Here is a 57671-nt window from a genome sequence, read left to right on the forward strand (position 1 = left end):
GACAGCGCTGCGCTTCGTCAACCCCACCCAGCTGGTGGCCCGGGTCAAGGAAGACCCGGACTGACATCATCGGACGATGACCTCTTACGTTTCCCACACCACCATCGATTGCGCCGACGCGTTCACGCTGTCGCGGTGGTGGCAGTCGGTTCTCGATTATCGAGAGGACGCCGACGATCCGAACGAGCCCGGGCACGAGGAATGCCTGATCATGTCGGCCGACGGGCGGCACCGGCTGCTGTTCATCGAGGTGCCGGACGTGAAGCAGGTCAAGAACCGGATCCACCTCGACCTGCGCCCGGCCGAGGGCACCCGCGACGAGGAGCTGGGGCGGCTCACCGAGCACGGCGCGACCGTCGTCTCCGACCTGCGGAAGCCGGACGGGACGGGGTGGGTCGTGCTGGCCGACCCCGAGGGCAACGAGTTCTGCATCCTGCGCAGCGAAGCCGAAGTCGCCGCCTCACGTCGCCCGTAGGCCCCCGAACCGAGCAGAAAAGTCGATGTTAGGCTCCCTCGCCTCCGCCCCGGAGGCATCGGGGAGATTCACATGCATCGCACCGTACGGGCGCTACTGTCGGCGGCCGTGGCCGCCCTCAGCACCACCACTGTCCTCATCGGAGTATCGGCGGGTCCGGCCCACGCCGAGAACTACGGCAGCCTTCCGCTGACCGCCTGGGCCTACACCGACAAGGCGCAACCCTCCACGCCGAAGCCGGCGCCGCAGGGCGACTTCCTCATCGGCAGCAGCAAGGACGCCGGCGGCCTCCAGCACACCGGGCGGGCCTACTTCACCTTCGACCTGACCGAACTCAAGGGCCAGGTGTTGCACCGGCTCACCTTCTACACCACCGAGCGGACCGTCGACGACTGTTCGCAGGTCGCCCCCATCGAGGTATGGCGGACGAGGCCGGTCACCTCGACCACGACCTGGCGGAACCCGCCCAAGGAACTGGAACTGCTCGACGAGCGTTCCTACGGCAGCGGCGTCATCTGCCCGGGCGCGTACCTGGGGGTCGACGTGATTCCGGCCGTGCAGGCGGCCTTCGGCCGCGGCGAGAAGACCCTCACCCTGGGGGTACGGATCAGGGCCGGCAGCGAGGGCGACGTCCGCACCGGCCGGACGATGAGCCCGCCCCGGCTGAGCTACGCCAGCAACCACGCGCCCCGGGTGAGCGGTCTGAAGCTGAAGTATCCGGACGCGGGCTGCGGCACGCTCGAGAAGCACCCGTCGGCCGGCTCGTGGATGCAGGTGCAGGCGACCGTCACCGACGCCGACCCCGCCGACCATCCGCAGATCACGTACGCGTACTGGCCGGTCGATCACCCCGACCAGCGCCGGGAGTCGTCCTCGCCGAGCCTCGGCCTGACCGGGTTCGACGAAGGCACTGTCATCGCCTGGACGGCGCGCGGCGACGACCACGACGACGCCGGCGCGTGGGGCCGGACCTGTTACTTCACCGTCGACACCACCGCACCGGCGACCACACCGACCATCTCCTCGAAGCAGTATCCGAGCGCGGACCATCCCGGCACCGGCGGTCCGGGCGTGCCGGGGACCTTCGTGTTCGACGCCGGTGGAGACACCGAGATCGTCGGCTTCGACTGGGACGAGATGGACGGCGGACTCGTCGAGCGGGTGACCGCCAACCGTCGCGGCGGCCGGGCGAAGGTCACCATCACCCCTACCCGCTGGGGCAGCGGACGACTGGAGGTCGCCGCTCGTGACGCGGCCGGCAACCGGGGACCGTGGATCCAATACCGCTACCAGGTGCGCAACTCCTCGCCGTCCGCGATCTTCGATGTGAAGGGCGTCGGGCTCACCAGCCACATCACGCTCCTGTCGCGCCTGCCCGAGACAACGGCATTCGGGTACGCCGTGGACGGCGCGCCGGAGAAGCGGCTGCCGGCGGTTGACGGCCGGGCCGAGGACGACGTCGTGTTCACCAGCGTCGGCACCCGGACCGTGGTGTCCCGGGCGTACGCGGGCAACAAACTCCTCGGTTCGGAGAGCATCCAGGTCTCGGTCACCGACGCCCCGCGGATCACGTCGGCCGAGTTCGACTGGAACAAGGATCCGGTCGAAGGCGAACCCGGATCGTTCACCTTCGCACCGGGCACGACCGATGTCGTCTTCTATCTGTACTCGATCGGCGGAGGCGAGGAGCAGAGCATCACCGCCGGCAGCGACGGCCGGGCCGTTCTGAATTGGACACCGGATCGCAGCGGCTCGTTCTCGATCACCGTGAACTCGGTCGACGGATCCGGCCGCCGGTCGCAGCCCGCCGGCACCTCGTTCACGGTCGTCGCGCTGCGTCCCGATGTCAGCGTGTACTCCCAGGGCGCCCGCATCGGTGACCCGATCGGGGTGTCGGTCTGGTCGTACCTGCCTGACACGGTGGCCATCGTGCACAGCTTCGACGGCGGCCCGCAGATCACGTCCGACGGCAAGTCCGCGTACTTCGAGGTGGTGGCCGCCCACGCCGGCGACAGCGTGCTGACCGTGTGGGCCAAGCGGGCCGACGGTTCGCTGTCGCCGCCCGTCGAGGAGGTCGTCCACATCGACACGGCCCCGAAGGTGTCTTCCCGGGGCCCGTTCGGTGAGGACGCGGTGATGCAGCGGCCGGTGTCGTTCACCTTCACCGCGGCCCAGGAGGGCGCGACCACGTTCCGGTACACGGTTGAGAACGGCCCCGAGCAGACGGTTCCGGTCGGTGCCGACGGCATGACGACCGTCTCGTACGACGTTCCGGACGGCACGAACTGGTTCACGGTCGTCGTGTCGAGTCTGACCGCCGACGGCACGGCCTCGGACACCAACACCTTCGGGGTGCAGGCGCGCGACCCGGGCGTCGAGGTTTACAGCCCATGGCCGGCCGAACCGCCGGGTCAGGGCGGTGCCGGCATCGCGGGCCAGTTCGGGTTCTCGGCCTGGGACCTGACCGAGGTGACCACCAAATTCGTGTGGCGCGTCAACGACGGGCCGGAACAAGAGGTCGCGTACGACCCGTGGGCGTGGGAGACCGTGGCCTCCTACACACCCGACCGGGCCGGCGAGAACACCCTGTACGTGCAACGCGAGTTCACCGACGGCTCCCGGTCTCCGCTGAAGACCATGCCGTTCACGGTGGGCGACGAGGTGGCCCGACGCTGACCGCCCGGTGGTGCGGCCCGATCCGCCGGGCCGCACCACACCGGCCCGGCGGCCACCCACCGCCCTGCGACCTCTGCCCGATCGGGCACGTTCGGCTGACTACGCACGGCTTCGAAACAGGGCCTCAAGGCCGCACCGTCCCCCTTGGCGATGCTGACGCAGACGGCCGTTCACCAGGCCATACTGCTCCCGAGCAGGCCGTACGAATCCGCGCGAACACCAGCGCTCGAGTTGCGCCCGCTCCCAAGGTGACGCACAGTGAAGGTCACGGTCGGACTTGCGTCGATTGAATGACCGGGGTCTATGTTGGGGATTGTTACGTCTTGTCCCTCTCCCCGGAGGAATCCCCCAATGCGTAAGTCAAGGTTCGTCATCGCGGCCACGGCCCTCACCGTCACCTTGAGCGCAGGCCTGGCGGTCGGCTCCCGTAGCGACACCGCCGAGGCCGCGGTCGTCTGGAACGAAGACTTCAACGGCCCCGCCGGCAGCGGCGTCGACACATCGAAGTGGAACTTCGACACCGGCGGCAGCGGCTGGGGCAACCAGGAGCTGCAGTACTACACCGACGGCACGGGCAACGTCGCCCAGGACGGCGCGGGCAACCTGGTCATCACGGCCCGCAAAGGCAGCGGTGGCCACAACGACTGCTGGAACGGCGCCTGCCAGTTCACCTCGGGCCGGATCCAGACCTCCGGCAAGTTCACCCAGCAGTACGGACGGGTCGAGGCGCGGATCAAGGTGCCCGACGGCTCCGGCCTCTGGCCCGCCTTCTGGATGCTGGGCGGCGGCAACTGGCCCACCGACGGCGAGATCGACATCATGGAGGTCGTCGGCCGCGAGCCCAACCAGCTGTTCGGCACCCTGCACGGCCCCGGCTACTCGGGCGGCGAGTCCTACGGCAACCAGATCGTCTCCGGCACCCCGTGGCACCAGGACTTCCACACGTACGCCGTGGACTGGTCACCGAACCTGATCGTCTGGACCGTGGACGGCAACGAGTTCTTCCGCGCCACCCCGGAATCGCTACGAGCCGCCAAGGGCAACGTCGACTGGGTGTTCGAACACTCCTTCTTCATCATTCTCAACCTGGCTGTAGGCGGTAACTTCGGCCAGGGCAACCCGGCCGGCCTCCCCGACGAGAGCCGCATGCTGATCGACTACGTACACGTGAGCGCCTAGCTCGGCCCCTTCGCAGGCGATCGGCCAACGCCGGTCCGGTGACAACCCTCCCGGGGCCATGCCGCAGCCGATCCCTGCGGAGCGTCCCCAGCTACGGGGCCGGGCGCAGGCCCCTAAATCGGCGTTGAGCCAGGATCAGTCATGGTCGGACTATCGCTGGGCAAGAGTTCCCGGTCGGCGCAAGCGGCCAGATCCGGACAGCCGAAGTACACCTTCGCGACCCCGGGCAAATCAAGCAGCCCTTCAGCAAAGCCGCCGTTCTCCAGCGCTTCATGGGCAGCATCATCTTTGACAGTCACCGAGTACCAGCTCGGAAACGGCGTCCCGAAGTTCTCCAGGTAGAACTCGGTGTCATCCCAAATCTGGTCCTGGAACTCAGTGTGAATGCTCAGATACTCCACATCGACGACCCCGGCCGCCCCCTGGATCTGAGGCCCGATCACGTTCAACTGCTTCGCCGTAGCGGAGGCCGCCGCAACCACAACAATGCTGGGCCCCCGCTCCGGCTCATCGGGCGCAAACACCCGATATCCACCCCACCCGAGTGCGCCCACCACAAGAACCAAGACCATCAATCGCCGCACGACGCGAAACACTAGCAGCGCTCACAACTGCCCCGGCCTCATCTCCGAGCCCGCTGGAGACACTGTTCCTGGTGATCGCCGTTCCGATGGGGTGGTGGGCTCGGCGCGCATGGTCTATCGGATGGACCTCACCGGCGGCGAGCTGCGCCCGAGGTACGCGTCAACGACATGCCACGCCGCCTGACCGACTGGCTGTGGTGACCTTGCGCCCCACTGCCGCGTTGCTGTTTTCGGCGGTCCGTCCGGGCCGCCGTTCGCTTCCTCGAAGGAGCAGACAGTGCGGTCTCTCGTTCTACGCACAATCGGCGCCCTGGTCGCCGCCGGCATCGGGCTGGGCGTCGCTGCGGCGCCCGCCTCGGCCGCCGGCGACAACACCTTTCGGCTGACCACCGGCGGGGTCGTCGGTTCGGGCACATATGACCACATGATGAGCATCCCGGAACAGCCGGTTCCGCCGATCCGGATCACCGGCACGCTGACCGGTCGCAGCTATTTCCGGTGCGCCGTCATCCAGGTCGGCCGCAGCGGTCCCGCGGACGGCCTCGAGTGGCACACCTTCGGCCGCCACTGCGGACCGGGCCGGACCAAGTTCCGCGTCCAGGCGAACTACATGTTCCGGGGCGTCCAGCCGCCGGTGCGGCTCTGCAGTGGTTGGTCGCCGCGGCAGGCCGAGCGCGGCCGCCAGTGCGACCTCTACCGGCCGCCGTCGGACCGCTGACCACCCGCCCTCTCGTCGCTCCGGCCGGCGCCGGGCCCGCCGTTTTGCGCCCGGCCCAGCGCCGGGCGGCCGTTCCGGCATCGGAACGGCCGTCCGGGCCGGATTCCCTGACCCGCGAGACTGCGCCCTCCTGGTCGACTGGCTCCGCTGAACCGACGCGTTATCGGGGGGGGCCGCAGGTCGGAGGATCGCCCACAGGAACAGCGCGGGTGCGGCCAGGACGAGCGCGGTGAGCACGGCGGGGCCGATGAGCTCGCCGAACGGCACCGGAGGGGCCTCGGCCACCGCGAGGGAGCAGGCACGGTCGGTGGTGATGCGCTCATCGGTGAGCGCCGGGCGCGGGAGCTGCCAGTGCAGGTCGGCCAGCTCCTTGCTGGCGGCGGTCTCGCGATAGAGCATCGGCAGCGTGCTGAGGGCCAGAATCCAGCTTGCCGTCCGGGTGCCGAGAGGCCGGCTCGCCGCCAGCGCGGTCAGCGTGATGGCCGCCAGCAACGCCAACGCACCGGGCACAGCGACCGCGACCCGGCCGGGTTCGTCGGCGGCAGCACTGATCGGGCGGAACGAGATCAGCGCCACCAGGCAGCAGGCCAGCGCCAGGGCCAGGGCCAGGGCCAGCGCAGCCGGTCTCTGCGGGTCGTTCCGTGCTGGGCGTACGGCCACGGCAGCCGCGGCGAGGGCGGCGCAGCGCAGAAGAGCCGCCAGCTGTTGAGCGCGCAGTTGACCGCGCCAGAAGTCGTAGTGAGCGGTGGACAAGCATCCGTCCTCGGCGAGCCAGCCGTCGGCGGGATAGGGCGTGAGGCGGCCGGCCAGGTCGACCACGGCTCCGGCCGTCAGGAGCAGGCAGAAGGCGATCAACAGCCGGCGTACGGCGGGTGGTGTTTCCCGGCCGCCCCACGCGGCCCACCCGACCAATGCTGCCGTGGCTGCCGTTCCGGCGGCATAGCGCACCTCGGGCTCGTCGAGAAGGACCGCCACGAACGCGACACCGACGGCACCGCCGAAGGCGGCGACGACCACCGGCAACGGACGCACACCAGCATTTTGCGCGACCGCGATCTCCGGCGTCGGCGAATGCCGGTGCCGGGTGCGCGGGCACGGCTGGGACCGGGTGAGTCAGTTGCCGGTCAGGCGGATGACCTCGACGGCGCCGGTCAGGCGGAGAGGGCCGGAGGCGTGCGGGACCAGCAGGGTGTCGCCGCGACGGACCGGGTGGTTGTCGTGGTCGCCGTTCAGCGTGCCGTGTCCCGCTACCACGACCACGACGCTGAAGCCCCGGGCCAGCAGGTCACCGCCGTACAGGCGCTCGGCCCGGAAGAACTCGTCGGCCGAGGGCGGCAGCAGGCGGTCGGGGGTGCCACGCAGGGTTTCCAGGCGGGCCGGGCTCCAGGCGCTGCGGTCCACGCACTGCAGAGCCTGGTCGTAACCCAGGCCCAGGTGACCGTCGGACAGGCCGAAGCCCTCGTATTCGAGCAGCACCGAGAAGTCGGTCGGCTCCTGGATCTCGACCAGCAGGACGCCGTCGCCGATGGCGTGCGGGACGCCGGCGGGGCACAGGATCGCGTCGCCGGCCGCGATCGGGATGCGGTTCGTCGCCGCCAGCATCTCGTCGGTCTTCTGCGCGGCTACCCAGCCGGCCAGCTCCTGCGGCTCCACGTCACGGTTGAAACCCAGGTGCACGTACGCACCGGGGCGGGCCGACACGATGACCCAGGCTTCCGTCTTGCCGTACGGGGACGCCAGATGCGCGTTCGCGAAGGTGCGGTCCGGGTGGACGTGGAGGGGCAGCCGCTGGCCGGCGTCGAGCAGCTTCACCAGCACGCCTGTGTCGGCGCGGTCGGGGCCCAGCCAGTAGTGCGGGTCGGCGGTGATCGCGTCGATCAGCAGGCGGCCGTCGGGCAGGCTGGACAGCCCGGACGGGGCCAGACCGAATCGGGTCGAGACCGAGCCCACCCAGTCCTCGGGGTAGTCGTGCCGCGCCGGCACGGTGCGGAAGTCGGCGATCCGGCCGTCGCCGCGGTAGAACGTCTCGGGCTGGTTGGCGGGCAGTGGTACGACGGTCATCAGCAAACCTTAGGAGCGAGCGCGGAGAGAAAGCCACCGACGAAAGTGTCGCCCAGGCCGACCGTCGTGGGGCAGGCGACGTCGAGCTCGAAGCCGGGCACGCAGCGGACCCCGTCGCCGAGACGGTCCTCGAGCGCGGCCGCGAAGCCCACCGACTCCAGCCGGCGGGGGCGGGCGCGCAGGGCGGCCACGTCCTCGTCGGTGAAGTCGTCGCCGTGCACGTAACGGGTGGCGGCCATGACCGTGCCGGTGTCGAGCGCCTCCGCGTACGAGGGCGCGCGGTCACCGACGGCCAGGGCCCAGTACTTGGTGTGCAGCACCAGGGTCGGCGCCGCGATGAGCACCCGGATGTCGGCCAGGGCGGCCGCGATCTCGCGTACGGAAAGGAGGTCGACCGACCGCCCCAGATAGGCCTGCAGCTCGTCCTCGTTGAGCCCGTAGATGTCGATGCGGTCGATCAGCGCCTCGCGAACGGTCCGGCTGAAGGCCGGCTCGTGATAGGCGGCGTCCTCGAAGTACGTCACCGCCTCGGGCGGCAACTGCCGCATGTGCTCCCGCAGCGCCTTCATGCGCTCGCCGAGCAAACCCTTGTCGCGCATGGCGTTGAAGCCCGAGATGAGGAAGACCGAGGCCTGGCTGAGCCGCTCCCCGAGGTCGCCGGTGAGCGCCATGGTGTCGTTGGCCGGGTCGTTGACGTAGATCAGTCGGTTCGGGAACGGCGCCTCCAGCACCACATCGCCCACCGATACACGCAGACCCTTGTCGTACTGCACGATCAGGTGCGGGTAGAGCGTGTCCTCGGCGCCGGACGAGAAGTACTCGGCCGAGGCGGGCACCAGCCGCCGTACGGTGTCGTTGACGCTGACCAGGTGCAGCGTCGACGGGATGCCGAGCCGGTCCAGGAGGATCCCGGCCCGCACCGAGGTGCCGCCCAGGGTCTGACGGTGCGGGAACCGGCCGGCGAAGGTCTCGAGCGCCGGGGCGGAGGCGACGAAGTGCTCGCCGCCTCCGCCCCGGGCCACGTATCCGAGGATCGACACGACCAGGTCCCGTTCGTTGGCCACCGGTCCCGGCGAATCAAGCTCCGGCAAACGGATGCCGTACTCGGCCACAAGCTGTTCCAGGACGCCGGCGGTCAGCTTCACCTCGAAGTCGACGCAGCCGCCGAGGCCCAGGAGTACACGGGACGCGTCGGCCATGTCAGTAGAGCGAGGCCTTGCCGGCGGCGCCGAACAGCTCGATCTTCTGGGCGGCGACCTCGTTCATGGCTGCGACGCAGGCGGGCTGGATCGCGTTGGGCTCGCGGGTCTTGGGGTCGTTGCCCAGGACCTCGCGCATCTTGTTGTGGTACGCGACCTTGATGTCGGTCGAGATGTTGATCTTGTTGATGCCGATCCGCGCGGCTTCGCGGATCTCGTCGTCCGGGTTGCCGGAGCCGCCGTGCAGCACCAGCGGGATGCCGACCCGGCTCTTGATCTCCTTGAGCAGGCCCAGCTTCAGCTCCGGCTTGAGGTGCGCGGGGTAGAAGCCGTGGAACGTGCCGATCGCGATGGCCAGGCTGTCCACGCCGGTCTGCTCGACGTAGGTGACGGCGTCGTCCGGGTCGGTGTAGATGATGGTGTCCGAGCCGCCCTCGGCGTACGTGTCGTTGCCGCCGATGGTGCCCAGCTCGCCCTCGACCGAGACGCCGAGCACGTGTGCGGAGTCGACGACCTTCCGGGTGATCGCCAGGTTCTCGTCGAACGGCTTCATCGAGGCGTCGATCATCACGGACGTGAAGCCGTACTGCACCGCCTGGAGCGCCTGCTCGTAGGTGGCGCCGTGATCCCAGTGGATCGCGATCGGGACGGTCGAGGTGTGCGCGCGGGCGATGATGCCCGGGAGTATCTCGCGGCCGATGTGGGCCACCTCGTCGGGGTGGATCGCCACGATGAGGGGGGCGTTGGTCTGCTCACTGATCTCCACGATGCCCTTGAACATCGCCCAGTCACTGATGTTGAAGGCGGGCACGGCGAAGCTGTGCTGGTTCGCGACGTCGAGGATCGCCTTGCCGGTCGTCAGCATTACGAGTTTCTCCTTCTTGCTGCGGGGTCTCCGCGTAACAGGGGTGTAAGAGGTCAGGCTTTGACGGCGCCGGAGGTGAGGCCTCCGATGAAGCGCCGCTGGAAGACGAGGAAGAGGATGAGGACCGGGATGGACCCGAGGATGCTCATCGCCATCATCTGGTTCCACTCGTACGAGTGCTGGCCCATGAGCAGCTGGATGCCGATCGGGACCGTGCGCATGTCGTCGGTGCGCGTCAGCGAGAGCGCGAACAGGTACTCGTTCCACGAGATCATGAACGTGTAGACCCCGACCGCGATCATGCCGGGCACCGAGATGGGGACGAGGATGCGCCACAGCGCGGTCCAACTGCTGCCGCCGTCGACCTTGACGGACTCGTCCAGCTCTTTGGGCAGGGTGTTGAAGTACGCGGTCAGCATGATGATCGCGTACGGCAGGGTGAACACCATGTGGGTCAGGATCAGACCGGGGTACGTGTTGTAGAGCCCGAGCCCGACGACGAGCCCGAAGTAGGGAATGACGAGCGTGATCGGCGGCACCGCCTGCACGCTGACGATGACCGCGTTGATGGTCTTCGACATCGGGAAGGTGAAGCGGCTGAACGCGTACGCGGCCAGGATCGCCACGAACAGCGTCAGCGCCGTCACCGCGATGGCCACGATGTAGCTGTTGAGGAAGAACCGCAGCTGAGCGCCGTTGGTCAGGATCTCGGTGTACGCGTCGAGCGAGAAGTTCTCGGTGATCAGCCTGGGCGGGTTCTGGAACACCTCGCCGTTGCTCTTGAACGAGGTCGAGAGCATCCACAGCACCGGCGCGCCGGCGAACACCGCGCCGAGGGCCAGTCCCAGGAAGAGCAGGGTCTTCATGAGCCTGCGTCGCGTCTTCGGGGTCATCCCGGGCGCGGTCCTGCTGGGCAGCACAGTCGCCATCTCACCGCTCCCTTTGCTGACGGACGTAGAAGAAGGCCAGGATCATCGTCAGCAGCAGGACGACCACGGCGCTGGCGGAGGCGGTCGCGAACTCGTACTCGCTGAAGGCCAGCTTGTAGGTGAAGGTGCTGAGCATCTCGGTCGAGTTCAGCGGCCCGCCGCCGGTCATCATCCAGATGAGGGCGAACTGCTGGGACGTCCAGATCAGATCGAGCACGGCCATGCTGATGATCACGGGTCGCAGCTGCGGGAGCGTCACGTGCAGGAACTTTCGCCACGGGCTGGCGCCGTCCACGGACGCCGCCTCGTACAGCTCCCCGGGGATGCCCTGGAGGCCGGCCAGCAAGCTGATCATGAAGAACGGATAGCCGGACCAGATGTTGGCGAACGTGACGACCCAGAGCGCCGTGCTCGGGCTGCCGAGCCAGTCCACCCCCTGGTCGATCAGTCCCAGGGCGTTCAGCACGTAGTTGACCACGCCGGACGGGTCGAGCAGCAGGCGCCAGATGACCGCGATCACCGCGATGGTGAACAGCCACGGCAGCACGTAGACGACCCGGAACAGGGACTTGGCGACGCCGCCGAGCAGCGGGCTGTTCAGCATCATGGCGAAGCCCAGCCCGAGGAGCAGGTGGGCCACCATGCTGACCGTGATGAAGATGCCGGTGTTCTTGATCGCGGCCAGGAAGTCGGGGTCGGTCAACACGTCGGTGTAGTTGGCCAGCCCGGCGAAGACCGAGTTCTCCTGGACGATCACGTTGTCCCGGAACGAGTAGCTGATCACCATGACGATCGGGACGATCATCAGGACCACGATCAGCACGATCGTCGGGGACAGATAGCCGAACGGGAGCAGGCGCCGGGCCACGGACGAGCGCTTCGGTCCCGGCGCGGCCGGCTCGGCCGGCGGAGCGCTTTCCGGTTTGACGATGGGGTCGGCGGGCGCGGTTGTCATTCGCTGTCTCCTTGGTCGGGCGCCACGCCGGCGGACCGGCGCGGCGCCCGGGCGGACTATTCGATCACCGAGGACCAGTTCTCCTGGGACTTCGCGAGGGCGTCGTCGACCGAGCCCTTGCCGGTCAGCACCAGCTGGAGCTGCTCGTCGAAGCTGCGCATGAGGTCCTCGGACTTGGGCAGTCCGACGAACTCGTTGGCCGGTGTGCCCTCGGAGTAGATGTCGAAGGCCTGCTTGAACAGCGGGTCACTGTCGGTGAAGTCGGGCTTCGCGGTCTTGTTGCCGGGGAAGCCGTTGGCCAGCGTGGCCAGCTCGGCGTTGGCCTTGGCGTCCATCAGGTACTGCACCAGCTTGAAGGCCTCGGCCTTGTGCTCGGAGGAGTTCGCGACGCCGATGCCCCAGGAGGCGTACGGGATCCCGCGCTTGCCGGTGTAGCCGTCCTCGGCCGGGATGGGCGCGACCGTGAACTTGAGGTCCGGGTTGTTCTTCTTGACCAGGTTGATGTGGGCGAGCGAGTCGACCACCATGCCGACCTGGCCGGTGGTGAACTTCTCGACCTTGTCCTGTTCCTTCATGGTGAGCGAGCCGGGCGCGATGACACCGGCGTCGTTCAGGCTCTTCACGTACTCGACGACGCTCTTGACCTGCGGGGTCTGCAGAGCCGGCTTGCCGTCGGCCAGCATGCTGCCGCCGGAGGCCCACAGCCAGGACATGACGTCGTTCTGGATGCCGTTGGGGACAGCGGTGTCGAGCGGGAGCGCCCAGCCCTTGACGTTGTCGCCGGTGGCGCTGATCTTCTTGGCCGCGTCGAGGAACTCCGTACGCGTGCTCGGCACCTTGTCGACGCCGGCCTTGGTCAGCAGGTCCTGGTTGACGAACAGCGGGTAGACGAAGTTGACGACCGGGACCATGTACGTCTTGCCGTCGACCTGCACCTGGCTCGCGAGCTGGGAGGCGTCGTAGCCGGCGTCGGTCATCAGCTTCGACATGTCGGCGATGGCGCCCTGCTTGGCGAAGTCGTTGACCCAGGCGCCGTCGAGGCCGACGACGTCGGGCAACGTCTTGGACGCGGCGCCGGTGACCAGCTGCTGCTTGGTCGACGCGTAGGGCGCGCTCAGCAGCTTGACCTTGATGGTCGGGTTGGCCGTCTGGAACTCGTTGATGATCTTGTCGAACGACCCGTCCGGAAGCTCGGGAGCCCACCACTGGGCGAACTCCAGCGTCACCGTTCCGTCCGAGCTCGCATCGTCCGAGCCGCCCCCGCAGGCCCCCATGACCGCGGCCAGGCCGACCGCCGTCGCTATTGCTGTCCAACGCCTCAACCGGGTGGAACGTGCCGCCATCGCGGACTCCTTCTATAGAGAGGTTCCTCTGTTCTCTGCGAGATTGTCGTCACGTTAGCAACGTGTTACGGGAGTTAACAAGAGCAAGAACCGCAGAATCTTGCGAAGTTCGGCAAGAAGTTGCGGCATGGTGCACACTTGCCGTCGGCACGATTGGTCGTCCACCTTGGAGAACTGCTGCTCAAGGCCGTCCGATCGGGCAGTTGCCCAACTATGCGGCTCTTCGCCACTCTAAGCAAGGTGCTGCACAGGTGTGGCATACTGCCGCACACAATGAGGGGGGACGCAGTGACGAACGTCGAGAAGGACGATCGGCAACGCCACCTGCCGGCGGGCCGCAAGGCCCAGCTGGCGGCGTACGTGACCGAAGCCGGGCAGGTCACCGTCAGTGCCCTGGCCGAGCGCTTCGGGGTCTCGATCGACACCGTCCGGCGCGACCTCGACCAGCTCAGCGCGGACGGGGTGCTCGTGCGCACGTACGGCGGGGCGGTCAGCCGTTCGACCATCACCCGCACCGACCGCGCCGTCGACCAGCGCCTCTCGATCCAGGAGCAGGAGAAGGAGAAGATCGCGGCGCTCGCGGCGTCGCTGGTCGAGGACGGCTCCACGATCATGATCAACGGCGGCACGACCACGCTGGCGCTCGCGCGCCTGCTGGGCCAGCACCGCGACCTCACCGTGGCCACCAACAACCTGCTGGTTCCGGCCGCGCTGCCCGCCTCGGCGGTGCGCGACATCTACGTGTTCGGGGGCGCCGTACGCTCGCTGACCCTGGCCACCATCGGGCCGGTCAGCTTCCGGGCCAACGGCGGCGCCGACCTCGACATCAGCTGCGACCTGGCGCTGATCGGCGTGGGCGCGGTCGCGGCCGACGCCGGCTACACGACCAGCAACCTGGCCGAGGCGGCCATGATGCAAGAGATGATCTCGCGGGCGGCCCGGGTGGCGATCCTGGCCGACTCCTCGAAGTTCGACCGCCGCCTGTTCGCGCAGGTCTCCGAGCTGGCCAGCGCCGACTACCTGATCACCGACGCCATGCCCGGGCCCGAGCTGCGCGACGCCCTCGAGGCCGGCGAGGTCGAGCTGATCACCCCGCCCGGCGCCCGATAAGGGCCTGTTACCGACCGATTACTTCGTGCGGCTGTGCGCCCGGGCCGGGGCTAGCCTCCGTGCATGACCCGGCGTGGCGACCTGCCGCCGGCCGATCCGCGGCGATCCCGTGACCCGGCCGGAGCGGTGCTGCGCGCCGTCCTCGACCACGGGCCGATCGCCCGCAGCACGGTGGCCCGGGCCACCCGGCTGTCGGCGGCCTCGGTCAGCGGCGTGGTCGCCTCACTGCTCGACCGCGGCCTGGTCCGCGAGGCGCCCGAGGCGGCCGGCCCGCCCGGCATCGGCCGCCCGCACGTGCCGCTCGACATCGAACCCGACCGGGTCGCCGTGATCGGCGCGCACATCGCCGTCCCGCACGCCACGGTCGCCCTGCTCGACCTGCGCGGCCGGATCATCGCCCAGCGCCGCGACCCGCACGGCGCGCGTGACCCGGCCGCCGTGCTGGCCGCGTTGGCCGACCGCATCTCTGTCCTGCGCCGCACGCGCCGGCGGATCCTGGGCCTCGGCGTCGCCACCGGCGGCTGGATCGACACCACCAACGGCACGGTCGTCGACCACCCGCTGCTCGGCTGGCGCGACGTAAGGCTCGGCGCCGTCCTGGCCGCCTCGACCGGCCTGCCGACCCGGGTCGACAGCAACTCGCGGGCGCTGCTGCGAGCCGAGCAGCTGTTCGGCGCCGCCGCCGGCCGGGCCCGCGAGAGCGCCGTGCACCTGTTCATCGGCAACGTCGTCGACGTCGCCTTCGCAGCCGGCGGCACGATCCACCACGGTCCGCGATCGGCCGCGGGCGCGGTCGCCCACCTTCCGATCGAGGGCCACACCGAGGTCTGCGCGTGCGGCCGTACGGGGTGCCTGCAGGCCGCCGTCTCGGAGCGCACGCTCGTGCGCCGCGCCCAGGCTGCCGGGCTGATCGACCGGCCCGAGCTGAGCGCGCTGCTCGACGCCGCCGCGGGCGGAAACGCCGACGCCCTGGCGATGTTCACCGAGCGCGCCCGCCTCGTCGGCCGGGCCGCCGCCCTGCTGCTCGACCTCTTCGACCCCGAGGTCCTCATCGTCTCCGAGGCCGGCGCGAACCGGTTGCCGGGCTGCCTCCGGGCGCTGCGCACCGAGGCCGCCGCCTGGTCCTCCAGCAGCGCCGACGTACCCACGACGGTCCGCGCGAGCAGCTTCGGCCGCGACGTCCTGGCCGTAGCCGGCGGCGCCACGGCGCTCGACCACGTCTTCGCGACCCCGCTCAGTTGCGACAGCGCAGCAAGCTCGGCCGCTGCGACCAGGGCGGACTTAATTCAGCAGGACGCATAGTTACCCCCTAATTCCTATCTGCATAGCATGCATTCATGAGAACCCCACCCCCGCTCCTCGCCGTCGCTCTGGCGGGAGCCCTTTTCGCAACCAGTGCATGCGGCGACGACGCCGGGGCGCAGCTCGAGCTGACGGCCGCCCTGCCCGACAAGGTTGCCGGCGGCACCGCGATCCGCATCGGCGACCCCGCCGTCCAGGCCATCGTGCAGGCGTCCGGCCTGGACAAGGAGCTCTCCCAGGCCGGCGTCGAGGTCGAGTGGGCCAACATCAGCGGCGGCCCGCAGAGCATCCAGGCGTTCCGGGGCGACAAGCTGGACTGCAGCGCGGTCGCCGACATCCCCTCGCTCTTCGCGGCCTGGACCGGCACCTCGACGAAGATCGTCTTCCAGTCGGTCATCGTCGACCCGATCAACCACCCGATCTACCAGCTCGGCGTCGCGCCCGGGGTGAACGTCACCTCGCCGGCCGACCTGCGGGGCAAGAAGATCGCCTACAGCGCGGGCCAGGCCCAGGGCGCGCTGGTGCTGCGAGTGCTGCAGAAGGCGGGCCTCACCCGCGATGACGTCACCCTGGTCGAGCTGACCAGCACCGGCGACTCGTACGTGACCGCCCTGGGCAGCAAGGCGGTGGACGTGGCGCCGATCGGGGCGGCCCACGTCAAGATCTACAAGGCCAAGTATCCGGGCGGCGGGGCGATCCTCACCGGCATCCGCGACGACGCGTCGACGCTGTACTGCCTCACGAAATCGGTGCAGGACGCGGAGAAGGCGGCCGCGCTGAAGGTCTACGTCGGCGTACGGGCCAAGGCCCTGCTTTGGCAGAACGCCAACCCCGACGGGTACGCGAAGGCCTACCTGCAGGAGGTGCAGGGGCTCAGCGCGGACGATGCCAAGGACGTCGTGGCCGTCGACGGCAAGAAGGGCATCCCGGCCACCTGGGACAACGCCATCGAGCGGCTCCAGCAGACAGCCGACCTGCTGGCCGAGCAGCAGGACCGCGACAAGCTCGACGTGAGCACCCTCGTCGACCGGCGCTTCGAGAAGGTCGAGGCCGACGCCGCGGGGGCCGACGTGGTCACCGGTGACGCCGCATGACGATCACCGAGACCCGGCCCCGGACCGCCACCCCCGACGTCCGCGTCGTGCGGCGCCGGCTCGGACCGGGGCGCCGCATCCCGTACGCCTTCTGGGTCGGCCCGATCCTGCTGCTGGCCGTCTGGTCGGCGGGCTCGGCGACCGGCCTGATCAGCCCGGCCATCCTCACCGCGCCGTGGGACGTCGTGGTGGCCTTCGGCGAGCAGTGGACCGACCACGACCTGCTCGGCAACATCCTGTCCTCGCTGCAGCGGGCGGCGCTCGGCCTCGGCTTCGGGGTGGCCACCGGCGGCGTGCTGGCTGTCGTCTCCGGCCTGTCGCGGCTCGGCGAATCGCTGATCGACGGCCCGATCCAGGTCAAGCGGTCGGTGCCCACGCTGGCCCTGATCCCACTGTTCATCGCCTGGTTCGGCATCGGCCAGGAGATGAAGGTCGTGACCATCGCGCTGATCAGCATGGTCCCGATCTATGTGCACACCCACAACGGGCTGCGCGGCATCGACGGCAAGTACGCCGAGCTGGCCGAGACCCTCGACATCGGGCGTGGCGAATTCGTGCGGCACGTCGTGCTGCCCGGCGCGCTGCCCGGCTTCCTGCTCGGTATGCGGTTCGCGGTCACCTCGTCGCTGCTCGGGCTGGTGGTCGTCGAGCAGTACAACGCGACGGCCGGCATCGGTCACATGATCACGCTGGCCGAGCAGTACGGGCAGACCGACGTCATCGTCGTCGGCCTGGTCATCTACGGAGTCTTCGGCTACTGCGCGGACAGCGCCGTGCGCCTGGTCGGAAGGAGGGTGCTGGCATGGCGACGGACACTCGAGGACTGATCGCGCCGCCCGCCGTGCGGGTGCGCGACCTGCACCGGAGCTTCAGCGAGAGCGGCGGTGTGCTCAACGGGCTGGATCTCGACATCGCGCCGGGCGAGTTCGTGGCGCTGATCGGGCGCTCCGGGACGGGCAAGAGCACGCTGTTGCGGGCGCTGGCCGGGCTCGACCGGGACGTGGCGGGCTACGGCGAGATCGAGGTGCCGGAGTCGGTGTCGGTGGTCTTCCAGGACTCGCGGCTGCTGCCGTGGCGGCGGATCCTCGACAACGTCGTCCTGGGGGTGCGCGGGCCGGATGCGGCAGCGCGCGGTCAGCAGGCGCTGTCCGAGGTCGGATTGCCGGGGCGGGAACGGTCGTGGCCGTTCCAGCTGTCCGGCGGCGAGCAGCAGCGGGTCTCGCTCGCGCGGTCGCTCGTACGGGAACCGCAGTTGCTGCTGGCCGATGAGCCGTTCGGCGCCTTGGACGCGTTGACCCGCATCCGCATGCATGCACTGCTGCGCAAGCTGTGCGAGGCCCACAAACCGGCCGTCCTGCTCGTCACCCACGATGTCGACGAGGCCGTCGCGCTGTCCGACCGGGTGATCGTGCTCGACGCCGGGGTGGTGCGGGCCGACGTGCAGGTGGCCGGCCGGTCGCCGGTCGAGTTGCGTTCCTTCCTGCTGGAGGAGTTGGAAATCCGATGAGCCGTCAGTTGCACTTCAACCTGTTCCTGCACGACACCGGCCACCACGAGGCGTCGTGGCGGCTGCCCGCCTCGGATCCGCACTCGAACCTGTCGCTCGACGCCCACCAGCATCTGGCCCGGGTGGCCGAGGACGCCCGGTTCGACTCGGTGTTCCTGGCCGACAGCCCGGTGCTGTGGAGCGATCCGGGCCGCCGGCCGGCCGGGAAGCTGGAGCCGACCCTGTTGCTGGCCGCGCTGGCCGTGAGCACCCGCCACATCGGACTGATTGCCACGGCGTCCACTTCGTACAACGAGCCGTTCAATCTGGCCCGCCGCTTCGCCTCGCTCGACCACCTGTCGCGCGGACGGGCCGGGTGGAACATCGTCACCACCGCCGGGGACGCCGCTGCCCGCAACTTCGGCCTGCAGGACCAACCCCTGCATCGGACGCGATACGAGCGGGCCGACGAGTTCCTCGAGGTGTCCACGAAACTGTGGGACAGCTGGGCCGACGACGCTGTCGTGGCCGACCGCTTCTCGGGAGTGCACGCCCGAAGCGACCGGGTGCGTCCCGTCAACCACAGCGGTGCGTTCTTCCGGGTGGACGGCCCGCTGAACGTGCCGCGCTCCCCGCAGGCCTATCCCCTGCTCGTGCAGGCCGGTTCGTCCGAGGACGGCAAGGACTTCGCGGCGAAGTGGGCCGAGGCGGTCTTCACCGCGCAGCCGACGCTGGCCGAGAGCCAGGCCTTCTACGCCGACATCAAACGCCGGGCGGTGGCGGCCGGCCGCGACCCCGACCACGTCGTCGTGCTGCCCGGGATCGTGCCGGTCATCGGCTCGTCGGAAGCCGAAGCGCGGGAACTCGACGCGGAACTGGACCGCCTGATCGCACCGCAGTACGCCGTGGCGACGCTCGCTCACACGCTGCGGGTCGACGCCGACCGGCTGCGGCTGGACGAGCCGTTGCCGGACGACCTGCCGAGTGAGGACGAGATCGAGGGGGCCAAGAGCCGCCGCACGCTCATCGTCGACTGGGCGCGGCGCGACAATCTGACCGTGCGGCAGCTGATCGGCAAGCTCGGCGGTGGCCGCGGGCACCGCACCTTCGCGGGCACGCCGGTGCAGGTGGCTGACACGATCCAGCACTACTTCCTCAACGGCGCGGCCGACGGTTTCAACATCATGCCGGCCGTGCTGCCGTCCGGCATCGAGGCGTTCGCGACGGAGGTCGTGCCCATCCTGCAGGAGCGCGGGCTCTTCCGCACGGAGTACACGGGCGCCACCCTGCGCGAGCACTACGGCCTTCCCCGCCCGGCCAACCGATTGGCGCCGCAAGGGGCACTGGCATGAGCTACCTCTGGTACATCCCCAACACCGTCGAGCCGGGGCACCGCGGCGACGACGCCGTCAGCGGCTACGGCACGCTCGAACACAGCGTCGACCTGGCCCGCACGGCCGAGGAACACGGATGGGAAGGCGCGCTGATCGGCACCGGCTGGGGGTGGCCCGACACGTTCACGGTCGCCACCGCGATCGCCGCCCGGACGACCACGTTCAAGCCGCTGGCGGCGATCCGGCCCGGCTACTGGCAGCCGGCACACTTCGCCTCCGCGGCGGCCACGCTCGACCACCTCAGCGGCGGGCGCCTGCTGGTCAACATCGTCAGCGGGAAGGACAACCTCTCGGCGTACGGCGACGTCGAGGGCGACCAGACCCAGCGGTACGCCCGGACCAAGGAGTTCATGCGGATCGTGCGCCGGCTGTGGACCGAGGAGGACGTCACCTTCGAGGGCACGCACTTCGGGGTGACCGGCTCGACCCTGCCGTTGCTCCCGTCCAGCCCGCCGCGGCTCTACTTCGGGGGCGCGTCGGAGGCGGCGGAACGGGTTTCGGCCACCGAGGCCGACGTGCAGCTGTTCTGGGGTGAGCCGCTCGACGGGATCGCCGACCGGGACCTGCCGCCGCTGGAGTTCGGGTTGCGCATCACCACGCTGATCCGGGACACGCGCGAACAGGCGTGGCACGACGTGGCTGGTCGGCTCGGCCGACGACGTGCGGGCGGCGCTGGGGGCGTACGCGGACCTGGGCATCACGCACTTCGTCCTCTCCGACACCCCCTACAAGCGCGAGACGGCCCGGGTCGGCGACGCGATCGTCCTCAGTTCACGAAGTCCTGGGTGAACCAGACGCGGCCGTCGGCGCCGCGGGTGACGGCCAGGCCGATGCGCTTGAAGTTCGGGTTGAGCAGGTTGCGGCGGTGGCCGTCGTTCGGCGGCACCTCGGCCAGCATGAGGTCGGTCAGCCCGTTGGCGGCGGCCACGATCGAGGCGTCGTTGTTCGCGGCGTTGCCCTGACCGATGTTCTCGCCGGCCGAGTTCCAGGAGACGCCGGCCGCGGTGAAGCGGTCGCCCAGGCCGGCCTCCCCCGGGCACTGGTGCGAGAGGCCGCAGCCGCCCACCATCAGCGCGTTGTGGGCGGCCGCGGCCTTCGACAGGTTCGCGTTCAGGACGTACGGAGTGAGGTTGTTCGCGGTGCGGGCGGCGTTGATGTGGGCCAGCACCTGATCGATCACGGTGTCCGCGGGCGGGGTCGTCACGGGAGCGCTCGTCGGCGGCACGGTCGTCGGCGCCGCTGTGGTGGGCACGGCCGTCGTCGGCACAGCCGTCGTGGGTACGGCAGTGGTCGGCGCAGCCGTGGTCGGCGCGGCCGTCGTCGGCCGAGGGGCAGCGGTCGTGACCGTGGGCCGCGGCCGGGGCCGGTGGGTGCGCCTGTCACGGGCCGCCTCGGTCGCGCGCGTGGCCGGACCGAGCTGTGCCGCCGCGGCGGGCCGGGTGGCGGGCTGCTGACGCTGCCCGCCGGTCTGGGCCGAGGCGATGCCGGCCGCGCCCGCGCCCAGCACGCCGAGCACGACGGTGGCCAGCACGAGGTTCCGGGTCCGGGTGGGGCGGCGATGACGAGTGCGCACGGTGATCCTCTGTCGTTTCGGGGGCAACGCCGACTGACTCTGCGGCGTACGCTCCTCCACCGCACCCCTATTGAAGAAAACTTAAAGATCGATGCCCTTCCTTGCCTTCGGGCCGGCGGACGCGCCCCCAGGCGTCCGGTCCGCCCAACCCCGCACCTGAGGGCGTCCGCGCCGCTACGCTGAGTCCGTGCACCTGATTGTGGAGGTGGGCAGTCGGCTGGAGCCGGACGTCAGCTGGCCCGAGGGAGCTGCCCTGACAATGTTCGCCGGCGAGCCCGTGCAGCTCATGATGTTCCTGAGCTGCCCGCACGAGCTGGAGGTCCAAGCCGTCACGGCCGCGCCGACCAGGTTCGCCTGGGTCGACAGCGAACACGCCGGCATCCTCGCCTACCGGCTGGGCCCCGTCCTGACCTGGTCCCAGGCCCCGTACAACCCCCACCTGTTCGCGCCCGAGGACGGCCTGCCCGGCGTGGACTCCGACGGCACGGTGCAGATCGTGCTGGTCGACCGGGACACCAACATCGTCAAGGCGCTGCACCGCGTGCAGTGGCCCGCGGACTTCGCGGCAGCCGTCCGCGCCTCGGTCACCCGGATGCGGGAGATGCCCTTCAGCCGCCCCGCGTACGACCACGCCCTGGCCGCCCTGCACCGCCGCTGCCCGACCGCCGAGGACCTCGTGGTCGACCGGGCCGACGCCCTCTGCACGGCTGTCCCGGTGCCCCTGACGGAACTGTGACGCCTGCGCCCTAGGGCGTCCAGATCCACGTCGTGTTGAGCAGCTTGCCTTCCTCGGCCCGCGAGCCCTTCCACTGGGCGCCGCCGAAGACGACCATGCGGATCCCGGCGGCGACGACCGTCCGCCCGGACGCGTCGCCGCCGGGGATGTCGGGCACCTTCTCCCACGTACCGGATTCCGTGTTGAGCACCGCCTCGGCGACCACGGGATAGAGGGCGGAGGTGGCCGTGCGGGCCCCGGCGCCGAGCTCTTCGCCGCCCGGTGGATCCGGCAGGGGTGACCACCGGCCGGTGGCCGGGTCGAGCAGGCCGCCGTTGGGATACGTACGGCCCCAGTTGTTGACCTGCCCGCCGTCGGCGCCGCCGGGCGTCGGATTGACCAGGCCGCCGTCGGTCCGCAGCCACGGCCCGGTGAACAGCATCGGCGCGTCCGGGAGCCGGCGCCACGTGCCGGCACCGAGATTCAGCGCGGCCACCCGGGTGAGCGATGGCTTCTCCCCGTTCGGGTCGGGCACCAGCTCGTGGTCGAACAGCAGCAGCTCCCGGCCGCTCCACTCCAGGGTGCGGCTGAACGCGGCGCCCAGCGGGTCGTCCGGCAGGGCGTTCCAGCGCATCGTCGCCGGGTCCAGGACGTAGTCGGGGCCGGAGCCGTACTCGTCGGTGTTCCGATAGGCGACCAGCCGATCGCCGGCGTCCACGAGCTCGTAGCCGGACCGGCGGTCGAACGGTGCCGGCCACCGCGTCCAGCTGTCCTTGTCGACGCGGTAGCCGAGCACCTCGCGCCGGGTGGTGTCGGGCAGCACGTACGCCGTCGGCCCGATCACCACACCCTGGGCGCCCAGCAGCGGAACCGGAGGCGAGGCGACCGGCCGCCAGCGGTTGGTCGCCGGGTCGAGCGCGGCCGCGTCGGTCACCGGCGTGGGGTCGACGGCGCAGCTGGCGTTGGGCGGGCACGGCGCGGAGTCGCTGCCGCCCAGCAGCAGCACCTCGGTGCCCGTCCACAGCCCCAGCGCCTGCTCGCGCGGGCTCAGCGGCCCGCCGGTCACCTGCTGCCAGCCTTCCGGCACGGCCGCCTCGGTCACCGGCGGAGCTGCCGGGCCGCAGGCCGACGATCCGCACAACGCCGCCGCGACGAGCATCCCCCGGCCAAGTCTCATGGGCGTCAGACTCCGAGCCGGCCGGTCCGGTTCCCCGCGGTCACTGATCCGGGCGAGCACTCCCGGCCGGGACCGGGTCGTCGGCGGCGATCCGGGCGGCGGCCTCGTCGCGGCGGTTGGCCAGCACGCTGGTGATGGTGACCGTGATCAGGGTGACCGCGATGACGCCCAGCGAGGCCAGGGTCGGCACCTCGGGCAGCCAGGTCCAGATGCCGTGCGCCCAGTGCAGCACCAGCTTGACGCCGATGAAGGCCAGGATGACGGCCAGGCCGTAGTCGAGGTGGCGCAGCTTGTCGAGCACGTTGCGGAGCACGAAGTAGAGGGCGCGCAGACCCATCAGGGCGAAGGCGTTGGTCGCGAAGACCAGGTACGGATCCTCGGTCACGCCGTACACGGCCGGCACCGAGTCGACGGCGAACACGACGTCGGTCATGAAGACGGCGACCACCACGACGGCCAGGGGCGTCAGCACCCGGCGGCCGGCCTGGCGGATGACCATCTTGCTGCCGTGGTACTCCTTCGTGACTCCGAAGAACCGGCGCAGGAGCTTGACACTGCGCATGTTGTCGATGTCGACCGCGTGTTCCTCGCCCTTCCGGGCGTCCCGCATGACCTTGATCGCGGTCACCAGCAGCACGGCCCCGAACAGCAGGAACGCCCAGGTGCCGGCCTGCAGCACGGCCGCGCCGAGCGCGATGAAGATGCCTCGCAGCACCAGGGCGCCGGCGATGCCGTACAGCAGAACCCGCTGGGCCAGGGCCGACGGCACGGCGAAGGCGCTGAGCAGCAGCATGAAGACGAACAGGTTGTCGACCGACAGCGATTTCTCGACCACGAACCCGGTGTAGAACTCCACTGCCGGCTTGCTGCCGTACGCCCACCACAGCACCAGGCCGAACACGGCCGGCAGGGTCAGGTAGAAGACCGACCAGCCGACGGCCTCGCGCATCGGCACGTCGTGCGGCCGGCGGGTGACGACGAAGTCGGCGGCCAGCAACCCCAGCAGGACCACGATGCTGATGATCCACAACTGCGGCGAAGCGACGGTTTCGAGTGGGGCGGCAAGGGTGACACTATGCGACATCAGGGAGCCTCCTCGGAGATGTGCGCCATCGTCCGAGGTCTCCCTCACCTGCTGGTGTGGCAGGCGAGCGCACGGGGGCATGCCGAGATGCCCGTGATGACCGCGACGCTCTTTGTGAGGTACTCCCCTCGCCGCGCACACTAGCCCACGATCTTGGACACGGCCAAGTCCCCGGGTGGTGAATCACGCGAACCGGTTGACGCCGTCGCCGCTCCGTCGCATCGTGAATGAAGAGGGAGGTCAGCCATGCTTCTCGACATCCTGCTGGGCACCTTGCTGGTGGTCAGCGCCCTGATCTCGATGGCGGCGCTGTCGCTGACGGCCGGCTACCGCCATCACCATCGCCACCGCCACTAGGAGCGGACGAACACCGGCACCCCTCTAGGGTGAGGGGATGTCCGCACCGCAAGATCGCCCCGAGCGCTGGGGAGCGACGTCCGATGGCCCCGTCGACCGCTACGTCCTTGCCAACGGCGAGGGCATGCGGGTCGGCATCCTTACGTACGGGGGGATCGTCCAGAGCGTCGAGGTGCCCGACCGGGCGGGCGCGACGGCCAACGTCGTTCTCGGCTTCGATCGGCTGCAGCGCTATGTCGACAACCCCGGCCCGTATTTCGGCGCTCTTGTCGGCCGGTACGGCAACCGCATAGCCCGGGGCCGCTTCACGCTCGACGGCACGACCTACGAGCTGCCGATCAACAACGGCCCGAACAGCCTGCACGGCGGAGCCACCGGCTTCGACAAACGGATCTGGTCGGCCACCCGGACGGAGGACGCCGTCGAGCTGCGGCTGATCAGCCCCGACGGGGATCAGGGCTACCCCGGCGCCCTGACGGTCACGGTGCGCTACACCCTCACCGCCGGCAACGCGCTCAGGATCGACTACGAGGCGACCACCGACGCGCCGACCGTCGTCAACCTGACCAACCACAGCTACTTCAATCTCGGCGGCGAGGGCAGCGGCGACATCTACGGCCACCGGGTACGGCTCCACGCCGGCCATTTCACACCGGTGGACGCCGACCTGATCCCGACCGGCGAGCTACGCCCGGTGGCGGGCACGCCGATGGACTTCCGCGAGCCGGTAGCCGTCGGCGAGCGCATCCGCACCGGCGATGAGCAGCTGAGCCACGCCGGCGGCTACGACCACAACTGGGTCCTCGACCGTTCGGACAGCGCTCTGACCGCGGCGGCCGAGGTGAGCGACCCGGTCAGCGGCCGGACGCTGACCGTCTCCACCACCGAGCCCGGTCTGCAGTTCTATTCGGGTAACTTCCTCGACGGCACGATGATCGGCACGAGCGGGCGCCTCTACCGCCAGGGCGACGGCTTGGCGTTGGAGACCCAGCACTTCCCCGACTCGCCCAACCAGCCCGCCTTCCCGTCGACCGTGCTGCGGCCCGGCGGAACCTACCGTTCGACGACGGTGTGGCAGTTCGGCGTCTCAGGCGGCTGACGGCGGGAGGTGGGTGTAGGCGCCGTCGTGGGACGGTCAGGGACGAGCCGGGGTGTGGGGCGAGGGGCACGCCGCAGTCGGCGACCGCGGCCAGGCTGCGGAGCCCCACGATGTCGAGCACCTGTCCTACCCGCCAGTTGATAAGGATCTGTGATAGCGAGATGAGCCGCTACATCATCGTCGGCGCGGGCGCGGTCGGCGCCACCGTGGGCGCCCAGCTGCACCGGGCCGGCATCGAGGTGGTCCTGGTGGCCCGGGGCGCCCACCTGGACGCGCTGCGCGAGCACGGGCTGCGCTATCTGCGGCCCGACGGCGAGCACGTGCTGCCCATCCCGGTCGTCGCCGGCCCGGCCGAGATCACGCTGCGGGCCGACGACGTGCTGGTGCTGGCGACCAAGTCGCAGGACACCGCGGCCGCCCTGGAGGCGTGGGCCGGCGCCGCCCACCTGCCGCTGCTCACCTTGCAGAACGGCCTGGAGAACGAACGGCTGGCCCTGCGCCTGTTCGGCACGGTGATCGGCGGCGTCATCCGGACCCCGGCCAGCTACCTCACCGCGGGCGAGGTCGTCTCCCCGGCCGATCCGACCCCGGCCGTGGTGTGGCTGGGCCGGTACCCGGCCGGCGCCGGTGAGCCGGCCGAGACCATCGCGGACGACCTGCGCCGGGCCGGTCTGGTCGCCGAGGTCGTGCCCGACATCCAGCGCTGGAAAGCCGGCAAGCTGCTGGGCAACCTCGTCAACGGGCTCGACGCCCTCTACCCGGCGGGCGAACTCCGCGACGCGGCGCTCGCCGCGCTGCAGCAGGAGGCCAGGGCTGTTCTCACGGCAGCCGGGATCAAGCCGGCCGACTTGAAGACCGAGACGAGCGCCGATCTCAGCGGATTCGTCGTGCGCCCGGTTCCCGGCCATCCTCGGCAGGGACATTCGACCTGGCAGAGCCTGGCCCGCGGGGTCGCCACCGAGACCGACTACCTGAACGGCGAGATCGTGCTGCTCGGGCGGTTGCACGGTGTCGCCACGCCGCTCAACCAGGCCGTGCAGCAGCGCGTACGCCGGGCGGTCGCCGAGGGAACGGCTCCGGGCTCGCTCGACGAGGCCGACCTGGCCGCGCTGCTCCGGGCCGACGACCATCGGGACGACGTCCTGATCGAGGTGGCCGAGCTGCACCGCCGGCTGGCCACGGCCGACGCGCCCGTGGTGCTCGATGTGCGGTGGGCACTGGGCGACCCGAACGGGGCCGAGCACTACCGCGAGGGACACATCCCGGGCGCCGTCTACGTGGACCTCGACACTGAGCTGGCCGGGCCCCATGCTCCTGGCACCGGTCGGCATCCTCTGCCCGACCTGGCAAAGTTCCAGGCTGACGTACGCCGGTGGGGAGTGACCCGACGGGGCGGAGTCGTCGTCTACGACAACAGCGGCGGGCTCGCCGCCGCCCGCGCGTGGTGGCTGCTGCGCTGGACGGGCGTCACGGACGTGCGGATCCTCGACGGCGGGCTGGCCGCGTGGGCTGAGGCGGGCCACTTCCAGGCCACCGGCGAGGCCCGTCCCCGTCCGGCCGGCGACATCGTGCTCGAGCCCGGGCAGCTGCCCACCCTGACCGCGGACGAGGCCGCCGAGCTCGCCCGGACCGGGTCGCTGGTGGACGCCCGGGCCGGCGAGCGCTACCGCGGCGAGATCGAGCCGATCGACCCCCGGGCGGGCCACATCCCTGGTGCGGTCAGCCTGCCCACCGCAGCCAATCTGGACGGGCAGCGGTTCCTGGCCACGGCCGCCTTGCGGGAGCGCTTCGCCGGACTGCGGGGGCCGGTCGGCGTCTACTGCGGATCTGGGGTGACGGCCGCCCACGAGATCGCCGCGCTGGCCATCGCCGGCGTCGACGCCGCCCTCTATCCCGGCTCGTGGTCCGAATGGTCGTCCGACCCCGAGCGCCCGGCCGAGACCGGCGCGGACCCATCGGGACCGCCACGGGGAACAGCGATGCCAGCGGATCGACAGCCTCACTGACCAACGGCGATGCCGGCGGATCGACAGCCTGGCCGGCCGGCCCGGGCCGTACGCCGCCCTCGTCCACGCCTGGACGCAGCAGTGATTACGGTGGCAGGCATGAGGATCGTGGTGCTGGACGACTATCAGCGGGTGGCCCGGGCGTACGGAGACTTCGACTCGCTGCCGGAGGCCGACGTCGAGGTGGTGCACGAGCACATCGCCGACCGGGATGCGCTGGTCGCGGCGTTGCAGGATGCCGAGGTCGTGGTGGCGATGCGGGAGCGGACGGCGTTCCCGGCCGAGGTGTTCGAGCGGCTGCCCAAGCTGCGGCTGCTGGTCACCACGGGCATGGCCAACGCGGCCGTCGACTTCGCGGCGGCCGCAGCGCACGGGGTCACGATCAGCGGAACGACCATGTACGGCAACACGAAGAGCTCGAACACGGCCGAGCTCACCTGGGCGTTGATCCTGGCCTGCCGGCGGCACGTGGTGACCGAGGACAGGGCGCTGCGCGACGGGCGCTGGCAGACCACCGTCGGCAGCGACCTCGCAGGCAGCACCCTGGGCGTGCTGGGGCTGGGGCGGATGGGTACGCAGGTGGCGCGGATCGGGCAGGCCTTCGACATGCGGGTGATCGCCTGGAGCGAGAACCTCACCGCGGAGCGGGCGGCCGAGGCGGGCGCGACGCTGGTGTCGCGGGACGAGCTGTTCGCCGGCAGCGACGTGCTGACCGTGCACCTCAAGCTCAGCGAGCGGACCACCGGTCTGGTCGGCGCGGCCGAGTTCGCCGCCATGAAGCCGTCCGCGGTGCTGGTCAACACGTCCCGCGGGCCGATCGTCGACGAGACGGCGCTGGTCGCGGCGCTCATCGCGGGCTCGATCGCGGGCGCGGGGCTGGACGTCTACGACGTCGAGCCGCTGCCGCGGGGCAACCCGCTGCGCGGCGCGCCCCGTACGGTGCTGTTGCCGCACCTCGGCTACGTCACCGAAGCCAGCCTGCGTGGCATGTATCAGCAGGTCGTCGAGGACATCGCCGCGTGGCAGGCCGGCGCGCCGGTGAGGGTGCTGGCGCCGCCGGCCTGACCGCGGGTCAGTGTTCCTTTTCGATCTCGGGCGTCGTGCCGTTCACGGCCTTGGCCGCGCCCAGCTTGCTGAGCAGGGCGGAAAGGTCGATGCCGGTCAGGTCGGTGCCCAGCTGCAGGCCCTGGGCCACGTTGTTGGCGACCGACTTGGTCAGCGACGAGGCGCCGTCGGTGGAGATGACGGTCATCTTGTCGATCGAGCCCATCGGGGCCGCGGCGGCCTCGACGACCTGGGGCAGCACGCGGACCAGCAGGTCGAGCACGGCGGCCTCGCCGTAGGCGGCGAACGCCTCGGCCTTGCGGGCCATCGCCTCGGCCTCGGCGCCACCCTTGGCCAGGATGGCCGCGGCCTCGGCCGCGCCCTCGCGCTCGATCGCCTCGGCGATCGCGGTACGACGGCGCTGCTCGGCCTCGCCCTCCTTGGCGCCCTCGATCGCGTTGGCCTCGGCCAGCGCGGCCCGGCGGGCCCGCTCGCCCTCACCGGTCAGGCGGGACTGCTCGGCCTGCGCCTGCGCGGCCGCGATGGTGGCCTGCCGCTGCGCGTCGGCGCCGAGCACCGCGGCGGCGCGGGACGCCTCCGCCTCCTGCTCGACCTTGTAGCGCTGGGCGTCGGCCGGCTTGCGCACCTCGGTGTCGAGCTGACGCTGCTTGAGCTCGGCGTTCTGCTCGGCGACCTTCTGCTGCTCGGCCAGGATGGCCTGGTCGCGCTCGGCCTGGGCCAGCGGGCCGGCCGCGGCCGACCGCGCCTTGGCCGCGTCGATCTCGGCCTGGATGCCGGCCTGCTTGAGCGACAGGTTGCGCTGCGCCTCGGCGATGGCCTCCTCGGCCAGCAGGCGCTCCTGCTCGGCCTGCTGCCGGGCCCGGGCCTCAGCGATGGCCGCGTCCTTGAGCACGCGGGCCGCCTCGGGACGACCCAGGTCCTGCAGGTACGAGCCCTCGGCCACGATGTCCTGCAGCTGGAACGCGTCGAGCACCAGACCCTGGTTGGTCATCGAGTGCTCGGCCTCCTCGGCCACCGCGCTGGCGAACGCGGCCCGGTCGCGGATTATCTCCTCGATCGTGAGCCGGCCGACGATCGAGCGCAGCGCGCCCGCCAGCACCTCGCGGGTGAACTCCTCGATCTCGGCCTGCTGGTGCAGGAAACGCTGGGCCGCGGCCCGGATCGCGCCCTCGTTGCCGCCGACCTTGACGATCGCCACGCCGTGCAGCTCGGCCCGGATGCCCTGCTTCGACACCGCGCCCCGGATGCTGACGTCGATGCGGCGGCTGGACAGGTCGAGCGACTGCAGCTTCTGAACAACCGGCAGGACGAACACCGACGCGCCCATGACGACCTTCTGGCCGGACATGTCGGTGCTGCTGGTGCCGTCGGCCGACTGGGTCGTGCGGCCCTTGCGGCCGGTGATGATGAAGGCCTCGTTCGGACCGGCCACCTTGATGCGGGACAGCACGAACAGGATGATCAGGATGACAAGAAGAACGGCACCGCCGACAGCGATGAGCAGAGGGGACATCTATACCTTTCCAGGGTGAGGGGTCTCGTCGACCCGGAGCGTTTCCTCAACGACGACACTGGTGTCGGACGGCGCCTCGACCACGAAGACGTGCGCGCCGGACGCGATGGCATGGTCCGACCGCGCGTACAGCTTGATCGGCTGCCCGCCGAGCATGATGCGCACTTCGCCGTAACCTGTTCCGGCCGGTACGGAAGTGACGATAACGCCGATGCTGCCGACCAGATCCTGGCGGCGCGGGGTGGCATCGGTGTGCATGGTGCGCGCGGCCCGCGACAGCCGCAGGGCGAACCAGGCCGTGGGCACCGCGGCGACCAGCCCGATGGCGGAGGCCGCGGCGATCGCCCCGGACGTGCCGACGCCCAGCAGTTCGGCCGCGATGGCCCCGGCGAAGCCGAAAGCACCGAGGAATCCGGCGACGACCTCGAGCGAGACCGGCCCGTCACCGAAGTGCAGGAAGCTCATCAGCTCGCCACCGAGCAGAGCGAGCGCGAGCACGGCCACACCGACGGCGCCGATCACCAGAAAGACCACGGTCGCCGTCGCCATCGCCCCGCCTCCCCCGCCCGAACGCCGAGGTCAGGGTAGTGCATCGACGCCAGTGAAGAGGTGACGACGTCGTCGCCGACCGGGCCACAACGGTGCTGGGCGACCGATACTGGACGGATGACCGGTAAACCTCCGCTGTCGGTGCTCAGGCTGTTCCAGGACGCGGTCGCGTGGGTGCCGGCGTACGCCCGCTTCCTGCACGACGAGGGCGTGAAGCCGCACGGCGTGCGGGACCCGTCCGAGATACCGCTGATGACCAAGGCCAACTATCACCAGCGCTATCCGCTGACCGAGCGGTGCCGGGCCGGCCGGCTGGGGCGGCTCGTTCGAGCAGACCGTGCTGCTGGGCTATCCGCCGTTCGTCAAGAACGCCATCGACGCCGGCCGCCGGCGCGGGGTCGACTGGCGCTCGTACGACGTGAAGCTGGTGCTGGCGGGCGAGGTGTTCAGCGTCCGGATCCGCCGCTTCCTGGCCGACCGGCCCGACGTCGCCACGCCCCTGTTCGGCGACGCCCGGCTGCCCACGCTCGTGCAGTACGACCCGGCGACCCGGGTGTTCGAGACGGCGCCGGACGGAACGCTGGTCTTCAGCGCCGACGGCACCGTGCCGCTCGTTCGCTATCACATCGCCGACGAGGGTGGCCTCCTGCCGTACGAGAAGCTCGTCGGCCTCTGCCGCGAGCACGGCTTCGAACCCGGCGACGGGCCACGGCTGCCCTTCGTCCACGTCTTCGGGCGGTCGCTGTTCACGATCTCGTTCTTCGGCGCCAACGTCTATCCCGAGAACGTCACGGTCGGGTTGGAACGCCCGGCGGTCAGCGGCTGGACGACGGGGCGGTTCGTCCTGCGTACGATCGAGGACGCCGACCAGGACCGCCGGCTGCAGGTCGTGGCCGAGCTGGCTGCCGGCGCCGAACCCACCGAGGAGCGCCGGCGCTCGGCGGCCGAATCGATCCGGACCGAGCTGCTGCGCCTCAACAGCGAGTTCGCGCACTACGTGCCCGCCGACTGTCAGCTGCCGCTGATCGAGCTGCGTCCCGCCGACGACCCCGAGTTCTTCCCGCGCGGCGTCAAGCACCGCTACACGCGCGGCGGCACCGACTGAGGCGGACGGGCGGGAAACGGATCGATCGGCCCCGGCCTGTGCTTGGGAGGCCGCCGGGGCCGATCGTCTGTGACTGGCCTGCCGGGGACACTGAGTTCCCCGACCCCCGTGGCCAGTGTCGCTCGTCGTTGAGCAAGCTCTGCGGACGAGTCTGCGGCCTCCGGCGGCGGCGCGTCCGAAGTCTGGACGAATTTGGACGGCGATCGGCGGTGGCCTAGCGTCGAGGATCTTCGATCGTCGAGCGCTGACTGGGGAGTGAGCGATGCCGTCGCAGGAACAGGCGCCCGCGGGGGCCTTCGCCGAGTTGCCCGATCCGGCCCAGGCCGGCTCGTCGGGCGACCTCGTGGAGCGGTTGCGCCTGCTCAAGGTGTGGGCGGGCGATCCCTCGTACGAAATGATCAAGGATCGGGTGAATGCCGCCTGGACCGCGGCGGGGCGGCCGGCGAGCGAGCTGGCCCGGCGCTCGACCGTGGCCAACATCTTCACGCCGGGGCGCCGCCGGTTCAACACCGATCTGGTCATCGCCGTGGTCGAGGCGCTGCACCCCGACGTCGGCTACGTGAACCAGTGGGCTCAGGCGCTGCGCGTGGTCGGCGGCGAGGCCGAGCCGGTGGCCCAGGTGCGGGTGCAGGACTCGCTGCCGCCGGATCTCGACTCGTTCACCGGCCGGACCGGCGAGCTCGACGAGTTGCGCTCGGCCATGCGGGCCGGGGACGCGGTGGTGATCTCGGCGATCGAGGGCATGGCCGGCGTCGGCAAGACCCAGTTGGCCGTGCACGCCGGCCACCGGCTGGTGCGCGAGAAGGCGGCCGACCGGGTGCTGTTCGTCAACCTGCGCGGCTTCCATCCGGACAGTGCGCAGCCGCCGGCCGATCCGGGCGCCGTGCTGGACGGCTTCCTGCGCCTGCTCGGCGTGCCGGGCCAGCAGATCCCGCACGGTCTCGATGCCCGCGCCGCCGCCTACCGCGACCGTCTCGCCGGCACCCGGACGCTGGTGTTGCTCGACAACGCGGCCACGGCCGATCAGGTACGCCCGCTGCTGCCGGCCGTGGCGGGCTGTCTCGCCCTGGTCACGAGCCGCCGCAACCTCGCCGACCTGAAGCCGGCCACCCAGCTCGCGGTCGACGCCTTCACCCCGGGCGAGGCGCTGGCGTTCCTGACGAGCATGCTGGCCGGCCTGCCCACCGGCACCGATCCGGACGCGGCGGGACGGATCGCCCGGCGCGCGGGGCACCTGCCGCTGGCGCTGAGCCTGATCGCCGGGCACATCCTCGGCACCCCGGGCTGGACGCTGACCGACCACGCCGACCGGCTCGACGAGCGGCACCGCGACCGGCGGCTCGACTCGGGCGTCGAGCTGGCCCTCGACCTGTCGTACCAGGGCCTGCCCCACGACCAGCAGCGGCTCTTCCGGCTGGCCGCGCTGCACCCCGGGCAGGATTTCGACGTGTACGCCGCGGCTGCGCTGGCCGGCGCCGAGCAGACTGCCACGCAGGCTCTGCTCGACCGGCTCGGTCAGGACCACCTGCTGCAGCCGGCCGGTCCGGGCCGTTACACGTTCCACGACCTCGTCCGTGCCTATGCGGCCACCCGGTCCCAGGATCAAGACCCTCCGCCCGTACGGCGGGAAGCCCTGACCCGGCTCTTCGACTACTACCTCGGGGCGGCTGCGGCGGCCATGAACACGCTGCACCCGGCCGAGGCGCGCCGCCGGCCGTCCGTCGAGCCCGTGGACACCCCCAGCCCCGACCTCTCGGACCCCGGCCAAGCCGCCGCCTGGCTCGACACCGAGCGCCCGACCCTGGTCGCCGTGGCCGCCCACACGGCCGGGAACGGCTGGCCCGGGCACACCACCCGGCTGGCCCGGATCCTCTACCGCTATCTGCAGGGCAGCGACAACAACGACGCGCTGACCGTGCACGGCCACGCCCTCGACGCCAGCCGCGACAGCGGTGACCTGGCCGGGCAGGGGCACGCGATGATCGGCATGGCCGTCGTCCACCTGCGGATGGGCGAGACCGGGCGCGGCGCCGGCCTGATGCGCGACGCCAACGACCTGTTCCGCCAGGTCGACGACCCGGTCGGGCAGGCCGTGGCCCTGCACAACCTGGGCATGCTGGCCGACCGCTCGGGCGAGTACGAGACCGCGATCGACCACTGGGAACGGGCGCTGGCCTTCTTCCGGCAGGCCGGCGACCAGTCGGGCGAGGCGCAGAGTCTGAACGTTCTCGGCACCGCCATGGAGCGCACGAGCCGGTTCGTCGAAGCCATCGACTACTGCCGGGCCGCGCTGACGCTGGCCCGCCAGAGCGGCAACGAGCACGGGACGGCGTTCGTGCTGAACACGCTGGGCTCGGTCGAGCTGACGTCGGGCCATCACGAGTCGGCCGGCGAACACCTGCGCGAGGCGCTCGCGATCTTCCGGCAGCTCGGCAGCCGGGCCGGCGAGGCGACCGTCCTGGACAGTCTCGGTCTGCTGCACACGCGGATGGATCAGCCCGAGCGGGCCGTCGACTATCACGATCAGGCGCTGGTCATCGTGCAGGAGATCGGCGACCAGGACGGTGAGACTCACGTGCGCAACGGGCTCGGGGCGGCCATGCTCGCCGCTTCCCGGCCGGCGGACGCTCTGATGCATTTCACCGCGGCCCGCGAACTGGCCGACAAATTGGGGGTACGGAGTCAGCAGGCGGAGGCCTCGGCCGGGCTGGGCCGAGCGCATCAGGCACTGGGTGCCCCCGCGCCGGCGCGGGCTCACTACGAGCAGGCCTTGGCCCTGTACGCCGAGTTCGACCCCGCGGAGGCCGCCCTGGTACGGAAGCTGATAGCCGAGCTGGACGCTGGGAGCGCTCCCATGTAACGATGTCGGTCAATACCGGAGGTGCCCATGAAACTGCGCGCCGTGTTGGCCGTCCTCGTCCTCGGTCTCGTCTGGCTCGCGGCGCCCGCCGGTGCGGCCGCCGCGCCCGCCTACAGCTATGGGGAAGCGCTCCAGAAGTCGCTGTTCTTCTACGAAGCACAGGTGGCGGGCAGGAAGCCGGCCTGGAACCGGGTCTCGTGGCGGGGCGACTCGGCGCTGCGCGACGGCTCGGACGTCGGGCTCGATCTGACCGGCGGCTGGTTCGACGCCGGCGACCACGTCAAGTTCGGGCTGCCGATGGCGTTCACGACGACGATGCTGGCCTGGGGCGCGGTCGAGAACCGGGCCGCGTACGCGGATTCGGGGCAGCTGACGCACCTGCTGAACAACCTGCGGGTGCCCAACGACTACTTCATCAAGGCGCATCCGTCGGCCAACGTGCTCTACGGACAGGTGGGCAAGGGCGACGACGACCACAAGTGGTGGGGGCCGGCCGAGGTCATGCCGATGGCGCGTCCGGCGTACAAGATCGACGCCTCGTGCGGCGGGACCGAACTGGCAGCGGAGACGGCAGCCGCGATGGCGGCGAGTTCACTGGTCTTCCGGCCGACCGATCCCGCGTACGCGGAAACGCTTCTGGCCCATGCCAAGCAGCTCTACACGTTCGCCGACACCGTGCGGAAGAGCTATCACGAGTGCATCACCGACGCGACGGCCTTCTACCGGTCGTGGAGCGGCTATGCCGACGAGCTGGTGTGGGGCGCGATCTGGCTGCACCGGGCGACGGGCGACGCGTCGTATCTGGCCAAGGCCGAGGCGGGCTATGACGCGCAGGGCAACGAGAACCAGACGAACACCAAGATGTACAAGTGGACGATCTCGTGGGACAACAAGCAGTACGGCAACTACGTGCTGCTGGCCCGGCTGACCGGCAAGCAGAAGTACCTGGACGACGCGAACCGGTGGCTCGACTGGTTCACGGTGGGTGTCAACGGCGAGAAGGTGCGCACGTCGCCGGGCGGAATGGTCGTCGTGGACACGTGGGGGGCGCTGCGCTACGCGGCCAACACGGCGTTCGTGGCGCTGGTTCACAGCGATGCGCTCACCGACGCGGCCCGGAAGCAGCGATATCACGACTTCGCGGTCAAGCAGATCGACTACGCCCTGGGAGCGAATCCGCGCAACGCCAGCTACGTGATCGGGTTCGGCAGCAATCCGCCGCAGAACCCGCACCACCGGACGGCCCACGGGTCGTGGTGGGACAGCCAACAGGTGCCGTCGGAGACCCGGCACGTCCTTTATGGAGCGCTGGTGGGCGGGCCGTCGGCGCCGGACGACAAATATACCGACAGCCGGGGCGACTACGTGATGAACGAGGTGGCCACGGACTACAACGCCGGATTCACGTCCGCGGTGGCGCGGCTGTACGGCGAGTACGGAGGCACGCCGGCCGCCGGCTTCCCGGTGGCTGAGACCCCGGACATCCCCGAGCTGTCGGTCGAGACGACGGTGACGCAGAACGAGACGCGGTCCACCGGCATCAAGGCGGTCGTCTACAACAAGTCGGCGTTCCCGGCCCGGGCGCTGACGGCCGGAAAGTTCCGCTACTACTTCACGCGCGACGGGGACGCGGCGCTCACGGTGTCGTCGCCCTACACCCAGGGCTGCCCGGGCCCGACGACGGCCCGGCAGCATTCCGGCGATGTCTGGTACGTCGAGGTCGACTGCACGGGCTACACGATCGCCCCGGCCGGCCAGTCGGCCCACCGCATGGAGGTCCAGCTCAAAATCGGCGTGGTCGAGGGCGGCACCTGGAACCCGGCCAACGACCCGTCCTACCAGGCCGCCGCAGGCCCCAACCCAGCCGTGCCCCTGTACGACGGCACCGCCCGCGTGTGGGGCGTGGAGCCCGGCACAGCGACCCAGTCCCCCACACCGACGCCCTCCACCTCGCCGTCACCGTCGCCCACCCCCACCCCCACGCCGACCCCGACCCAGCCGGCGGGATGCCGGGTGGCCTACACGACCACCGACTGGAGCAACGGCTTCACCGCGACGGTGACCATCACGAACGGCCCGGCCGCCCTCACCGGCTGGGCCCTGACGTTCCCCTACACGGCCGGCCAGCGCGTCGGCCAGTCCTGGTCGGCAGCGGTGACCCAGTCCGGCACCCAGGTGACAGCAACCAACGTGTCCTGGAACGGCGGCCTGGCCCCCGGCGCGACGGTCAGCTTCGGTTTCAACGCCGCCCACACCGGCGCCAACCCCCGCCCGACGTCCTTCGCCCTCAACGGCACCGCCTGCACCTAGGGTGGTGCGTTCGGGCTTGTGTGACTCGGAGCCGGCGGCTTCGGTCAATTTTCGGGGCTGGTTGGTTGTCTGGCACTCACGGGACAACCAAACAGAGTCGGGAGTTCAGCATGCGAACCAGAACCATCGTGGGGCTTGCGATCGCGGGTGGCGCCGCCGCTGTGGCAGTGGGACTCGGCGGGAGTGCGCTGGCGGCCGGGCCGGAGCGGGCCGAACCCGCCGTTCAGGTGACAGTCGGCACCGGCGGGGCGGCCACGCCGGGCGGTGAGACCGGCTCCGGGTCGGCGACGACGGGCAGCGACACCGGCTCGGCGACGCGGGGCAGTGACACCGGCTCCGGGTCGGCGACGCAATGGGATTGCCCGGAGAAGGACGGCTCGGCGGGCCCGGGCTCGGGCACTGACTCGCCGGGCGCCGCCGACCAGGCACTCTGATCGCCGGCCGTCGCGGGGTTTCCGGGCACAACGGCCCAGCCCCGCGACGGCCGCTCGTCAGGCCCCGAACAACCGCCACTGGCCCTCGGACACCACCCGCGCCACGCCGTCGACAACGACGACCGCTGAGTCGTCGTCGATCGCGTACACCCGCCCCGGGATGTGGGATGCCCACTTCTCCGCGTTGGGCAGGGAGGCGTCGGGGTGGTCCGGGTGTTCCAGGTGCGGGATCACGCCGAAGTCGACGAGGCCGGCGCCCTCTCCCGTGACCAGCAACCGGTCGACGTCGCCCTGCGGGGTGGTGAAGACGGTCGCCTCCGATTTCAGAGGGCTGTCGGCTCCGCGCGGGGGTTCGGTGTAGGTCTCGACGAACGTGGCGGCCGCCGCGATGGCTCCGGCGCTCACCCCCACGTACACGGCCTCGGAACTCAGCGTCGGCAGCAGGTCGGTCAGGCCGGAGCGGCGCATCCAGCCGGCCAGGAACAGCGGGTCGCCGCCCCAGAACAGCAGGGCGTCCGCCGCGCGAACGGCCGGCACCCAGGCGTCCTCCTCGATGCTGGGCAGCACCGACAGTTCGAGCAGGCCCAGCGACTTCCAGCCGAGACCGCTGAGCCGGGACGGGGCCTGGTCGCTGATCGCCCGGTGGGCCAGGCCCGGCCCGCCCGGGAACGGATAGATCGCGGTGGGGATGATCAGCGCGTTCGACTCGGCGATGGGCTTGCCCAGCAGGCCGATCAGCGCGTCCGCGATCGTCCGGTTCAGAGTCCCGGACGAGGTGAGCAGTGCCTTCATCGCTCAGCGCTCGATTCTGTACGTGATGTGAGTGACCAGGGACGCGCTGCGCGACGAGACCTGCCGCAGCTTCCGGGGCGAAACGCCGTCGAAGAGGCGCTCGCCGGCGCCGACAACCACCGGGGCGATGTGCAGGCGCAGTTCGTCGATCAGGCCGGCCGCCAGGAACTGGTTCATGGTGGTGGCGCCGCCGGCGATGGCGACGGTGCCGTCGTCACTGGCCTCGACCGCGCGCTTGAGGGCTGCCTCGACCCCACCGGTGACGAAGTGGAATGTGGTGCCGCCCTGCAGGGGCAGGTCTTCGCGGTCGTGGTGGGTCAGGACGAAGACCGGTTTGTGGTACGGAGGGTCTTCGCCCCACCAGCCGCGCCATTCGAGGTCCCAGACGCCGCGGCCGGGGCTGAACATGTTGCGGCCCATGATGAAGGCGTCGGCCGCGGTGATCGCGGCCAGTTCGGCGGCGTTCTCGTCGGGGGTCTCGAACATCCACCGGTGCAGTTCGTCGACCGGACCGTCGCCGAAGGGCCTCTCCAGCCTCTGGTTGACGCCGGTGGCGAAGCCGTCGGCCGAGATGGCGATGTCGGCGGTGATGTACGGCATGGCTGCTCCCTTAACCGATTGCTTTCTGCAACTGGTTAGCACCGTAGGGGGAACCGATTGTAGGATGCAAGCGGTTCAGGGAGAGGATGTCTGCGCATGGCCGTCGAACACCGATCTGGGTGCCCGATCAACCTGTCTCTCGAGGTGCTCGGCGACAAGTGGTCGCTGCTCATCATCCGCGACATGATGTTCGGCAACCGGCGTCACTTCCGGGCCTTGCTCACCGAGTCGGAAGAGGGCATCGCCTCCAACATCCTGGCCGATCGGCTGTCCCGGCTCACCGGTCTCGGCATGATCACCTCGGCCCCGGATCCCTCGCACAAGCAGCGCATCCTGCTCAGCCTCACCGAGCCCGCCATCCAGCTGGTCCCGGTGCTGGCCCATCTCGGCGCGTGGGGCCGCCGCCACCTGCCGGTCAGCCGCGAGCTGTCCATCCGGGCCGAGCTGCTGGAACGCGGCGGCCAGCCGTTGTGGGACGACTTCATGGACGAGCTACGCGAGCTGCACCTGGGCATCGCCCGTCCGCCCGGCACCCCGTCCGTGCTGGGACAACTGACGGACGCCTACTTCGCCGAACTGGCCAAGTCCGGCCCCCACGCGGCGTAGCGATCGGCACCGCCACCGCGACGGCCTACATCCGTGCCGGCTCGCTCGCGTTCAGGAAGGTCATGACCTCGGCCTGGAACGCCTCCGGGGCCAGGCTGTGCACACGGTGGCCGACCGGGATCGTCGCCAGCCGGGCGCCGGGGATGGCGGCGGTCATCTCGGCCAGCCGGCGGGGCGGGACGCAGCTGGTCGGGCCGCCGGAGAAGACCAGCGTCGGCTGCCGCAGGCTGCTCAGCCGGGCCCACCACTCGGGGTCGGGCCGCACCAGCTGCAGGACGATGGCGCTCATGACGGCCAGCGCGTGGCCGGAACGGGCGGGCAGGGCGGAACCGGCGGCGGCCACCAGGCGGAGCAGTCGCCCGCGTCGCGGCGGCGCCGCCAGATCTTCCAGGACCAGGCGGGCGACCAGATGCGGCGAGTGCAGGGCGGCGGCCAGGGCCGCGTACGCCCCGACGGAATGCCCGATGAGGACGGCATCCCGCAGCTCCCACTGGTTGAGCAGGCCGAGCACGTCGTCGCGCAGGCTGCCGAGCAGGTAGTCGGTGGTGCGCTCGCTGCCGGCGTGGCCGCGCAGGTCGATGGCGATGACGCGATGCCCGGTGGCGACCAGCCCGGGCGCCAGCTTGTCCCAGGTGCCGGCGCTGCTGCCGGTGCCGTGCAGAAGCACCGCGGGCACGCCGTCCGCATCGCCGCACTCGCGGTAGCCGAGACGGACACCGTTGACCACGACAGTGCCCACCGTCGACCACTCGAACGCCATACCCGTTGTTTACCAGACGTTCGGCGGCCGACCCCGGAAATCCACTCTGTCGTCAATGTCACTGGGCACGGCTGACGGCCGCCGTCCGGCCCACCTCGGAGGCTGCGTCGAGTGGCAGCACCGCGTAGACCTCGAAGCCGCCGCCCACGACCGGCCCGGTCGTGAGCGTGCCACCGAGGGCGGCCGCCCGCTCCCGCATCCCGGCGATGCCGTGGCCGCCGCCCCGCACCCGGGCGACGGCCCGTACGGGAGCGGTGTTGCGGACACCGAGCCGCAGGGTGGAATCGTCGGCGGTCACGCTGATCCGCACGCTCGCGCCGGCCGCGTGGCGCGTAGCGTTGGACAGGGCCTCTTGGACGATGCGGTAGGCGGCCTGCCCGACCAGCGGCGGGACAGCGTCGGCAGGCATCGCGGCGAGCACCACCTCGAGTCCGGAAGCAGTAGCGGCGGCCAGCATGTCGGGAAGATCGGCCAGGCTCGGCGACGGGGTGGAGCCGGCCGCCGTCGAGTCGCTGCGCAGCACGCCGAGCAGGCGGCGCATGTCGTGCAGCGCGGCCCGGGAGGCGCCCGCGATCGCCACGAACTCGGAGTCGCGGGCCTCGCGCTCGCCGCTGAGGCGGTAGGGAGCCGTCTCGGCCCGGACCGCGATCATCGACATGTGGTGGGCCACCACGTCGTGCATCTCACGGGCGATGCGGGCGCGTTCCTCGAGCACGGCACTGCGTTCCTGTTCGGCCGCGGTCAACTGTCGCTCGGCGGCCAGGCTGCGCTGCGCCTCGATCCGGCGGCGCACCTGGTCGCCCACCACGGCCAGCACGACGACCGAGCCGATCACGGCCGGCGCCCGGGACGGCGCGAGATGCCCGGCCATCGTGGCCACGGTGAGCAGGGCGACCCACAGCACCGTGGCGGCCCGGTGGACCAGAGCGACCACCAGCACCGAAGCGGGCAGCACGAAGACCTGCAACGGATGCCACGGCCAGGACAGCCCGTCGGGCGCCACCTCGCGTGGCAGGTTGAGCAGGGTGGCCACCATCGCGAGGCGCCACGCCACCAACGGCCGATGCGGCAGGAGCCCGATCGGGACGGCCACCGTGGCAGCCAACGCCACCCGCACCGCGACCAGCTCGATGCCGCCGAGGTGATCGTGGACCAGCAACGCCGAGCCCAGCGCGGCCGCGCCGAACACCCAGGCGAGCAACCAGTGGCCGGCCGGTCGACGATCGCGGCCGGCCACCACCGTCCGCAGTCCCACCAGCAGCGAAGTCGTCATGCCGCCCATGGTTCACCTCGAGCCACGCCGGAACCATCCGGCAGACTGCAGAGCCCGGGGTGGAGATAACCCCACCCGAGAAGGCGAACTGGGGCGAGGACGAACGGCTCCGGATGCCGGCGTCGGACCGGGACACCCCGGCGCACTTCGCACAGCGCGCCTGGTCTCCCGGCATTTTTCCTTCGTCCGAAAGGGTGCGACGCCGTCATCCGGAGCTATGTAGAGAATGCATCATTCCGGACATTTCACACAGCGCCAAAGGTCTCGATCTTGGACGCCGAAGGCTCACCCCGGCCCGGCCCCGCGGCGCGGAACCGGCGGCGGTTCGGCTGAAAACGTGCCGTTGACCGGCGCGCCTCCCGCTTTCTTGCTAGGAGCCCATCCCGGCGCACTCACGGCGCGCGGTGGACGGCGAGCACGCCGGCCAGGCCGGTGACCTCCTCGGTCAGGGCGGGCAGATAGGCCGGATTACCCAGCTCGACGTCGAAGTAGTACGGCAGAGCGGCGACGGCGTCCTCCGGGATCGGGGCGCCCGCGCAGTAGGTTTCGCGGAAGCCGGCCGAGTCGGGCTCCCAGATCAGTTCGCCCAGGCTGCCCGAGCGGCTGCGGAAGATGGCCGCGTCGATCAGGGCCCGCTCCTGTTCCGTGGCGGCGTTGTTGACGAAGATCTTCACGTGCTTGCTCGTACGGGTCTCGGCCGCGGGCGCTTCGGCCGGCAGACCGGTGGGGCGGCAGGCGGCGGCGCCCACACTGACGCCGTTCTGCCGCAGCAGGCCGGGCAGGCTGAACGCAAGCGCGACGAGCACCACGGCGGCCACCGCGGTCTTCGGCCACCGGCGTACCTGCGTGGCGCCGAAGCTGAGCGCGGCGCGGACCGGACGGGTCTGGGCGATCGTGACCACCAGGATCAGGCCGGCGATCCAGGCTGACAGCAGGGCCGGTCCGTAGCCGAGGTTGTAGAAGCCGCCCCACCACGGGCTGTCGCCGGGCAACTCCTCCCCCGGCCGCAACGTGCTCGGCAACAGGAAAACGATCGCCACAACCGCGGCCCCGGCGGCGAACGGCCGGGCCCGACCGGCGGTGCGAGCGACCCACCAGGTGAGCAGCAGGGCCACCAGACCCCCGGCAACCGCCCCGGCCCAGCTCAGGCCGGCCGACCACGAGGGCGGCGCGCGCCACAGGTCGAAGGCGGCCGCTCCCGGTGAGTCGTAGGAAGGGCGTTCCGTCCAGTAGTAGTCGCTGAAGTTGAGGATCAGGCCGGGCCGGATGGCCCAGAACCCGGCCTGGTACTCGGCTCCGCCGTCGACCATGGGCTCGGGCGCGGACACGGTGAAGTCGTGGATCCGCCAGCCGGCGCCCGCCAACCGGTCGCGGACGCCGGCGCTGTAGGTCGCCACGTCGCGGGTGGCCTCGTTGTGCTTGACCCAGTAGGCCACCGAGCCGTACTTCACGCCCTCACCGTCGCCGAACGGCTCGATCGCCTCGGCCTCGCCGCCGCCGAAGACCCGCAGGCCGGGGAATGCGGCGGCCGACAGCTCCTGCGCTTCGGCCCCGGACGGCAGGGGCGGCGCGTACTCCAACGCGATCCGCCCGGCGGCGAAGGCGCCCACGTACGCCCCGGCGAGCGTGATGAGGACGGCCAGGATCAGCCCTCGAGCCGAGAACCTCACGCTCCACCTCCGTTGCGGCGACACAGTGCGCGACAGCTTACGAATCCCGCGCCAGCGCTGTCACGCGACCGCCTCGAACTCGCGGCGCGGCCGGGCCAGGATCGCGGCCACGACGATCAGCGCGAACCCGTAGAGCGGCAACTGCTGGAAGTCGCTCGGCGTGAGGTACCACCCCTCCCCCAGGTCGTAGGCCCGCAGCAGGTCGATCGTCGGCCCGAAGGCAAACCCGTAGGGGTGCACCAGCTCGCCCGTGCCGAGCGGCTCGGTCACGGTCAGGTAGCGCAACAGCGAGGCCACGAACCCGACCGCCGACGGGACGACCAGCAGCAGCCCGGCCGAAGCGAGGGCGACGCTGCGCCACGGCCGGCGGGCCGCCTGCATCCGGTGGGCCAGGGCCACTCCGGCCAGCCATCCGCCGGCCAGGCCCAGCAGTAGCCCGGCCACGGTCAGCGGCACGTAGGAGCCGGGACGCGACGGCCAGCCGGCGAGGTCGACGAGGCTCACCTCGGGATAGACGTGGACGTCGAGCTGAACGCCCTCACCGTGGGCCGGGAAGTGCACGTCGGCGCCGTCCTGCACCGCCCCGGTCCGCCAGCCGTCGGCGGTGAGTCGCTGACGGATCTGCTCGGCGGCCTGCCGGGCGTCGGCTCCCGCGGTGAGCGGCCCCTGGACGTACATGTAATTGCCCGCGCCGGACGCATGCTCGACCTGCGGCAGCACGCGCTCGCCGAGCGCCTTGACGTCGGGCAGGGCGGCATAGCCGAAGGTACCGAGCCAGGAGCCGGCTGCGGCGCCGAGCGCGCCCCCGACGAGCAGGGCCAGCACGGCCGCCACGACCGCGAGCGGGCGGCGGGCCGGCGGACGGAACCGCTCGCGCAGCCCGTCGAGCACGAGCCGCGCCCGGTCGGCGGCGGTCGGGCGGCCGCCGGGACCGGCCATCTCGACCATCGTCTCGATGAGTTCGGCCCCGTGCTTGCGGCGCAGCCGGGCCGGAAAAGCCATCAGCAACCGGTTCATGCGGCGCCCCCGGCGAGGCTGGGCCGCAGAGCCGCGGCGGCCCGGGGACGGGGCTGCGCGGCGAGAACGGCCGCACCCCGGTTGCTGAGCCGGTAGTAGCGGCGGACGCGCCCGTCGACCTCGTCCTCCCGGTCGACGGCGATCAGCCCTTGCTGGTCGAGCCGGTCGAGCGCCCCGAACAGCAGGCCCGGCCGCAGCTTCACCTCCCCGCCGGAGAGGAGCTGGACGGACTGGAAGATCCCGTAACCGTGCAGCGGCTGGGCCGACAGCGCGGTCAGGATGAGGAGGGTAGGTTCGGGCACGGCGACGACAGTACGGCTGACGAGATATAACGTCAACCGTTCTATAGCTGCCCCTGGCTCGAACCTGCGGAATCTTCGAGGAGCCGCACGCCGGCCGCCCGGGCCTGTCCTCCGCGTCGGGGATCCGATGTGGATCCGGGCCGCCGCGGTGGCGGCCACAACGTGATTACGGCGTCGCCGGCAGGAGCAGCCGGAAGCAGGAGCCGTGCCCGACGGCCGTTTCCAGTTCGACGTCGCCGCCGTGGGCCCGGGCCAGGGAGCGGGCGATCGAGAGGCCCAGCCCGGCGTTGGCGCCGCCCGCACGGGTGCGGGACCGGTCCGTACGGTAGAAGCGGTCGAAGACCCGGGCCGCCTGCTCGGTCGCCATGCCGGGGCCGTTGTCGGCCACCTCGAGAACGGCCCGTCCGTCCACTGTGCCCACGCCGATGCGCACCGCTGTTCCGGCTGGGGTGTGCGCGACAGCGTTGCCGACCAGGTTCGTGACCACCTGACGCAGGCGGGCCTCGTCGGCGTCGACCGGGGCCGGGCCGGGCGGGCCGTCGCCGCCGGGTCCGGTCAGCTCGACCGGGCGGGACGGGTCGAGGGCGCGCAGGTCGTGCCGGGCGTCGGTGGCCAGCGTGCGCAGGTCCATCGGGGCGCGGTCGAGCTGACCCTCGGGTGCGTCATCGAGCTGGGCCAGCAGCAGCAGGTCCTCGGTGAGCGCGGTCAACCGGCTCGCCTCCCGCCCGATCCGGCTCAGGGCCGCATCCACATCGGACCGTTCGGCCAGCGCGCCCATCCGGTGCAGGTCGGTCGACCCCTTGATGACGAACAACGGCGTACGCAGCTCATGGCTCACGTCCGAGACGAAGGTCCGCATCCGCGCCTCCGAGGCGGCCCGGTCGGCGAACGCCCGTTCGAGCTGACCCAGCATCGTGTTGAGCGAGTCCGCCAGGTGCCCGATCTCGGTGCCCGGCCCGGCCAGCCCGGGCACGCGCCGGGTCAGGTCACCGGCGGCTATCGCGGCTGCGGTGTGCTCGATGCGGCGCAACGGCCGCAGCCCCCGGCCCAGAGCGAACCAGCCCAGCCCGGTCAGCACCACGAGAAGCACTCCCCCACTGGCCAGGCTGGTCGTGCGCAGCTGGGCCACGGTGGCGTCGGCCTCCGCCATCGGCGCCGCCGCGATGACCGTGCCGTTCCAGCCCACTGTCTGCTCGGCGACGGCGCGCCAGCGGTCGGAGTCGTCGGCCGCGGGCAGGAAGACGCCCGTCCCATCGGTGGGGATCGTGCGCAACTCAGCCGCCGTGGGCAGGCTCGACCGGTCGAGCCGGGACGAGAGAACGCCCTCGGCAACCGTGCCGTCCGCGTCGAGATACACCAGGTACGGGGCGCCGATCAGGTCGAGGGCGGGGTCGAGCAGGCCGGCGTTGGCGGCCGTGCCCGCCGGACGCGGCCCGTCGGTCGGCAGGCGCGAGATCAGCGACGTGAGCGAGCTCAGCTGGGTGTCGAGCCGGTCGAGCTGGTAGTGCTCCAGCCGGTCGGAGACGACCGTGCCGACCAGGCCGAGCCCGGCCAGCAGGAGGGCCGCGGTGATCAGCAGCAGCCGTACGCGCAGGCTCACGACCGGGGCTCCCGCAGCACGTAACCGACGCCGTGGACGGTCTGGATCAGCTTGGGCTCCTCGGCGTCGACCTTGCGCCGCAGGTACGAGATGTATGTGTCGACGATGCTGGCGTCGCCGCCGAAGTCGTAGTGCCACACCCGTTCCAGGATCTGCGCCTTGGTCACGACCCGGCCGGCGTTCTCCATCAGGTAGCGCAACAGCCGGAACTCGGTCGGCGAGACCCGGACGGGCCGGCCGTGCCGCGTCACCTGGTGCCCCTCGGCGTCGAGCGCGAGCGCACCCACGCTCAGCACGTCCGCGTGGGATCCGTTGGTGCGGCGCAGGATCGCGTGGATCCGGGCGATCAGCTCCTCGAGGTCGAACGGCTTGGTCACGTAGTCGTCGGCGCCCAGCGACAGCCCGGTCACCTTGTCGGCCTGCCGGTCCCGCGCGGTCAGAAAGAGAACCGGGACGGGGCCGCTGCGTCCTTGCGTGCGTTGCTCGCGCAGCCGCCGGACCACCTCGAAGCCATCCATGTCGGGCAGCATGACGTCGAGCAGCACCAGGTCGGGCGGCTCGGCCGTGGCGGCAGCGAGGGCCTCGGCCGCGGTGCCGGCCGAGACCACCCGGAAGCCGGCGAACCGCAGGGTCGCCGACAGCAGCTCCCGTACGGTGGCCTCGTCGTCCACCACGAGCAGGCGTTCATCGCGAGGCGTCATGGCGCCAGCTTACGAACGCGCTCGCGAGCAGACTGCCCGTCGCCGCCGCGACCACCCCGGCGCCCGCCGCCGCCCACGGGTCGACCGCCAGACGCACGTCGAGCAACGGCACTGTCAGAATGAACGCCTGTGCCGTGAGCCCGGCCGATACCCGCGACAACAACGCCAGGGCAGTCAGCAGCAGGCCGCCGGCCAGCGCGACCCAGGCCGCGCGCACCGAAGCGCGTCGCCACGCCCCGCGTCGAGCTACCGGCGCGACAGCGGGGCTGCCACCCATCGCGCGACGTGTTGACTGACATGTTGACTGCATCAACATGTCAGTCAACTCAACATGTCGAGCTCCAGCCGTGACCGCGGCACCGAAACCCAGCATCAGAACGGCGGACAGAGCGGTCGCGATACCCAGGTCACCATCGATCAGCCCAGCCGGCGGGCCTCCGCCCGGCAGTCCTGTGCCCCTGCTCAGGACGCAAGAGAGCATGCCATCGGTGTGCACAGCCCACGGCAGGCCGCCCAGCACCACAAAGGGCAGGCCCAGCAAGCCGACGCCGACGGCCGCAGGACCGCCGATCACCCACGCGGCGACCAGGCACAAGACCGTGAGCCCGACGACCGGCCACCGCAGGCCCTTCAGCCCGCCCCCGACGGCCGGGACTCGCGCGGCAAGCCAACAAAGCCCGACAACAACGACCGCCCCGACCGCCGCGCCCCACACCGCCGGGCCGACGCCAACCACAAACCCGGCATCGAGCGCGGTACCGCCGCCACCGGGCACCCCACCGCCGGCAAGGCCGCCCAGCAGACCGCCACCGCCCAGACCGCCCGGCAGGCCGCCACTGCCAAGACCGCCCGGCAGGCCGCCACCACCGAGGCCGCCCGACAGTCCCCCACCGCCGAGACGGCCCATTAGGCCACCAGGCAATCCGCTACCGCCGGGACAGGCCGGTGCCCCTGTGGCCGCCGACGCGCTGCCGGTCGGCAGAGTCAAGCTTCCCCGCGCCGCGGCAGCGACCACGCCGACTCCCGCGGTGAAGACCGCCGCTGCCGACGCGCCACGCACGAGCAGCCCGCCGCGACCGCGACGCAGCACCAGCGTCCCCAGCACCACCGCGCCGATCACGCTGATGCCCAGCGGCATCAGGTCGATCCGGCCGTGCACAGCGATCGGCAGTCCGCCCGACGGTGTAGCGGCGAGCTGAGCGGGTGCGCCCGCTGCCATCGCCACGATCGCCCCTGTCAGCCGGTCGAGCCGCCCCACCTGCCCACCATCGAGCAGGAGCAGGGCGGCAAAGGCGCTGCCGGCCATCGCCAGCAGGGCCGCGACACCCGCCAACGCCCCCTCCCCCACGTTCCGCACGCTCGACCGACGCCTCGACCCGAACCCAACCCGCGGTTCAGCCCCAGCCCTCGGCGCAGCGCGGCCGCTCGGCGCGGCCGCACGCCGCCACACCATCGCCAGTCGAGACGTCATCAGACGTCGCGGCGGCGGAAGGCTACGAAGGCGGCGACCAATACGGCGGCCACGCCCACGCACATGCCGGCCAGGTTGAGCCAGGGGTGCGGGAAGTCGGGATCGGGGACGGTCGTCAGGGCCGCCGAGCCGCCGAGCGTGGGCCAGAACTGGAAGAGGCCCTCCATCCACGACGGGAAGATCCCCGCCACCGCCGGCACCAGGAAGACGATGCCGACCAGAGTGGCCAGCGCACCCGCGGTGGCCCGCATGATGACGCCGAGCCCGATCGCGAGCAGCGCGATCGCGCCGAGATAGAGTCCGCCGGCCACGACCGCCGGGAGCACACCGGGATCGCCCAGCTCGGCGGTCGGCACGCCCTGCCGGTCCATCAACGGCTGGCTGATGAGGAACGACCCGAACATCAGGATTTCGCCGGCGACCACCGCGATCACCGTCGCCAGCACCACCTTGGCCGCCAGCACCCTGGTCCGGCGGGGCATGGCGGTCAGCGTCGTGCCCATCAGGCCGGTCGCGTACTCCGAGGTGACCACGAGAATGCCGAGCACCCCGACGATCAGCTGAGCGACGATGTACACGGTGAGGCTGCGCCCGGTCGGGTCCCAGGCCAGCCGGTCCGCCTCGGTGGCGGTCTCCCACGCCTGGCCGGCCGAGTTGGAGGACAGCGCCGTGATGCCGAGCCCGACCGCGAACAGGCAGGCGATCGTGTACCAGGTCGACCGCAGACTGCGCAGCTTGATCCACTCGGCATGAAGCGTCCGGCCGAAGCCGACCCGCGTTGCGGTAACCGTCGTGCTCATGCCGCCACCCCCGGGAACGAAACGGGCAGCGTCCGGCCGAAGCCGACCTGCGATGCCGTAACCGTCGTGCTCATGCCGCCACCCCCTGGAACTCGACGCTGTCGCGGGTCAGTTCCATGAAGGCGTCCTCGAGCGAGACCCGCTGCGGCGTCAGCTCGGTGAGCGCGACCCCGTGATAGGCCGCGAGTTTCCCGATGTCGGCCGCGCTCATCCCGGAGACCACGAGCGAGGATTCGACCCCTTCCCGCACCGCCGCCCCGGCCGCGACGAGCTGGGGCGCGAAGGCTTCGGGGGCCCGGACGAGCACGGTGCCTTCCCCGCTCGTACGCGTCAATTCGCTCACCGCCGTGTCGGCGATCAGCCGGCCGCGCCCGATGACGATCAGGTGGTCGGCCGTCTGCGCCATCTCGCTCATCAGGTGGCTGGAGACCAGCACCGCGCGGCCCTCGGCGGCCAGCGAGCGCATCAGATCGCGTGCCCAGCGGATGCCTTCCGGGTCGAGCCCGTTGACCGGCTCATCGAAGATCAGCACCCGGGGGTCGCCGAGCAGCGTGGCCGCGATGCCGAGCCGCTGGCGCATGCCGAGCGAGAAGCCACCGGCTCGCCGGCCGGCCACCCCTTCGAGCCCGGTACGGGTCAGCACCTCGCCCACCCGCCGCCTCGGCAGCCCGTTGCTGACCGCCAGCGCGAGCAGGTGGTCGTAGGCCGTACGCCCGCCGTGCACCGCCCCGGCGTCGAGCAGCGCCCCCACCTCGGCCAGCGGCACCGGCAGGTCCCGGTACCGGCGCCCGCCGATGGTCACCGACCCCTGGTCCGGGCGGCCAAACCGATGATCATGCGCATGGTGGTCGACTTGCCGGCCCCGTTCGGCCCCAGGAAGCCGGTCACCTGCCCGGCCTCGACGGTGAAGGACAGATCGTCCACCACCGTCTCCGGCCCGTACCGCTTGGTCAGTCCCCGTACGTCAATCATGCTCATGCCGCCGATGCTGGCCGCCCCGGCTGACCGGTTCCGCAGAGCCTCTTAACGAATCCTGTGAGGCCGGCCCGCCCGGGCGCGCGCCGGCCCGGCGTCACACAGAAAACTCTGCGGGATCGGGCACCGCGAGGGCGATCGTCAGGGCCGAGATCCACTCCGGGTCGCGCAGGCGATCGCCGTACAGCTCGCGCAGTCTGGTCATCCGGTAGCGGACGGTCTGCGGGTGGACGAACAGCTCGGCTGCCACCTCCTCGCGGCGGCCCTGGTGGCGCAGCCAGCTGCGTAGCGTCTCGACCAGCTTGGCGGCCGACTCCTCGGGGGCGTCCGACAGCGGCGCCAGCACCCGCGCCCGCAGATCGGCCAGGGCCGGCGCGTCGGCGGTCAGCACCAGCGCGGCCAGGTGGTCCTCGGTGTCGACGACGGTGCGCACGGTGACTCCCGGCATCCGCAAGGTGCGCACGGCCCGGTCGTACGAGGCCTTGACCAGCAGCCACGGCCGGGCCGGGCCGACCACAGCGGGCTGGCCGCGCAGCAGACCGAGCAGGGCCTCCCGCGAGGCGTCGGGCACCAGCAGCACGGCAAAATCGGGTGCGCCCGGGCCGGCCTCGTTCAGCTCGAGCGTGCGACGGTCCAGCAGGTCCACGACCGTACGGGCGGTGTGTTCGGGGACGAGCACGGCGGTCAGCGTGCGCGGGGGCGACCAGTCGGCGCGCCGGGCGGCCGCCACGATCGTGTGCTCGGGTTCGCCCGCGAGCAGTGCCTGGGTCAGCTGCTCCAGGTGGCGCAGGCGGGCCCGGCCGGAGGAGGCCAGCTCGTCGGCGTGCCCGGCCACGCTGGCTGCCGAGAGCTGGTCGATGTAGGCGAAGACCAGCTCGGCGAAGTGCGCGATGGTGGCGGCGGGCTGACCGGTGCTGAGGCTGATCGAGGCCAGCTCGTGCCACGAGACGCGCGCTCCGACCCGGTACGCCGCCAGCAGCGCGTCGAGGCTGCGGCCGTTGCGTGCCTCGCCGCGGCCCAGCGCGTACGCGCCCTCGAGGGCCGGCCCGAGCGGAGACTGCGGATCGGGGCCGGCCGCCCGCGAGACCAGCTGGAGGAAGGTGCCGAGCGCGGCCATGACGGCGCGCTCGATCTTCGGTCCCAGCTCGCCGGCGAACGGGTCGGCGTACGCGGGCACCTCGGCCGTGATGGCATCGATGGTCTGCAATGCGACGTATTGCAGCCTTTTCTGCAGGGGCGCGACCACCTCGGGCGAGAGTCGGAAGTTTCTTACATCGGGTAGGGGCTCCGTCACACCGAATTCTCCTGTTTAAACGCCGAGCCTTGTCCCCCGTGAACAAATAATACGGTTACTTTCACTTCGATTGGTCAGGAATCTACCCCCGCGACGTAGGACTCTTGTTACGTGGCTGTTATCCGCAACCTTCGGTCCGGCGCCTGGCGTGTCGTCGAGCTGATCACGACGCCGGTGGTGCCCGCCGACTACCTCGACGTGATCGCTCCGCTGCGCAATGCCCAGGTGCTCCGCGCCAAGATCGACGCGGTCCGCCCCGAGACGGAGAACAGCGTCACGCTGGTGCTCCGCCCGGGTCGCGGCTGGCGTACACACCGGCCCGGCCAGTACGTGCGCGTCGGCGTGGACGTCGACGGCGTCCGGTTGTGGCGCTCGTACTCCGTGACCAGTCCGCCCTCCCGCCGCGACGGCCGATTCACCGTGACCGTCAACGCGGTGCCCGACGGCGTGGTCAGCACCCACCTGGTCCGCAGGGCCCGGCGCGGGATGATCGTGCACCTCGACGTGCCGGCGGGCGAATTCCTGCTGTGCGAGCCGCGGCCGGCCAAGGCCCTGTTCGTCACCGCGGGCAGCGGCATCACGCCGGTCATGGGCATGCTCCGCAGCGCGCTGCACGAGCTGTCCGACGTCGTCGTCGTGCACTCGGCGGGCACCCGCGAGGCCGTCGTCTTCGGCGACGAGCTGCGCGCCCTGGCCGCCGCGGGCCGGATCCGGCTGATCGAGCGGCACACCCGGGCCGACGGCCGGCTCAAACCGGCCGACCTCGACGAGCTGGTGCCCGACCTGTTCGAGCGGAAGACCTGGGCCTGCGGCCCCAACGACATGCTCGACGACCTCGAGACGCACTGGGCCGACGCCGAGGCCGCCGACCGGCTGAGCACCGAGCGTTTCCGGCCCACGCTGATCAACAGCGGCGGGGGCGGCACGGTCACGTTCACCGGCTCAAGCACGGTCGTCGAGACCGACGGCTCCGAGCCGCTGCTCGACTCCGGTGAGGCGGCCGGCGTGCTCATGCCGTCGGGCTGCCGGATGGGCATCTGCTTCAGCTGCGTGCTCCCGCTGCGGGAGGGCGCCGTGCGCGACCTGCGCGACGGCCGGCTCACCGTCGCCGAACCGGGCGACAACATCCCCGTACAGACCTGCATCTCGGCCGCCGCCGGCCCCTGCACGATCGACGCGTAAAGAGGAACCTGCATGACGACGATCCAGCGCAAGAAGTCGAACCCGATCGCCCACCTGACCCCCGAGGACATCGAGCGGATCGGCATCGAGCTCGACGCGATCCGCGACGAGGTCATGGGCAGCCGGGGCGAGAAGGACGCCGCGTACATCCGGCGGGTGATCGCGTGGCAGCGCGGGCTCGAACTCGGCAGCCGCGGGGTGCTGCTGTTCTCGATCTTCCCGCCGGCCTGGCTGGTCGGCACGGCCGGCCTGTCGGTGGCCAAGATCCTCGAGAACATGGAGATCGGCCACAACATCCTGCACGGCCAGTGGGACTGGATGCGCGACCCGAAGATCCACTCCACGAAGTGGGAGTGGGACCACGCCTCCCCCGCCGAGCAGTGGAAGCACTCGCACAACGAGCTGCACCACACGTACACGAACGTGATCGGTCGCGACAACGACCTCGGCTACGGCATCATGCGCGTCGACGAGGACCAGAAGTGGCACCCGATGCACCTGGGCCAACCGTTCTACAACTTCGTCAACGCCCTGCTCTTCGAGTACGGCATCGCCGCGTACGACCTGGAACTGGGCAAGAACCTGAAGACCAGGGAACGTCGCCGGGACCCGAAGTTCCGCGCCGCCCTCAAGGCCGTCCGCCGCAAGATCGGCAAGCAGGTGCTCAAGGACTACATCGTGCACCCGGCGCTGTCCGGCCCGTCGTTCCTCCACACGATCGCGGCCAACGCGACGGCCAACGTGATCCGCAACCTGTGGAGCCACTCGGTCATCATGTGCGGCCACTTCCCGAACGGCGTCGAGACGTTCGAGAAGACCTCCATCGAGGGCGAGACGCGCGGCGAGTGGTACCTGCGCCAGATGCTCGGATCGGCCAACATCAGCGGCAGCCCGGCCATGCACCTGATGACCGGCAACCTGTCCCACCAGATCGAGCACCACCTGTTCCCGGACATGCCGAGCAACCGCTACAAGGAGATCGCACCCAAGATCCAAGACCTTTTCCAGCGGTACGGGCTCTCGTACACCAGCGGCCCGCTGCCGAAACAGGTCGCGTCGGCCTGGTACAAGGTCTTCCGCCTCTCGCTGCCCAACCGGGGCGAGGCCGCTGTCCGCCGCCCGGTGGAAAAGAAGGCCCCCGCCGTCTCGACCCGCTGGCGTCGCGCCCAGCCTCAGGCGCCCGCGTCGGCCCACCTGGGGTCGGCCGGTCTGGGCACGCCGACGCCGGTCGCCCTCAGCGCCGAGTAGGCCCGCGTCACCTCGTCCGGCACGTCGACCCGGGCGATGAACCCCCGGCCCGACGGCCCGTATCCCTGCGGGCCGTCGGTGAGCCGCGGGATCTCCCCCATGAGCAGCGACAGATACCGCTCAGGGGCCCACATCCCGGCCGGCGCGTCGACAACGCGCAGCTCGTCATCGACGTGGGTCCGGTGAGCGGCGAAGTTGACGACGCGCGTTCCCGGGGCCAGCAACCGGAACCCGGCGTCCATGCGCCGTTGCATGGACGCGTCCTGAATGATCAGGATCCGCTCGTGCGGCACGGCCCGCAGCAGATCCAGGGCTTCCCGTACGTTGCTCCCGCAGTTGGTCGACTCGTGCCCCAGCAGATCGACGCTCAGGTCGTACCGCTCCCGCAGATACCGCGCGAAGAGCGACGCCTCGGTCAGCCCGTCGACGTCCGACCACCCCATCTGCAGGCGCATGGCCTCCCGCAGCGCATCGGTGGAATGCCCCTGCGCACCCACGATCATCCCCCGCGGCGCCGCCCCGTCCGCCAGCGCCCGCGCGAAGACATCCCCACCGGCCAGGATGCTGCCCCCGAAAAGCACGGCGACATCAGCCACCCCGGCGCGCGGAACCTCGACATCGCGCAACGCACAGAAATCCACGAGCGTGTTCACGTGCCCCGCGAGGTATTCGGTGGCCCCGCCGGCCGCGCCCCGGTAAAAACTGCTCATGGTCAGCAAGTATCCCCGGACGCCGCACCTGGCCGGCTCACGCCTGCAGCCGGGCGACGAGGATCTGTCGCAGACCCCGTTCGCCGCGCTGGCGGGCCGGCACCTCGTCGTCGAGGAGAAGCTGGACGGGGCCAACGCAGCGATCAGCTTCACCGGCGACGGCGAGCTGCGCCTGCAGTCGCGGGGGCACTATCTGGCCGGCGGTCCGCGGGAGCGTCAGTTCTCGCCGTTCAAGTCGTGGGCGAACCTGGTCGCGCCGGTCCTGTGGCCGGTTCTCGGCGCGCGGTTCGTGCTCTACGGCGAATGGCTGTACGCCAAGCACACGGTCTTCTACGACGCGCTGCCCCACTACTTCTGCGAGTTCGACATCCTCGACCGGCAATCCGGCGCGTTCCTGGACACCCCGGCCCGGCACGCGATGCTGGCGGGTACCCCGGTGGTCAGCGTGCCCGTGCTGCGCACCGGAACCTTCGCCACGCTCGGGCAGCTGACGGGCCTGGTCGCGGCGTCGACCGTACGGACCCCGGCCTGGCGCGAGGCTTTGCGCGGGGCGGCGGCGAAGGCGGGAACCGACCCCGATCGCGCCCTCGCCGAGAGCGACTCCGGCGACGAGATGGAGGGCCTGTACGTCAAGGACGAGTCGGGCGGCCGGGTGAACGGCCGCTACAAGTGGGTACGGGCCGGATTCTCGCAGGCTGTTCTGGATTCCGGCTCGCACTGGGCGGACCGGCCGATCGTGCCCAACGGGCTGGCGGACCCGGCGGTGATGTATGCGATCTGACTGGACCGTCTTCGCCGGGCTGTGCCCGGCCGCTCCGTCCTGGATCGTGCCGTGGTCCCGGATCGAGCAGGAATTCGACTGGATCCGGCGCCTGCGTGACGTACCGCAGGACGCGGTGCATCACGGCGAAGGCGATGTGGCCACCCACACCCGGATGGCGGCCGAAGCCTTGGCCGCGCAGCCCGCCTGGCGCGAGTTGCCACCGGCCGAGCGGGTGCGGCTGTTCGCGGCGGTGCTGCTGCACGACGTGGCCAAACCGGACTGCACCCGGACCGATGACGACGGCCGGATCACCGCGCACGGCCACTCCCGCCGGGGCGACCTGGCCGTACGCCGGATCCTGTGGGAGCTGGACGCTCCGCGCCCGTGGCGCGAGCACGTGGCCGCGCTGGTCCGCCACCACCAGGTGCCGTTCTGGGCCCTGGAACGGCCGGACCTGGAGCAGATCGTGCTGCGGGTGAGCCTGCTGGCCCGCAACCGCGACCTGGCCATGCTCGCCGACGCCGACATCACCGGCCGGATCTGCGGCGACCGGCACGAGGTGCTCGAGAACATCGACCTGTTCCGCGAGTACTGCGCCGACCTCGGCGTGCTCGACGAGCCGTGGCCGTTCCCCTCGGACCACGCCCGCTTCCAGTACTTCCGCACCGAGGGCCGCGATCCGCGCTACGCCGCCTACGACGACACCCGCCTCACCATGACGGTCCTGTCCGGCCTGCCCGGCGCCGGCAAGGACACCTGGGCCGCGGCCCACGCCGACCACCAACCGGTGATCAGCCTGGACGCGATCCGCGCCCGCCTGGGCATCAAGCCGACCGACGGCCAGCGCGCCGTGGCCGCAGCCGCCCACGAAGAGGCCCGCGAACATCTGCGAGCCCGCCGTGACTTCATCTGGAACGCCACCAACATCTCGCGACAGCACCGCGATCTGTGCATCAGCCTGGCCGCGGCCTACCACGCCCGGGTGAAGATCGTCGCGCTGGAAGTTCCACCAGCGACCCTGCGACGCCACAACACGGCCCGCCCGGCGCCGGTGCCGGAGGCGGTCATCGACCGCCTGATCGGCAAGTGGGAGTCCCCGGACCTGACCGAGGCCCACGTCGTCCACCTTCCGTGAACCGCCGGCGGCCACCAGCGCGGGTTGCGCTGGTGGCCGCCGGACTCACGTCGGTGTTGCGCTCAGATCAGCTTCAGGGGTAGGCCACGACGTTGCGCGGGGTGGTGTTGCCGGCGGGGTTGGGGACGGAGCCGCCGGTGTCGTTGACGACGTTGGCGATGGTGCCGACGTCGCCGAGGGAGACGGTCAGGACACTGCGGAGCCGGACGCCGGAGCGGTTGGGCACCTCGAAGGCCCGGTCCACGCGGACACTGGGGTTCACGTTGAAGTAGGCGTACGAGCCACCGCCCCAGAGTTCGTGGTCGGTGACGCTGTCGGCGACCTTGTAGGCGGCGTAGCCGTTGCCGCGGGGCCCGATCCAGGCTGCCTGGTTGGGTACGTCGTACGGCTTCTCGTTCTGGAAGAAGATCGTCTTGCCGCGGTTGCCGTTCCAGATCACTTCGTACTTCTGGTAGTGCTCGACGAACAGGCCGGTGGCGAGAACGTCGTCGCCGTTCACGACGAGGCCGGTGTCACCGGTGTTGACCGTCCAGCCGGTGGGTGCGCCGCCGTGGTCGGCACGCCAGGCCCAGATGTGGTCGATGATCGTGTCGTCGCTGTGCACGGCGAGGGTGGTGGTGGCCTTGCCCTGAACGCTGCTGCCGATGCGGAAGAAGACGTCCTGCAGGCTGATCGGATTGGCGGCGTGGTCGGTGTGGACGCCGGCCCGTCCGACGCTCATCAGCGTCGGGCTGTTGGTCGTGCCGGCGTCGAAGGTCAGGCCACTGACCTTGACGCCGTCGACGTCGGCGACGTTCAGGGCCTCGACCCCGCCCGTCGGGATCAGGGTCGGGAAGCCGATGCCGGTGACCACGGTGTTGGCCCGGGTGACCCGGATGGTCTCGTTGACCGAGTACGTGCCGGGGGTGAAGAACAGGTTCAGGCCCTGAGCCAGGGCGGAGTTGATCCGGGCCGCGCTGTCGCCGGGCTTGGCGACGTAGAACTCCCGCATCGGGATCGAGGTGCCGGCGGTGTTCGGCCAGTTGGCGCCGGCGGAATTGCGTCGCAGGGCGGGCACGAACACGCGGTATAGACCCGCGCTGTCGACGTACAGGTAGGGCTTCTCCCGGGTGACCGGGGTGGTGGCCAGGGTGGTGTGGGGCGGGTTCGGGAACGCGTTGGCCGGTGCGCCCTGGACGCCCGAGTAGACCATGTTCCAGACGCCGCCGTCCCAGCGCGCGATCCGGCTGTCACGGGTGTACCACTGCTGCTGCGAGCCGGAGGACACGACGCCGTCGACCACGGAGTCGGCCAGGTAGCCGCCGCTGGAGTAGCCCTGCCCGTTGTCCTGGTTCGACGGTGCCAGGGTCAGGTTGCCCTTGATGTGCACCCGGCGCATCGGCGCGGCCTGGGAGACGGCCCACCGGTTGGTCCCGCCCTCGGGCACGATCGACAGGTTCTCCATGCTGCGCCAGAAGTTCTGGGTCGCGTTGCTCTCGTCGCCGTAGTTCCACCCGGAGTCGACGTTGACCGCGCCGTTGATCGTCACGTCGTCGGGGTTGAGGCCGAGACCGGC

Annotated in this window: 50 protein-coding genes and 3 pseudogenes (2 of these 53 only partly in view); 25 read left to right on the plus strand and 28 right to left on the minus strand. The window is 70.9% G+C overall.

Translation table 11 applies throughout. From position 1 onward, the window contains the following. From KXC43_RS07000 to KXC43_RS07015, 4 genes are all read left to right on the plus strand, one after another. Positions 1–64: the end of an ABC transporter permease gene (locus KXC43_RS07000; RefSeq protein WP_221375113.1), read on the plus strand. The gene continues 806 nt to the left of window position 1, outside the view; 64 of the gene's 870 nt are visible here — the last part of the coding sequence; its start codon lies off the left edge, out of view; its stop codon occupies positions 62–64. A gap of 12 nt (positions 65–76) precedes the next feature. Beyond that, on the plus strand, positions 77–475 hold the full coding sequence (locus KXC43_RS07005; protein WP_221375114.1) for a VOC family protein: 399 nt from the start codon (positions 77–79) through the stop codon (positions 473–475). A 72-nt stretch (positions 476–547) separates the two neighbouring features. Further along, positions 548–3151, plus strand: coding sequence for a hypothetical protein (locus KXC43_RS07010; protein ID WP_221375115.1), 2604 nt, complete (start codon positions 548–550; stop codon positions 3149–3151). A gap of 351 nt (positions 3152–3502) precedes the next feature. Continuing rightward, on the plus strand, positions 3503–4330 hold the full coding sequence (locus KXC43_RS07015) for a glycoside hydrolase family 16 protein (RefSeq protein WP_255643633.1): 828 nt from the start codon (positions 3503–3505) through the stop codon (positions 4328–4330). A gap of 113 nt (positions 4331–4443) precedes the next feature. Here the strand turns inward: KXC43_RS07015 and KXC43_RS07020 are convergent, their stop codons facing one another. The 8 genes from KXC43_RS07020 to KXC43_RS07055 form a co-directional block, all read right to left on the minus strand. After that, a complete protein-coding gene (locus KXC43_RS07020) occupies positions 4444–4914 on the minus strand; it encodes a hypothetical protein (RefSeq protein WP_221375116.1) in 471 nt (156 codons plus the stop codon). Between the two features lie 292 nt (positions 4915–5206). Then, positions 5207–6664 carry a hypothetical protein gene (locus KXC43_RS07025; protein ID WP_221375117.1) on the minus strand — a complete coding sequence of 486 codons (1458 nt, stop codon included), beginning with the start codon at positions 6662–6664 and terminating at the stop codon, positions 5207–5209. 81 nt (positions 6665–6745) lie between these two features. Further along, entirely contained in the window at positions 6746–7693 is a 948-nt protein-coding gene (locus KXC43_RS07030) for a class I mannose-6-phosphate isomerase (protein WP_221375118.1), read from the minus strand. Further along, positions 7693–8892, minus strand: a complete 1200-nt coding sequence (locus KXC43_RS07035) for an ADP-dependent glucokinase/phosphofructokinase (protein ID WP_221375119.1) — start codon at positions 8890–8892, stop codon at positions 7693–7695. Before KXC43_RS07035 ends, KXC43_RS07030 begins: the two co-directional genes overlap by 1 nt. A gap of 1 nt (position 8893) precedes the next feature. Next, on the minus strand, positions 8894–9757 hold the full coding sequence (locus KXC43_RS07040; RefSeq protein WP_221375120.1) for a ketose-bisphosphate aldolase: 864 nt from the start codon (positions 9755–9757) through the stop codon (positions 8894–8896). A 53-nt stretch (positions 9758–9810) separates the two neighbouring features. Further along, entirely contained in the window at positions 9811–10686 is an 876-nt protein-coding gene (locus KXC43_RS07045; protein ID WP_255643634.1) for a carbohydrate ABC transporter permease, read from the minus strand. A 1-nt stretch (position 10687) separates the two neighbouring features. Further along, positions 10688–11641 carry a carbohydrate ABC transporter permease gene (locus KXC43_RS07050; protein WP_221375121.1) on the minus strand — a complete coding sequence of 318 codons (954 nt, stop codon included), beginning with the start codon at positions 11639–11641 and terminating at the stop codon, positions 10688–10690. 56 nt (positions 11642–11697) lie between these two features. Beyond that, entirely contained in the window at positions 11698–12984 is a 1287-nt protein-coding gene (locus tag KXC43_RS07055; RefSeq protein ID WP_255643636.1) for an ABC transporter substrate-binding protein, read from the minus strand. Positions 12985–13272: 288 nt separating this feature from the next. Here KXC43_RS07055 and KXC43_RS07060 point away from each other — a divergent pair, with 288 nt between their 5' ends. The 7 genes and pseudogenes from KXC43_RS07060 to KXC43_RS07090 all read left to right on the plus strand — a co-directional run. Then, positions 13273–14094, plus strand: a complete 822-nt coding sequence (locus tag KXC43_RS07060) for a DeoR/GlpR family DNA-binding transcription regulator (protein WP_308128990.1) — start codon at positions 13273–13275, stop codon at positions 14092–14094. A 63-nt stretch (positions 14095–14157) separates the two neighbouring features. Beyond that, a complete protein-coding gene (locus KXC43_RS07065) occupies positions 14158–15396 on the plus strand; it encodes an ROK family transcriptional regulator (protein WP_221375123.1) in 1239 nt (412 codons plus the stop codon). A 35-nt stretch (positions 15397–15431) separates the two neighbouring features. After that, positions 15432–16490 carry an ABC transporter substrate-binding protein gene (locus KXC43_RS07070; RefSeq protein ID WP_221375124.1) on the plus strand — a complete coding sequence of 353 codons (1059 nt, stop codon included), beginning with the start codon at positions 15432–15434 and terminating at the stop codon, positions 16488–16490. Continuing rightward, entirely contained in the window at positions 16487–17317 is an 831-nt protein-coding gene (locus KXC43_RS07075) for an ABC transporter permease (RefSeq protein ID WP_221375125.1), read from the plus strand. The genes KXC43_RS07070 and KXC43_RS07075 overlap by 4 nt, the downstream gene beginning before the upstream one ends. Further along, positions 17293–17997, plus strand: coding sequence for an ABC transporter ATP-binding protein (locus KXC43_RS07080; RefSeq protein ID WP_221375126.1), 705 nt, complete (start codon positions 17293–17295; stop codon positions 17995–17997). The genes KXC43_RS07075 and KXC43_RS07080 overlap by 25 nt, the downstream gene beginning before the upstream one ends. Continuing rightward, the gene (locus KXC43_RS07085; protein ID WP_221375127.1) at positions 17994–19328 is read left to right on the plus strand and encodes an LLM class flavin-dependent oxidoreductase; all 1335 of its coding nucleotides are present in this window, start codon (positions 17994–17996) and stop codon (positions 19326–19328) included. Before KXC43_RS07080 ends, KXC43_RS07085 begins: the two co-directional genes overlap by 4 nt. Beyond that, positions 19325–19966 (plus strand): annotated as a pseudogene (locus KXC43_RS07090) (LLM class flavin-dependent oxidoreductase); the annotation flags it as partial. The gene KXC43_RS07085 and the pseudogene KXC43_RS07090, both read left to right, overlap by 4 nt. Before the next feature lie 170 nt (positions 19967–20136). Here KXC43_RS07090 and KXC43_RS07095 read toward each other — a convergent pair. Further along, entirely contained in the window at positions 20137–20943 is an 807-nt protein-coding gene (locus KXC43_RS07095; RefSeq protein WP_308128991.1) for a CAP domain-containing protein, read from the minus strand. 187 nt (positions 20944–21130) lie between these two features. Between KXC43_RS07095 and KXC43_RS07100 the strand changes: the two genes are divergently transcribed. Further along, on the plus strand, positions 21131–21679 hold the full coding sequence (locus tag KXC43_RS07100; protein WP_308128992.1) for a hypothetical protein: 549 nt from the start codon (positions 21131–21133) through the stop codon (positions 21677–21679). 10 nt (positions 21680–21689) lie between these two features. Here KXC43_RS07100 and KXC43_RS07105 read toward each other — a convergent pair whose 3' ends face one another. Then, on the minus strand, positions 21690–22835 hold the full coding sequence (locus KXC43_RS07105) for a hypothetical protein (RefSeq protein WP_221375128.1): 1146 nt from the start codon (positions 22833–22835) through the stop codon (positions 21690–21692). A 40-nt stretch (positions 22836–22875) separates the two neighbouring features. Further along, the gene (locus KXC43_RS07110) at positions 22876–23919 is read right to left on the minus strand and encodes a TerC/Alx family metal homeostasis membrane protein (protein ID WP_221375129.1); all 1044 of its coding nucleotides are present in this window, start codon (positions 23917–23919) and stop codon (positions 22876–22878) included. Positions 23920–24313: 394 nt separating this feature from the next. Here KXC43_RS07110 and KXC43_RS07115 point away from each other — a divergent pair, with 394 nt between their 5' ends. The 4 genes and pseudogenes from KXC43_RS07115 to KXC43_RS07130 all read left to right on the plus strand — a co-directional run bounded on the left by KXC43_RS07115 (position 24314) and on the right by KXC43_RS07130 (position 28446). Continuing rightward, on the plus strand, positions 24314–25375 hold the full coding sequence (locus KXC43_RS07115) for an aldose epimerase family protein (RefSeq protein ID WP_221375130.1): 1062 nt from the start codon (positions 24314–24316) through the stop codon (positions 25373–25375). Between the two features lie 161 nt (positions 25376–25536). Continuing rightward, positions 25537–26421, plus strand: a pseudogene (locus tag KXC43_RS07120) (ketopantoate reductase family protein); the annotation flags it as partial. 63 nt (positions 26422–26484) lie between these two features. Further along, entirely contained in the window at positions 26485–27381 is an 897-nt protein-coding gene (locus KXC43_RS07125) for a sulfurtransferase (protein ID WP_221375218.1), read from the plus strand. Positions 27382–27480: 99 nt separating this feature from the next. After that, on the plus strand, positions 27481–28446 hold the full coding sequence (locus KXC43_RS07130) for a D-2-hydroxyacid dehydrogenase family protein (protein WP_221375131.1): 966 nt from the start codon (positions 27481–27483) through the stop codon (positions 28444–28446). Between the two features lie 7 nt (positions 28447–28453). On the opposite strand, the gene KXC43_RS07135 is transcribed toward KXC43_RS07130, so the two are convergent. Continuing rightward, positions 28454–29959, minus strand: a complete 1506-nt coding sequence (locus tag KXC43_RS07135) for a flotillin family protein (protein ID WP_221375132.1) — start codon at positions 29957–29959, stop codon at positions 28454–28456. Continuing rightward, positions 29960–30508 (minus strand): NfeD C-terminal domain-containing protein, encoded by a 549-nt coding sequence (locus KXC43_RS07140; RefSeq protein ID WP_221375133.1) that lies wholly within the window; start codon positions 30506–30508, stop codon positions 29960–29962. A 337-nt stretch (positions 30509–30845) separates the two neighbouring features. Between KXC43_RS07140 and KXC43_RS07145 the strand changes: the two genes are divergently transcribed. From KXC43_RS07145 to KXC43_RS07160, 4 genes are all read left to right on the plus strand, one after another. Continuing rightward, positions 30846–31613, plus strand: a complete 768-nt coding sequence (locus KXC43_RS07145; protein WP_221375134.1) for a phenylacetate--CoA ligase family protein — start codon at positions 30846–30848, stop codon at positions 31611–31613. 262 nt (positions 31614–31875) lie between these two features. Continuing rightward, a complete protein-coding gene (locus tag KXC43_RS07150; protein ID WP_221375135.1) occupies positions 31876–34473 on the plus strand; it encodes a tetratricopeptide repeat protein in 2598 nt (865 codons plus the stop codon). Positions 34474–34500: 27 nt separating this feature from the next. Next, positions 34501–36783, plus strand: a complete 2283-nt coding sequence (locus KXC43_RS07155) for a glycoside hydrolase family 9 protein (protein ID WP_221375136.1) — start codon at positions 34501–34503, stop codon at positions 36781–36783. Between the two features lie 110 nt (positions 36784–36893). Next, positions 36894–37217, plus strand: coding sequence for a hypothetical protein (locus KXC43_RS07160; RefSeq protein WP_221375137.1), 324 nt, complete (start codon positions 36894–36896; stop codon positions 37215–37217). A 57-nt stretch (positions 37218–37274) separates the two neighbouring features. Here the strand turns inward: KXC43_RS07160 and KXC43_RS07165 are convergent, their stop codons facing one another. Both KXC43_RS07165 and KXC43_RS07170 read right to left on the minus strand, forming a co-directional pair. Then, complete coding sequence (locus tag KXC43_RS07165) at positions 37275–38009, minus strand: Type 1 glutamine amidotransferase-like domain-containing protein (protein ID WP_221375138.1); 735 nt, start codon at positions 38007–38009, stop codon at positions 37275–37277. Between the two features lie 3 nt (positions 38010–38012). Further along, positions 38013–38609, minus strand: coding sequence for a dihydrofolate reductase family protein (locus KXC43_RS07170; protein WP_221375139.1), 597 nt, complete (start codon positions 38607–38609; stop codon positions 38013–38015). A 96-nt stretch (positions 38610–38705) separates the two neighbouring features. Between KXC43_RS07170 and KXC43_RS07175 the strand changes: the two genes are divergently transcribed. Beyond that, on the plus strand, positions 38706–39215 hold the full coding sequence (locus KXC43_RS07175) for a winged helix-turn-helix transcriptional regulator (protein WP_221375140.1): 510 nt from the start codon (positions 38706–38708) through the stop codon (positions 39213–39215). A gap of 25 nt (positions 39216–39240) precedes the next feature. Here KXC43_RS07175 and KXC43_RS07180 read toward each other — a convergent pair whose 3' ends face one another. The 11 genes and pseudogenes from KXC43_RS07180 to KXC43_RS07230 all read right to left on the minus strand — a co-directional run bounded on the left by KXC43_RS07180 (position 39241) and on the right by KXC43_RS07230 (position 51078). Then, positions 39241–39975, minus strand: a complete 735-nt coding sequence (locus KXC43_RS07180) for an alpha/beta fold hydrolase (RefSeq protein WP_221375141.1) — start codon at positions 39973–39975, stop codon at positions 39241–39243. A 58-nt stretch (positions 39976–40033) separates the two neighbouring features. Continuing rightward, positions 40034–41248, minus strand: a complete 1215-nt coding sequence (locus KXC43_RS07185; protein ID WP_221375142.1) for a sensor histidine kinase — start codon at positions 41246–41248, stop codon at positions 40034–40036. A 392-nt stretch (positions 41249–41640) separates the two neighbouring features. Beyond that, entirely contained in the window at positions 41641–42918 is a 1278-nt protein-coding gene (locus tag KXC43_RS07190; RefSeq protein WP_221375143.1) for a hypothetical protein, read from the minus strand. Positions 42919–42978: 60 nt separating this feature from the next. Continuing rightward, positions 42979–43935 carry a hypothetical protein gene (locus tag KXC43_RS07195; RefSeq protein ID WP_221375144.1) on the minus strand — a complete coding sequence of 319 codons (957 nt, stop codon included), beginning with the start codon at positions 43933–43935 and terminating at the stop codon, positions 42979–42981. After that, a complete protein-coding gene (locus tag KXC43_RS07200) occupies positions 43932–44237 on the minus strand; it encodes a PadR family transcriptional regulator (RefSeq protein ID WP_221375145.1) in 306 nt (101 codons plus the stop codon). The genes KXC43_RS07195 and KXC43_RS07200 overlap by 4 nt, the downstream gene beginning before the upstream one ends. A gap of 166 nt (positions 44238–44403) precedes the next feature. Further along, a complete protein-coding gene (locus tag KXC43_RS07205; protein ID WP_221375146.1) occupies positions 44404–45837 on the minus strand; it encodes a sensor histidine kinase in 1434 nt (477 codons plus the stop codon). After that, positions 45834–46538 carry a response regulator transcription factor gene (locus KXC43_RS07210; protein WP_221375147.1) on the minus strand — a complete coding sequence of 235 codons (705 nt, stop codon included), beginning with the start codon at positions 46536–46538 and terminating at the stop codon, positions 45834–45836. The genes KXC43_RS07205 and KXC43_RS07210 overlap by 4 nt, the downstream gene beginning before the upstream one ends. Continuing rightward, positions 46522–47871, minus strand: a complete 1350-nt coding sequence (locus tag KXC43_RS07215) for a hypothetical protein (protein WP_221375224.1) — start codon at positions 47869–47871, stop codon at positions 46522–46524. The genes KXC43_RS07210 and KXC43_RS07215 overlap by 17 nt, the downstream gene beginning before the upstream one ends. Positions 47872–48008: 137 nt before the next feature. Next, entirely contained in the window at positions 48009–48809 is an 801-nt protein-coding gene (locus KXC43_RS07220; protein ID WP_221375148.1) for an ABC transporter permease, read from the minus strand. Positions 48810–48879: 70 nt separating this feature from the next. Next, positions 48880–49781, minus strand: a pseudogene (locus KXC43_RS07225) (ABC transporter ATP-binding protein). 100 nt (positions 49782–49881) lie between these two features. Further along, entirely contained in the window at positions 49882–51078 is a 1197-nt protein-coding gene (locus KXC43_RS07230) for a PucR family transcriptional regulator (RefSeq protein WP_221375149.1), read from the minus strand. Positions 51079–51189: 111 nt separating this feature from the next. Here KXC43_RS07230 and KXC43_RS07235 point away from each other — a divergent pair, with 111 nt between their 5' ends. Together KXC43_RS07235 and KXC43_RS07240 are read left to right on the plus strand one after the other, a co-directional pair. After that, entirely contained in the window at positions 51190–52260 is a 1071-nt protein-coding gene (locus KXC43_RS07235) for a ferredoxin reductase (RefSeq protein WP_221375150.1), read from the plus strand. A gap of 12 nt (positions 52261–52272) precedes the next feature. Then, entirely contained in the window at positions 52273–53508 is a 1236-nt protein-coding gene (locus KXC43_RS07240) for a fatty acid desaturase family protein (protein WP_221375151.1), read from the plus strand. Here KXC43_RS07240 and KXC43_RS07245 read toward each other — a convergent pair. Next, complete coding sequence (locus KXC43_RS07245; protein WP_221375152.1) at positions 53433–54218, minus strand: YdcF family protein; 786 nt, start codon at positions 54216–54218, stop codon at positions 53433–53435. The genes KXC43_RS07240 and KXC43_RS07245 overlap by 76 nt on opposite strands. Between KXC43_RS07245 and KXC43_RS07250 the strand changes: the two genes are divergently transcribed. Beyond that, positions 54217–54999, plus strand: coding sequence for an RNA ligase family protein (locus KXC43_RS07250; RefSeq protein ID WP_221375153.1), 783 nt, complete (start codon positions 54217–54219; stop codon positions 54997–54999). The genes KXC43_RS07245 and KXC43_RS07250 overlap by 2 nt on opposite strands. After that, positions 54989–56116: an AAA family ATPase gene (locus KXC43_RS07255; RefSeq protein WP_221375154.1), complete on the plus strand. Its 1128-nt coding sequence runs from the start codon at positions 54989–54991 to the stop codon at positions 56114–56116. Before KXC43_RS07250 ends, KXC43_RS07255 begins: the two co-directional genes overlap by 11 nt. 73 nt (positions 56117–56189) lie before the next feature. Here the strand turns inward: KXC43_RS07255 and KXC43_RS07260 are convergent, their stop codons facing one another. Beyond that, a protein-coding gene (locus KXC43_RS07260) for a discoidin domain-containing protein (protein ID WP_221375155.1) crosses the window boundary here: on the minus strand, positions 56190–57671 show its 3' portion. The gene runs 774 nt beyond the window's last position; the window shows 1482 of its 2256 coding nt (coding positions 775–2256); the start codon falls outside the window, past its right edge; it ends in the stop codon at positions 56190–56192.

The organism is Paractinoplanes polyasparticus, assembly GCF_019710575.1.
GTDB classification, from domain to species: domain Bacteria; phylum Actinomycetota; class Actinomycetes; order Mycobacteriales; family Micromonosporaceae; genus Actinoplanes; species Actinoplanes polyasparticus.

Bases quoted from the DNA above. Each gene is read 5' to 3' on its own strand.
- KXC43_RS07155 (WP_221375136.1), top strand. From the start codon at position 34,501: ATGAAACTGCGCGCCGTGTTGGCCGTCCTCGTCCTCGGTCTCGTCTGG.
- KXC43_RS07055 (WP_255643636.1), bottom strand. From the start codon at position 12,984: ATGGCGGCACGTTCCACCCGGTTGAGGCGTTGGACAGCAATAGCGACG.
- KXC43_RS07070 (WP_221375124.1), top strand. From the start codon at position 15,432: ATGAGAACCCCACCCCCGCTCCTCGCCGTCGCTCTGGCGGGAGCCCTT.
- KXC43_RS07135 (WP_221375132.1), bottom strand. From the start codon at position 29,959: ATGTCCCCTCTGCTCATCGCTGTCGGCGGTGCCGTTCTTCTTGTCATC.
- KXC43_RS07210 (WP_221375147.1), bottom strand. From the start codon at position 46,538: ATGACGCCTCGCGATGAACGCCTGCTCGTGGTGGACGACGAGGCCACC.
- KXC43_RS07140 (WP_221375133.1), bottom strand. From the start codon at position 30,508: ATGGCGACGGCGACCGTGGTCTTTCTGGTGATCGGCGCCGTCGGTGTG.
- KXC43_RS07165 (WP_221375138.1), bottom strand. From the start codon at position 38,009: ATGAAGGCACTGCTCACCTCGTCCGGGACTCTGAACCGGACGATCGCG.
- KXC43_RS07115 (WP_221375130.1), top strand. From the start codon at position 24,314: ATGTCCGCACCGCAAGATCGCCCCGAGCGCTGGGGAGCGACGTCCGAT.
- KXC43_RS07080 (WP_221375126.1), top strand. From the start codon at position 17,293: ATGGCGACGGACACTCGAGGACTGATCGCGCCGCCCGCCGTGCGGGTG.
- KXC43_RS07085 (WP_221375127.1), top strand. From the start codon at position 17,994: ATGAGCCGTCAGTTGCACTTCAACCTGTTCCTGCACGACACCGGCCAC.
- KXC43_RS07240 (WP_221375151.1), top strand. From the start codon at position 52,273: ATGACGACGATCCAGCGCAAGAAGTCGAACCCGATCGCCCACCTGACC.
- KXC43_RS07255 (WP_221375154.1), top strand. From the start codon at position 54,989: ATGCGATCTGACTGGACCGTCTTCGCCGGGCTGTGCCCGGCCGCTCCG.
- KXC43_RS07035 (WP_221375119.1), bottom strand. From the start codon at position 8,892: ATGGCCGACGCGTCCCGTGTACTCCTGGGCCTCGGCGGCTGCGTCGAC.
- KXC43_RS07065 (WP_221375123.1), top strand. From the start codon at position 14,158: ATGACCCGGCGTGGCGACCTGCCGCCGGCCGATCCGCGGCGATCCCGT.
- KXC43_RS07005 (WP_221375114.1), top strand. From the start codon at position 77: ATGACCTCTTACGTTTCCCACACCACCATCGATTGCGCCGACGCGTTC.
- KXC43_RS07040 (WP_221375120.1), bottom strand. From the start codon at position 9,757: ATGCTGACGACCGGCAAGGCGATCCTCGACGTCGCGAACCAGCACAGC.
- KXC43_RS07150 (WP_221375135.1), top strand. From the start codon at position 31,876: ATGCCGTCGCAGGAACAGGCGCCCGCGGGGGCCTTCGCCGAGTTGCCC.
- KXC43_RS07045 (WP_255643634.1), bottom strand. From the start codon at position 10,686: ATGGCGACTGTGCTGCCCAGCAGGACCGCGCCCGGGATGACCCCGAAG.
- KXC43_RS07175 (WP_221375140.1), top strand. From the start codon at position 38,706: ATGGCCGTCGAACACCGATCTGGGTGCCCGATCAACCTGTCTCTCGAG.
- KXC43_RS07220 (WP_221375148.1), bottom strand. From the start codon at position 48,809: ATGAGCACGACGGTTACCGCAACGCGGGTCGGCTTCGGCCGGACGCTT.
- KXC43_RS07075 (WP_221375125.1), top strand. From the start codon at position 16,487: ATGACGATCACCGAGACCCGGCCCCGGACCGCCACCCCCGACGTCCGC.
- KXC43_RS07105 (WP_221375128.1), bottom strand. From the start codon at position 22,835: ATGAGACTTGGCCGGGGGATGCTCGTCGCGGCGGCGTTGTGCGGATCG.
- KXC43_RS07010 (WP_221375115.1), top strand. From the start codon at position 548: ATGCATCGCACCGTACGGGCGCTACTGTCGGCGGCCGTGGCCGCCCTC.
- KXC43_RS07245 (WP_221375152.1), bottom strand. From the start codon at position 54,218: ATGAGCAGTTTTTACCGGGGCGCGGCCGGCGGGGCCACCGAATACCTC.
- KXC43_RS07130 (WP_221375131.1), top strand. From the start codon at position 27,481: ATGAGGATCGTGGTGCTGGACGACTATCAGCGGGTGGCCCGGGCGTAC.
- KXC43_RS07050 (WP_221375121.1), bottom strand. From the start codon at position 11,641: ATGACAACCGCGCCCGCCGACCCCATCGTCAAACCGGAAAGCGCTCCG.
- KXC43_RS07185 (WP_221375142.1), bottom strand. From the start codon at position 41,248: ATGACGACTTCGCTGCTGGTGGGACTGCGGACGGTGGTGGCCGGCCGC.
- KXC43_RS07180 (WP_221375141.1), bottom strand. From the start codon at position 39,975: ATGGCGTTCGAGTGGTCGACGGTGGGCACTGTCGTGGTCAACGGTGTC.
- KXC43_RS07160 (WP_221375137.1), top strand. From the start codon at position 36,894: ATGCGAACCAGAACCATCGTGGGGCTTGCGATCGCGGGTGGCGCCGCC.
- KXC43_RS07110 (WP_221375129.1), bottom strand. From the start codon at position 23,919: ATGTCGCATAGTGTCACCCTTGCCGCCCCACTCGAAACCGTCGCTTCG.
- KXC43_RS07015 (WP_255643633.1), top strand. From the start codon at position 3,503: ATGCGTAAGTCAAGGTTCGTCATCGCGGCCACGGCCCTCACCGTCACC.
- KXC43_RS07195 (WP_221375144.1), bottom strand. From the start codon at position 43,935: ATGAACCGGTTGCTGATGGCTTTTCCGGCCCGGCTGCGCCGCAAGCAC.
- KXC43_RS07030 (WP_221375118.1), bottom strand. From the start codon at position 7,693: ATGACCGTCGTACCACTGCCCGCCAACCAGCCCGAGACGTTCTACCGC.
- KXC43_RS07250 (WP_221375153.1), top strand. From the start codon at position 54,217: ATGGTCAGCAAGTATCCCCGGACGCCGCACCTGGCCGGCTCACGCCTG.
- KXC43_RS07170 (WP_221375139.1), bottom strand. From the start codon at position 38,609: ATGCCGTACATCACCGCCGACATCGCCATCTCGGCCGACGGCTTCGCC.